The sequence below is a fragment of the Pseudolysinimonas kribbensis genome (assembly GCF_039531715.1).
In the GTDB taxonomy this organism is placed as follows: Bacteria; Actinomycetota; Actinomycetes; order Actinomycetales; family Microbacteriaceae; genus Pseudolysinimonas; species Pseudolysinimonas kribbensis.
In genome coordinates, this window is sequence record NZ_BAAAQO010000002.1 from 819485 (window position 1) to 875194 (window position 55710).

Consider the following 55710-nt stretch of genomic DNA (forward strand, 5'->3'; position numbering starts at 1 on the left):
GCGGAGCTCGCCGGGCGCTGACGTGCGTCCGGGGGCCCGAGCGACGCTCGCGCGCCCAAGTCGGGCAGCCGGCCACGCTCCCGCGCGCCTCGTCGACAAGGACCCGTTTCTGCCCGACGTGGGACGGCGCCGGTGCGCCGAAAAGCAGAAGACCCGGCCCCTTCGGGTGGGGCCGGGTCGGAGGCTGTGGACCGCGGAGCGCAAGAACGCGGCGTACGGGAAGCGAGCCGAGACGACCGTAACCCGTCGCCATCCCTCCACGGCATCACGTCTTGGGGTGCCACCCGCATGAGGGTCGACCCGCGGGCGAACCGTCGCCGGCGGACCGTAGCCTGGAGGCCATGACCCCCGCTCCCGCCACCGCCGGCCCCGCCGCGCTCGAGACCCTGCACCGGGTCTGGGGCTACGACGCGTTCCGCGGCGAGCAGGCGGCCATCGTCGAGCGCGTCATCGGCGGAGGCGACGCGCTCGTGCTCATGCCGACCGGTGGCGGCAAGTCGCTGTGCTACCAGATCCCGGCGATCGTGCGTGCGGGCACCGGTGTCGTCGTCTCGCCTCTCATCGCCCTCATGCACGACCAGGTGTCGGCACTGGAGGCCGTCGGCGTGCGGGCCGCCTTCCTGAACTCGACGCAGGATGCCGACCAGCGCCGTCGGGTCGAGCAGGCGCTCCTCGACGGCGACCTCGACCTGCTCTACCTCGCCCCGGAGCGCCTGTCGCTCGAGTCGACGCGCACCCTCCTCGACCGGGTGATCGCGGGGCCGGGCATCGCGCTGTTCGCGATCGACGAGGCGCATTGCGTGTCGCAATGGGGGCACGACTTCCGTCCGGACTACCTGCAGCTGTCGATGCTGCACGAGCGGTGGCCGCAGATCCCGCGCGTCGCCCTCACCGCGACCGCCACCGCGCAGACGCGGCAGGAGATCGTCTCGCGCCTCGAGCTGCAGGGCGCCGAGCAGTTCGTCGCGAGCTTCGACCGGCCCAACATCCAGTACCGGATCGAGAGCAAGAACCAGCCGCTGGGCCAGCTGCTGCAGCTCATCCGCACCGAGCATCCGGGTGACGCCGGCATCGTCTACTGCCTCTCGCGCGCGAGCGTGGAGAAGACGGCCGACGCCCTCGTCGCGGCGGGCATCGAGGCGCTGCCCTACCATGCGGGCCTCGACGCCGCGACGCGCTCGCGCAACCAGTCCCGCTTCCTCCGCGAGGACGGGATCGTCATGGTCGCGACGATCGCGTTCGGCATGGGCATCGACAAGCCCGATGTGCGCTTCGTCGCCCACCTCGACCTGCCGAAGAGCGTCGAGGGCTACTACCAGGAGACCGGCCGCGCGGGCCGCGATGGCCTGCCGTCGACCGCGTGGCTGGCCTACGGCCTGCAGGATGTCGTGCAGCAGCGCCGGATGATCGACGAGGGCGACGGCGACCAGGCCCACAAGCGCCGGCAGTCGCAGCACCTCGACGCGATGCTCGCGCTGTGCGAGACGGTGCAGTGCCGCCGCCAGCAGCTGCTCGGCTACTTCGGGCAGCAGAGCGAGCCATGCGGCAACTGCGACACCTGCCTCGCGCCGCCCGAGTCGTGGGATGGCACGGTCGCCGCCCAGAAGCTGCTCTCCACGGTCGTGCGGCTGTGGCGCGAGCGGCACCAGCGTTTCGGCGCCGGACATCTCATCGACATCCTTCTCGGCAAGGAGACCGACCGCGTGCGCCAGCACGGCCACGACGAGCTGACGACGTACGGGATCGGCACGGAGCTGAGCGACCAGGAGTGGCGCGGCGTCGTGCGGCAACTGCTCGCGCAGGGTCTGCTCGCCGTCGGCTCGGACGGCTACGGCACCCTCGTGATCACGGAGGCCTCCTCGGCGGTCTTGTCGGGCGACCGCACGGTGATGCTGCGACGCGAGGCGCCCCGACCGACCCGCGCGTCGAAGCAGAAGGCAGGCGCCGAGTTGCCGGCCGAGGCGCGTCCGCTGTTCGAGCGGCTGCGCGAGTGGCGCGCCGGCGTGGCACGCGAGGCCGGCGTGCCCGCGTACATCGTCTTCGGCGACGCCACCCTGCGCGGTATCGCGCTCACCCGCCCGTCGAGCCGCGACGAGCTCGCGACGATCAGCGGCGTCGGCGAGAAGAAGCTCGAGTCGTATGGTGCGGGCGTGCTCGAGGTGGTCGGCGCGGAGGAGCCGGCGGCGTAGCGGGCCGTCGGGGAGCCGGGCGCGCGACGCGGAACTGGGTGCTTGACCTTGACCCCGGGGGCAGGGTTTAGCGTCGCGGCATGAGGATCGGCGAGCTGGCCCGTCAGACGGGCGCGACCCCGAAGGCCCTGCGCTACTACGAGCAGGTCGGTCTGCTCGGGGCGCAGCGCTTGGCCAACGGGTACCGCGATTACGACGAACGCGACGTGCGCCTCGTCAAGGAGGTGCGGGCCCTCGGCGCCGTCGGCATCCGGGCGGAGCAGGCGAAGCCCTTCGTCGAGTGCCTGATCTCGGGCCATGAGCAGGGCGACGACTGCGCTGCGCCGCTCGCCGTCTACCGGACGGTCGTCGACGACCTCGAGACGAGGATCACGGAGCTCGGCCGCCGCCGCGACACGATCTCCGAGTTGCTGCGTGAGGCCGAGGCGCGGGACGCGATCGCGTGACCGCGCATGCGTCCGCCCTGCCCGAGGTGACCGACGCGACCTTCGACGAGCTCGTGCTGCAGGCCGACGGGCCGGTGCTCGTCGACTTCTGGGCGGCGTGGTGCCCGCCGTGCCGCGCTCTCAGCCCGCTGCTGGAGCAGCTGGCCGCCGAGCATCCGCGCCTGACCATGTACGCGCTCGACGCCGACGAGAACCCGGAGTCGGTCGAGCGCTACCGCGCGCTCGCCCTCCCGGTCATCAAGGTCTTCGAGCGTGGCGGCGACGTCAAGACGATCATCGGTGCCAAGCCCCGTCACGTGCTCGAGGGTCTGCTCGAGCCGTTCCTCTGAGCCGGCGACGGGCCCCCCGCGCGGCGGAGCTGGCGATCATCCGAGCAGGCGGCCGGGGCGGGCGAGCCGCGGAGTAGCGTCCCGCCATGACGTTCAACGACGACGCCGACATCCGGGGCGGACGGGTCAGCCGACGGGGCCGCAACGTCGCGATCGGCGCCGGACTCGGCGGCGGCGGCATCGTGGTCGTCGCGGTGGTGCTCATCGCGCAGCTGTTCGGTGTCGACCTGTCGGGCGTCGTGCCGACGACCGGCTCGGTGCCCGACTCGAGCGCGACCGCGCTCAATCAGTGCGCGACCGGCGCCCAAGCCAATGACGACATGGATTGCCGGATGCAGGCCGCGGCGACCTCGCTCGACGCCTACTGGGCCGACACCCTCGGCTCGACGTACACCCAGCCGCAGCTGGCCCTGTTCGACGGTGCGACCTCGACCGGTTGCGGCGCGGCGACCGCGGACGTCGGGCCCTTCTACTGCCCGAACGACGAGACCGTCTACATCGATACCGCGTTCTACGACGAACTCCGGAGCCGGTTCGGCGCGTCGGGCGGCCCGCTCGCGCAGCTGTACGTGGTCGCGCACGAGTGGGGCCACCACATCCAGAACATCACCGGGATCACCGACGGACTCGATCTGCGCGCATCCGGCCCCACGTCCGACAGCGTCCGTCTCGAGCTGCAGGCCGACTGTCTCGCCGGGTCGTGGGTGGCGGGGGCGTCGCACACCACCGACGAGCACGGCACGCCGTTCCTCAAACCGCCGACCACCGCCCAGGTGAGCGACGCGCTGAATGCCGCGGCCGCCGTCGGTGACGACCGCATCCAATCCACTCTCGGCAGCGGTCAGGTCGACCCCGAGAGCTTCACGCACGGCACGAGCGCCCAGCGCGACCGGTGGTTCTCCGAGGGTTACGACGAGCAGACCGGCGGCCGGGTGCAGTGCGACACCTTCGGGGTCTCCGGCCGCGAGCTCTGAGGCTCAGCCGAGTACGTCGAGCAGCTCGGCGGTCAGCTCCGCGGGCTTCGTGAGCTGCGGCCAGTGGCCGGTCCGCAGGTCGCGGATCTGCGCATCGCTCAGCGCGTTCAGCTCCGCCATGAACGGGTGACCGCCGGCCATGGCGGCCCGGATGTCGTCGCCCGGGAATCCGGTCGCGATTAGCGTGGCCGGGATCCGGTGCCGCACCTCGGCGTCGCCGCCGTAGTGGATCGCGTCGCTCGCGACCCGTGCCGGCTCGGGCAGGGCGCGCTCCCGGAACTCCGCGCGCAGCTCGTCGGTCAGGTCGAGCAGGTCGCCCTCGCCGAAGTCGCTCCAGTCGGGCACGGGGATGACGCCGTCGACGACCTTCCACTCGTCGCTGATGCTGCCGCCCTCGGGCAGCGGGAAGGCGTCGATGAACACCACCCGGCTCACGCGGTCGGGACGCGCGTCCGCCGCGCCCCACGCGATCGGACCCCCGCCGGAGTGGCCCACGAGCACGACGGGCGAGCCGGCCGCGTCGATGGCCGCCACGACCGCGTCGATCTGGTCCGCCATCCCGATCGCCGTCGGGTCGTCGCCGGCGGCGAGGCCGGGGAGGGTCAGGGAGCGCACTGAGTGGCCGGCATCGCGGAGCGCGGGCTCGATGTCGCGCCAGAGCGACGCATCCCACCAGAAGCCGGGGATCAGGATCACATTCATGCGGCCACGCTAAGCGGGGCGTCCGTCATTTGTAGGGTTCCGCCATCCCGCCCGGACCGGGCGCCGAGGCCGGTTCGTGGGGTCGGACCACGAATTCGACCCCCTGCGGCGGCCGACCTACCGTCGGAGAAGGATCATCGGGAGGCATGTCATGACGGACGTGGTCGATCGCGTGGAGACCGGGGGCGGCGCAGGCGAGGTGGATGTCGAGGAGCTCGGCGAGCTGCTCATGGGGCGCTGGGCCGCGGCCCGCCGCCACTCGCGCGACCTGGTGAAGCGGCCGGAGTTCCAGCGCGAGCCCGGGCTGCCGATGCCGGAGCACCGCAAGCGCGTCTTCCATCAGCTCGAGCTGCTCGTCGAGCACGGCGCCGTGCACCGTGCCTTCCCGAAGCGCCTCGGCGGCGAGGAGGACCACGGCGGCAACATCGCCTCGTTCGAGGAGTTCCTCATCGGCGACCCGTCGCTGCAGATCAAGGCGGGCGTGCAGTGGGGCCTGTTCGGCGCCGCGATCATGCACCTCGGCACCGAGCGCCACCACGACGCGTTCCTGCCGGGTGCGATGAGCCTCGCGACCCCCGGCGCGTTCGCGATGACCGAGACCGGGCACGGCTCCGACGTCGCCTCCATCGCCACGACGGCGACCTTCGATCCCGCGACCGACGAGTTCGTGATCGACACCCCGTTCCGCGCGGCGTGGAAGGACTACATCGGCAACGCCGCGATCGACGCGAAGGGCGCGGTCGTCTTCGCCCAGCTCATCGTGCGGGGCGTCAACCACGGCGTCCACGCGCTGTACGTGCCGCTGCGCGACGGCGCCGAGTTCCTGCCGGGCATCGGCGGTGAGGACGACGGCCTCAAGGGCGGCCTCAACGGCATCGACAACGGGCGTCTGCACTTCTCCGGCGTGCGGGTGCCGCGCACCAACCTGCTCAACCGCTACGGGGATGTCGACGAGAACGGCGCCTACAGCTCGCCGATCGCCAGCCCCGGCCGTCGCTTCTTCACCATGATCGGCACCCTCGTGCAGGGCCGCGTCTCGCTCGACGGCTCGGCGACGGTGGCGAGCAAGCTGGCGCTGGCCATCGCGATCCGCTACGCGAACGAGCGCCGCCAGTTCGCCGACTCGGCCGACGGCGAGGAGATCACGCTCCTCGACTACCAGCGCCACCAGCGCCGCCTGCTCCCGCGGCTCGCAACCGTCTACGCGATGTCGTTCGCGCACGAGGAGCTGCTGGCCAAGTTCCACGACGTCTTCTCGGGCGCCCACGACACCGACGCCGACCGGCAGGAGCTCGAGACCCTCGCGGCCTCGCTCAAGCCGTTCTCGACGTGGGCGGCCCTCGACATCCTGCAGGAGACCCGCGAGGCGATGGGCGGTCAGGGCTTCATGGCCGAGAACCGCGTCGCTCTGCTGCGAGCCGATCTCGACGTGTACGTGACGTTCGAGGGCGACAACAACGTGCTCCTGCAGCTCGTCGCGAAGCGGTTGCTGAGCGACTACGCGCGCCGCTTCTCCAAGCCGGATGCCGCCGCCATCGCCGGACTCGTCGCCGCCCAGGTGGGTGAGGTGGCGATCAACCGCTCCGGTCTCCGCGCGCTCGGTCAGCGCATCGGCGACCTGGGATCGACGGCCCGCTCGATCGGACGGCTGCAGTCGGCGGCCGCGCAGCGCGCGCTGCTGACCGACCGGGTCGAGACGATGGTCGGCGACATCGCGGGTCGCATGCGCGGCGTCGCGAAGCTCTCTCCCACCGAGGCCGCCGCCCTGTTCAACGCGAACCAGAACGAGCTCATCGAGGCGGCGTACGCGCACGCGGAGCTGCTCGAGTGGGAGGCGTTCACCGCCGGGCTCGCGCGCGTCACGCATCCGGGCACCCGGAAGGTGCTCACCTGGCTGCGCGACCTGTTCGGCCTGGGGCTCATCGAGAAGCACGCGGCGTGGCACCTCATCAACGGCCGGATCTCCGGCCAGCGCGCCCAGGCGATCACGGACTACATCGACGACCGGCTGCTGCCGCGGCTGCGACCGCACGCGCAGGCGCTCGTCGACGCGTTCGAGTTCGAGCAGGCCCACCTCGGCGCCTCGGTCGCGAGCGGCGTCGAGCGCGAGCGCCAGGACGAGGCCCGCGCCTGGTTCGCGGCCCAGGAGGCGGCGGGCACGGCGCCCACGATGGAGAAGAAGGCCGCCGCGCCGAAGCGCTGAACCCCTGGCATGCGGGGACGAGCGGGATGTCGGCGCTCGACCACTGCGCGCATCCGGATGCCGCCTCCTTCCTCGAGCGGATCTGCACCGACATCGCGGAGGCGCTCGCCCCGCGTCGAGGAATACGCCGCGATCGGTAGCTGACGCCGCTGACGGGGATGACCGGCAGGTAGCGGCGCATTCCTCGACGTCGGGCCCCGGCGCCGCACCCCGCGGGTCAGGGCAGCTTCGCCACGAGGTTCAGCACCCGCGTGCGCTGGGTCGCGCTGAAGTTGTCGTCGCTGATGAGGCTGATGGCCGCGCCGTGGAATCCGTGGATGCCGAGGCTGCCGGTGACCGCCATGCCCTCGAAGTTGTCGAGGAGCGGGTTCGCCTGCGGCTCGAGCGCGGTCGCACCGAGCGTCGGGCACGTGACGAGATCCGCGACGAGCTTCTTCGCCACGGCGTCGCCGGTCGCGGCGGAGAGATCGGCGACGCCGGAGACGTCGGTCGCCTTCGACGCCTTCGTCACCGCGTACAGGGAGACCGCGTTGCCGGTGGCCGGGTCGTACGACGCCTCCTCGACGAGCAGGGAGTCCCGGCCGTAGGCGGCGACCTCCGGGATCCGCTGACCGGCCTCCGCGCGATAGGCGATCTGCTTCGAGAGCGACCACGTGCCGTGCCGACCCGCCGTGTAGACGAGGAAGCGGTGCATCGTCGCGTCGCCCGAGGCGGAGACGTCGCCCGAGAGCGCGCCCTCCATCGCCGCGACGATGGTCTTCCCGTCCGGCGAGATCGTCAGGCCCTCGAGGGTCGCATTGGCGGTGGCCTGCCCATCGGATGTCGTGCCGGTCACCGCGAATCGCGCGGGCACGGGCAGCGACGCCTTCTGCACCCCGTCGCGCCCGAAGATCCGAATCGACGGTTCGGTCTCCGAGCTCACGAGGAAGTCGCCGTCCGGCAGCACGGCGAGGCCCTCGTCGTCGGCCGTCTCGCCGGTGTACGGGGTGCCATCCGGAGCCTTCAGCACGAGCGGAGCGTGCGTCGCGGTCGGGTGCGTCGGGCTGCCGATGAACCAGATCCGTGCGGGGTCGGCCGCGTGGTTGTCGACCGCCGAGACGTAGGAGCGGGTGCGCGCGTCGTAGGCGAGCGAGGAGAGCCCGCCCACCGTGGCGCCGTCGACCTGCTGCTTGTTCAGCGCGTCGGTGTAGGAGACGGCCAGCGCATCCGGCGAGCAGATCGGCAGGGTCGGCCGCTTCGCCATCCGGAGCCGCACGAGCTGCGGGTCGTGGTCGCTCACCTGGTCGGCGAACTCCGCGTTCAGGTGCACCACCTCGTACTGCACCGAGCCGTCGCGCACCGAGCCGGCGCCCCGCGTGACGAGGATGTGGTCGAGCGCCTCGGAGATGCCGTCGTAGACGTAGGTGTACTGCTGGTTCTGCGGCAGCGTCGTGATGAGGTCGGTCAGCACCCGGTGCGGGCCGGTGCCCGTGAGCGTCTGCAACGCCGGACTGAACTGATAGTCGTTGAGGTCGCCGGCGACCACGACCTTGGCGTTGTGATCGCGCTTCAGGATCGAGGCGACGAAATCGTGCACCTCGGTCGCCTGCGCCTTGCGCTGCACGGCGGAGGACTGCGCCGGGTACTGGAACCGGCCGTCCGCGTTCTGGTCGCCGAGCTTGGAGTCGAAGTGGTTGCCGATCACGAAGACGTGCTGCCCGCGGAAGACGAACTCGCCCACGAGCGGCTTGCGGCTGTCCTGCCAGGCCGGGCTCGTCGGGTCGATGCGCCCCGGCGAGAGGGTGAGGCCGACCGTGCCGCGGGTCTTGGTGACCGCGGTGCCGGTCGTGGAGCGGTCGACGGATGCCGATCCGGCGTCGACGAACGAGACCCGCGACGGGTCGAACAGGAACGCCACCCGGATGTTGCCGCCCGGCTGCCCGCCGTCCTGGTCGTTCACCGGGTCGATCTCGCGCCACTGATAGAACGGCCCGCCCGCGGCGGCGATCGCGGCCGTGAGCTTCTGGAGGGTCTGATCGGCGGCCACGGTGCCCGAGTCGGCGGCGCCGTCGTTGTCCTGCACCTCCTCGAGTGCCACGACATCCGGCGAGGCGAGGTTGGTGACGATGCCCGCCGCGAGCCGCGCGTACTTGGCGGCCGGGTCGCCGGGGGCGAGGTTCTCGACGTTGTAGGTGGCGACCGCGAGCTGATCGGCGGCCTGCTTCGACGCGACCGTGGGCATGAGGCCGTGCCGGGCGACGGTGCCGAGCTTCGTCGCGGCGATGAGGTAGCCGCCGAAGCTCGACCAGTCGATCGGGCCGACGGTGGCGCCGGTGAGCACGTCGCCGACGTTCGCCGCCGGATCGGAGCCGTCGATCGGCACGACCTCGAGGCGTCCCGACGGGGTCTGGTTCTCGCCCGTGAGGAAGGTGCCGCCGCGCGGCGTCACCGTCTGGTCGGGCTTGGTCGTCACGTACGTCTCGCCGTACGGGTTCGACGGGCCGACGACCCGCGCGTCGTCGACCTCGGCGCGCATGCCCTCGATCGACTCGTCGTAGTCGAGGGCGGAGCGCGCGGGCTGGATGCCGGTGGTCTCGATGTTCGCGCCGCCGAGGTCCGGCGCGTACCGGTCGGGCACGGTCGTCGGCGTCAGCAGCACGGGGGCGGGCAGGGCGTTGCCGTGCGAGAGCACGTACACGCTCGAGCTGCCGATCTCGGTGGTCGAGAGGTTGGAGGTGGTGGCGAGGGTGTCGCCGTCGGCGAGCGGGTAGTAGTCCTTGACCGTGCCGGAGACGAGCACGGAGTCGCCGACGGCGACGGTCGGGGTGCTCGTGAAGACGAACACGCCCTCGCTCGTGGAGGTGTCGGCGTCGGGGGTCGGGTCCTGGATCCAGTAGCCCCGGCTCGATCCGGTGTTGCGCACGGCCGTCACGATGCCGGGAACGTTCTGCACCTTCTGGTCGTCGAGCGGCGACACCCACGAGTCGCCCTGGATGTCGTGGATGCGCACGTCGCCGGGGGTGGGCGGGGTGCCGCCGCCGTCGCCCGGGCCGAGGTCGACGGTCTGCCCCGCGGCGTTGGTGGGGGTCGGGATCCCGGCCCTGAAGTCCGCGGCGTTGTCGTCGGTGTCGGCGCCGGTGCGGGCGTCCGAGGTCGCGGCGTTCAGGCCGGGCGCGGGCGCGGTCTCCGAGACGGTCGCGGTGCCGTAGCCGACGAGGTCGACCGTGGTGGCGTCGTGATGCAGCACCACGGTGCCGTTGCTCGCGCTCAGCGCGAGGGTGCCGGTGGCATCCGGGGACGGGAGCGCGACGGTGCCGCTCGTGCCGCCGGACTCCTGCACGAGGTACGTCGCACCGGCGGCGATCGACCCCGCGAGCGTCGTGCTGCCGCCGGACGAGCCGCTCGCGGAGCGGTACTCGAGGGTCCAGCCGTCGACGTCGACGGCCGCGCCCGAGAGGTTCTTGAGCTCGATGAAGTCGTTGGTCAGCGTGGAGCCGTTGTTGCCTCCGCCGCCGTAGACCTCGTTGATGACGATGTCGGTGCTCGCGGCGTTCGCGGGGGCCGCGACGGCGATCCCGGTGAGGACGAGTCCGCCGGTGGCGGCGGCGACGGCGATGGAGCGGATGAGGTGGGACACGGTTCTACCCCCCGGATAGGTGACAGTCCCATGAGACACCCGATGGGTGAACTTGGGAAGAACGAAAGACTTCCGGCCGTCGGCGGTCCACGGCAGGGTGGGGCGCATGAGCCGCGACGACGAGGTCATCGACTGGCTGCTGGAGGGCGATCCCGCCGTCCGCTGGCAGGCCATGCGCGACCTGACCGACGCGAGCCCGGATGCCGTGGCGGCCGAGCGGGCGCGCGTGGCGCACGAGGGCTGGTGCCCCGGATGGCTGGCGCGCCAGCGCCCCGACGGCACCTGGGGCGGCGGCGGGGAGGGCGAGCCGACGTGGAGGTTCAATCTCGACATCCTGGAGATCATCCGGCTGCTCGGGCCCGATCCCGCCGACCCGGAGGTGCGCCGGCGGATCGAGCTCACCCGTGACCTCGTGCACTGGCCCGACGAGTTCGGGTCGCCCCCGTACTTCGAGGGCGAGGTGGAGGCCTGCATCAACGGGGAGGTGCTCTCGCAGGGCGCCTTCTTCGGCGAGCCGACCCGGTCGCTGGCCGAACGGCTGGTGTCGGAGCAGCTGGCCGACGGCGGCTGGAACTGCGAGGCGCCGCAGAGCTCCCGGGGTTCCTTCAACTCGACGATCCGGGTGCTCGAGGGGCTGCTCGCCTACGAGCGCGCGGTCGGGGGCTGGGAGCCGGCGGCGGCAGCCCGCGCCCGCGGCGAGGAGTACCTGCTCGAGCGCGGGATGCTGCGGCGCCGGTCTACCGGGGAGCTCGTCGACGAGGGCTTCCTGCGCTTCGGCTGGCCGGGACGCTGGCTCTACGACGTGCTCCGCGGCCTGGACCACCTGCGGGATGCCGGCCGCGGCACCGACCCGCGCCTGGACGAGGCCCTCGAGATCGTGCGCACGCGCCGCGGCGCCGACGGCCGCTGGATCGCCGAGAACGCCCCGCCGGAGCCGGGCATCGGCGAGGTGGAGCCGTCGGGCGAGCCGAGCCGGATGGTCACCCTCCGCGCCCTGCGGGTGCTGCGCCACTTCGACGCCGCCTGAGCACCGGTCCGCCGCATCGGGGGGATGGGGCAGGATACGGGGGTGATGCCCGAGGCGAGCGACCGTGTCCTGACGGTGCCGAACGTCATCTCGCTCGCGCGCCTCGTGCTCTTCGCGCCGCTGTTCGTCATCCTGCTGCTGCCGCTGCACTCGCCGTTCGGCGCCCTCGTGGCCGCGCTCGCGCTCGCCGCCACCGACTGGATCGACGGCTACGTCGCGCGGCGCTTCCACCAGGTGTCGGAGCTGGGCCGCAAGCTCGATGCGATCGCCGACCGTCTCAGCCAGATCGTCATCGCGGTGACGATGGTGATCGGCGGGTACCTGCCGTGGTGGCTGCTGCTGGCGATCATGGTGCCGGACCTCGTGTTCGGCATCGCGGTGTTCGCGCGCAGCCGCGACCGCGCGATCCCGGTGCGGTGGGTGGGCCGGATCCGCACGGCGCTGCTCATGATCGGGATGCCGCTCATCCTCTTCGTCGCGGCCATCGCGCCCGACAATCTGCTGCTGCGCGATCTCGCCCTCGGGATCGTGATCCTCGGGGCCGTGCTCCACGTCGTCGCGGACGCCCTCTACACGTGGACGCTGCTGCGCGGCACCGCGATGCTCGCGCGCGACGCGCACCCCGCGGAGCGCTAGGCGCGCCGCCTCCGTTCTCGCCGCGTCGCCCCCTTCCGAAATGCAGGAGAACGTGCGGGCGGCGTCGGACGAGAGGTCGCCTGCGCCTGGCTCGAGGGCCGTCTGCTCCTGCATTTCGGAAACGGTGCGGCGGCGGAGTGCGCGGGCGATGCGAAGGTCGTCCCAGCCGAAGCGGCCCTCGTCGGGAAGCGGGCGCCTGAGGCGCCCTACTCCCGCGGGAGTACGGCGGAATCCACCCCCAGACCGATGCCTCCGCGCCCGCAACGGGCGAGCATCGAAGCATGAACGAGATGGAGCTGCCGTCGAGCCAGACGGCCGAGGTGGAGTTCACCGGTCGCCGTGGCGCGTACCGGCTCATCAACGTCGGCCGTGAGCGCTGGCTGGTCTACGGCAAGGGCGCGCTGCAGTACGTCGCGATGCTCGTCAAGCGCGGCATGACCTTCGAGCTGCACCCGATGCTGCCGCACGGTCCGGATGTCGCGGGGCACGATCTCACCGAGGTCGCCCTCGCCCTGTGAGAGCGCGTCCGTGGCCGTTCCTACACTGAGGGCGTGCTCACGGCGCTCGCGATCGACGGCTACCGCTCGATCCGGCGGCTGCGGCTGGATCTCGCTCCCGTCACGGTCATCACCGGGCCGAACGGCAGCGGCAAGTCGAGCCTGTACCGCGCACTGCGCCTGCTGGCCGCCGCCGGGCGCGACGGCTCGGTCGCGGCGCTCGCGCGCGAAGGGGGCCTCTCGTCGACGCTGTGGGCGGGGCCGGAGACGCTGAGTCGGGATGTGCGCGCCGGTCGCGCCCCCGCTCAGGGCACCGTGCGCACCGGCCCGGTCTCGCTGCGCATGGGATTCGCCGGCGACGAGTTCGGCTACGCGGTGGACCTCGGTCTGCCGATCCCGCAGGAGGGGTCGCTGTTCGGACGAGACCCTGAGATCAAGGCCGAGTCGATCTGGCACGGCTCCGTGCCGCGGCCGGCCACGGCGCTCGCCGAGCGCATCGGGCCGCACGTGCGGCTGCGCGACGACGGTGGGTGGACATCCGCCGATCGCGCGCTCGCGCCGTGGGAGAGCATGCTCGACGAGGTCGACTCGCCCGAGGTGCGGGCTGTGCGCAGGGCGTTGCGCGGCTGGCGGTTCTACGACCACATCCGGGCCGACCCGGAGTCGCCCGTGCGCGCCGCGGAGATCGGCACCCGCACGCCGGTGCTCGCCTCCGACGGCCGCGATCTCGCCGGCGCGCTCCAGACGATCCGGGAGATCGGCATGCGCGAGCGACTGGATGCCGCCGTCGACGAGGCGTTCCCGGGCAGCCGGCTCGACATCCGGGAGCACGACGGCCGCTTCGAGGTGACGCTGGCCCAGCCCGGACTGCTGCGCCCGCTGAGCGCGGCCGAGCTCTCGGACGGCACGCTGCGCTACCTCGTCTGGGTCGCCGCGCTGCTCTCACCACGTCCGGCGGGGCTCATCGTGCTCAACGAGCCGGAGACGAGCCTGCATCCGGAGCTGCTGCCGGCGCTCGCCCGGCTCATCGGCGTGGCGTCGCGGGAGTCGCAGCTCGTCGTCGTCTCGCATGCGGCGGTCATCGTCGACGCGCTGCGGCAGGGCGGTGGGCGCGTCGCGGAGCTTCGGAAGGTCGCCGGCGAGACGCAGGTGGCCGGTCAGGGAACCCTCGACGAGCCGTCCTGGAGCTGGCCGACCCGCTGAGAGGGCGCGAACACCGCCGCGTGAGAGAAGTCTTACCCAACGAGGGGTGGTCCCCCTTTCGGCGGACACGTAGCGTCAGCGGCACGGTGGCCTAACCCGTACCCCCCGCTTGACCAGGGCCACCGTCACCCCCCATCCCCCTGAGACCCGAATCTCTCCGCATACGATGCGGCGCGCTCGCGGTCGCCCTCATCAAGGAGCATCCCCATGCCCCGCCGTATCGTCGCGGCCGCTGCCACCGTGTTGGCAGCCGTCGCCCTCGTGTTCGCCGCAACGGGACCGGCCGCGGCCGATCCGCCCGCCGATCAGAGCAACGCGCCGTCCTACTGGCAGACCCCCGGCACGAACGAGGTCTGCGCCAAGATCGACGACCCGGGCGGCGCGACCTGGACGCTCGGGCAGCCGCCGGCCGGCTCCCAGTGGACCAAGGTCGTCATCAAGTCCGGCAGCACGGGCGAGAGCGTCGAGGCGGAGAACAACGCCTACTACAGCAACGCGACCTACAAGTACCCCGCGGACGCCGCCGGCACCACCTGGAACCAGGTCGAGAGTCTGCAGGCCACGACCTTCAGCCACCCGTCGGGCAAGAACATCAGTCACGTCATCTACTGCTCGGCGCCCATCCCGACGGTCCACGTCTCGGGCTCCGCATCGGCGACCGACCAGACCTGTCCCGCGCGCATCCTCCGATTGTCGATCCGGGATGCGCGCGACGGCAACCGCGCGGCACGTATCGTCGAGGGATGAGCGGCGTGACGCACGTGGTCCTGGTCGGGTGGCGCGGCGATGCCGCCGAGTCGAGCACGCGGGCCGATGCGCTCGTCGACGAGCACCTGCGCGGCATCCGCGGGGTGACGGCGATCGATCGTGGAACGAGCGTGAGCACCGAGGGCCTCGAGCGCGACCACGACTGGGGCATGGTGGTCCGGTTCGCCACGGTCGCCGATCGTGACGCCTATCTGCCCGATCCGTCGCACGCCGTCGTGGCGGACTTCCTCGGCGAGAACGCCGCCCGCATCGTCGTGTTCGACGTGGCAGCCGGCGCCTGACCGGTCAGCTGTACCCGCGCTTGAGCAGCATGCCTGCCGCCGTGTCGAACTCCTCGACGCTCGGGATCTCGAAGTCGAGCGCGTTGGCGTAGCGGGCGATCACGTTGAAGATCGTGCCGACGGCGGCGGCATCCCGCAGCTCGTCGACCGTGACGCCGGCCGCGAGGGCGCGGCGCGCGTCGTCGGTGTCGAGCTCGGCCGGTGCCGTCGTCATCCGCTCGAGGAAGGCGAGCGCCGCCCGCAGGCGCTCCGGGATCGGGGCGGTGCGGTAGTCGGTCAGGACGGCGTCCGCGATCTCGGGATCCATGCCCTTCACCGCGACCGCGCGGTGGGCGCCGATGCAGAACGGGCAGCTGTTCCAGGTCGCGACCATCGAGGCCATGAGCTCGCGCTCCGAGACGCTCCACGTGCTCGGACCGCGCAGCGCTCGCTGGGTCCACGCGCCGAGTGCGGGACCGGCGAAGGCGCGGTCGTAGAAGGCGACCCGGGCCGCGTCGGGCAGCCGGATGCCGGACACGGCCGAGATGATCCGGATGAGGGCGCGGTGCCGGAGGTCGTCGCCGCGTTCGATCTCAGGCAGGCGCATCGGTCGCCTCGTCGATCGCCGCGGACGCGGCGTCCCAGCGGGAGAGCCCGGCGCCGATGCATGCCGTGAGCACGACCTCGAATGCGGCCTTCTGCGATCCGGCCGCCTCGCGCACCTCGTCGACCTGACGATCGACCACGCGGAAGGAGGCGCCGGCGATCTGCCGCACGAGCTCGTCGTACGGCGCGTCGACCGGAATCGAGCCGCCGCCTCCGCGCGCGAGGATGCCGCGCCGGAGGTCCGGAGCGAGGACCCCCGAGGCGAGCACGCGTTCCCGCAGTGCGGCGGCGAGTTCGGCATGGGAGCGAGCGTCTTCGGTCACGCGGGCACCTTATCCCGAGCGGCCGTCACAAGAAACGGTGGTGGCGCGGCCGTCCTCGTGCCATTCTTAGACCAGCGGTCGAACCACCGGACTAGGGAGCGCGGATGAAGGTCCTCATCGTCGGAGCCGGGATCGCGGGGCCCACCCTCGCCTACTGGCTCGCGCGCGACGGCCATGACGTGACGCTGCTCGAGCGCGCGCCCGAGCCCCGCCGCGGCGGCTACGTCGTCGACTTCTGGGGCACCGGGTACACGGTCGCCGAGCGGATGGGTCTCGTGCCCCGGCTCCTCGCCGAGGGGTACCACTTCCGCACCATGCGCGAGGTCTCCGACCACGGCCGCAAGATCACGCAGCTCGACGCCGAGCGTCTCATCGCGGGGGCGGACGGGCGCTACGTCACCATCGCCCGATCCGATCTGGCCGCCGCGATCCTCGACGCGGTCCGCGACGTGGTGGAAGCCGGCGGGGCCGGCAGCATCGAGATGCTCTTCGGTGACACCGTCGAACGGCTCGATGACGACGGCGACCGGGTCCGCGTCGAACTGACGAGCGGTGGATCCCGCGCCTTCGACCTCGTGATCGGCGCCGACGGCCTGCACTCCCGGGTGCGCGCCCTCGCGTTCGGGCCCGAGGCCGGGTACGAGCGCGACCTCGGCATCGCCGTCGCCGCCTTCGACATCCGGGGCTATCGTCCCCGCGACGAGCTCATCGCGATCACCCGCACGCAGGTCGGCGCTCAGACGCTGCGAATCGCGCTGCGCGACGACGTGACGATGTTCTGCTTCATGTTCCGGCACGAGGGCGCCGTACCGATCGACGACGTGACCGCCCAGCAGGAGCTGCTGCGTCGGCGGCTCGGCCACCTCGGCTGGGAGGTGCCGCGCATCCTGGAGCTCATGCCCACCGCCCGCACCTTCTACCTCGACAAGGCCAGCCAGATCCGGATGCCGTCCTGGTCGCGCGGACGGGTCGCCCTGATCGGCGACGCCGCCGCGAGCCCGTCGCTGCTGGCCGGTCAGGGGTCGGCGCTCGCCATGGTCGAGGCGTACGTGCTCGCCCGCGCCCTCCGGGACGCGCACGGCGACCATGCCGCCGCGTTCGCGGCGTACGAGCAGCGCCTGGCTCCCGTCGTGCGCACCAAGCAGGACGCGGCGATCGGGCTCGGCACCGCGTTCGCGCCCCGCACCCGTGCCCAGCTGATCGTGCGCGATGCGCTCGTCGGGCTCATGGGCATCCCGTTCGTCGCGAACCTCGTGACCGGCCGGAGCCTGCGCGACCCGATCGAGTTGCCGCCGCCGTCCGATTGAATGGCGTCATGGCCCGCCCGCGGTTCCACCGGCTCCCCGCCGAGCAGCAACGGGCGATCATGGCCGCCGCCCTCGAGGAGTTCGCAGCCCACGGGTTCGCCGCCGCATCGTTGAACCGGATCATCGATGCCGCCGGCATCTCCAAGGGCTCGATGTACTACTACTTCGACGGCAAGGACGACCTCTACGCGGACGTCATCCGCATGCAGCTGGAGCAGCTTCTCGAGCACTCCGGGCCGATCTCGGTACCCGATCCGGCGGATGCCGACGCGTTCTGGTCAGAGCTCGAGGGCCTCTACCTGCGCCTCATGCGGCGGTTGGGCGAGACGCCGGAGACCGCCGCGCTGCTGCGGGGCTGGCTCACGGGCTCCGGGGGGCCCTCGCTGCGCGAGGCCGAGCAGGAGGCGACCGAGGCGACGACGCCGTGGCTGCTGCAGACGATCGAGGCGGGCCAGCGGGTGGGCGCGGTGCGCACCGACCTCGCCGCCGACCTAATCATCGCTCTCGCGATGGGCATGGGGCAGGCGATGGACTCCTGGCTCATCACCCGGCCGCCGGCCGACCTCGACTCCGCGATCGCCACCCTGATGAGCACGATGCGGCGCGCGCTCAGCCCGCTGTAGCCTGATCCGGTCAGGCGGCCATGCCGCCGGCGCTCGGAAAAGGGGCGCGATCCGGCGGGGCCGGGAGACACATACGGATCGTTCGCGACCGTCACGCGTCGCGATCCCGTCTCTCCCTCAGGAGCGCCATGTCCGGATCGTCATCCACCGTCTCCTCCGCCGTCGCCCGTGCGATCGCCGCGCGGGCCGACGACGTCTTCGGCGTCATGGGCAACGGCAACGCGCACGTCCTCGACGCGCTGACCCGCACGACGGCCCGCTTCACCGCGGTGCGCCACGAGGCCGGCGGCGTGGTGGCCGCCGACGCCTACGCGCGTGCCTCCGGCCGCATCGCCGTCGCCACCACCACGTACGGCCCCGGCTTCGCGAATGCGCTCACGCCGCTGGCCGAGGCGGCGCACGCCCGGATCCCGCTCGTGCTCCTGACCGGCGCGGCGCCGACGACCGGGCCGCGCGGCTGGGACCTCGACCAGCACGCGCTCGCCCTCGCCCTCGGCGTGCCGACCGTGACGGTCGACGCCGCGACGCCGCAGCGGCGCGCGCTCGAGGCCTTCGACCGCGCGGTGCGCGAGCGCATCCCGGTCGTGCTGGCGATCCCGTACGACCTGGCGACCGCGACCGCGGGCGACGAGGAGCCGGTCCCGCCCGACGCGCCGCTCGCGCCGCCGCCGCTCGACGAGGCCGCGAACGCGGGGCTGCGGCGCGCGGCCGCGGTGCTGGCCGCCGCCGAGCGTCCCCACCTGCTCGCCGGGCGCGGCGCCTGGCTGGCCGGTGCCGGAGCCGAGCTGAACCGGCTCGCAGCGGCGCTCGGCGCGACGACGTCGAGCACGGCGCTCGGCCGCGGCCTCTTCGCCGACGCGGCGCACGACCTCGGGGTCACCGGCGGGTTCGGTGACCCGGCCGCCATGGACGCCATCCACGACGCGGATGCCGTGCTCGTCGTCGGCGCCTCGCTCAGCCCGTTCACGACGCGGTTCGGTCGGCTCTTCGGCCCGGCTGCGCACGTGATCCGGATCGACCTCGCCGACGCGTCGAGCGACGAGCGGGTCGACGTGCACATTCGCGCCGATGCACGCGTGGCCGCCGAGGCGCTGACCGAGCTGGTGCGCGCAGGGTCGCCTGACGCGCGCGTCGTGCCCCGGCATCCGGAGGCCGACCCCGAGCCCGACCCCGAGCACGCCGCCGACGGCCGGCTGCACCCGCGCGCCCTCGCGGAACGATTGGCGACTCTGCTGCCGGAGGACCGCATCGTGGTGACCGACGGCGGCCACTTCATCGGCTGGCCGAACACGGCGTGGCCCGTCGCCTCGCCCGAGCGGATGATCATGGTCGGCACCGCCATCCAGACCATCGGCGTCGGGTTCCCGAGCCTCGTGGGCGCGACGCGTGCCCGCCCCGACACGACGATCGTGCTCGCTGCGGGCGACGGCGGCAGCCTGATGGCGCTGGCCGACCTCGAGACCGCGGTGCGCGTCGCCGGCGGCCGGGGCATGGCGGTCGTCTTCAACGACGCCGCGTACGGCGCCGAGGTGCACGCCTACGCCGATCGCGGCGTCGCGGAGGCGGCGACGCGCATCCCGGAGGCGGACTTCGCGGCGCTCGCCACGGCATCCGGTGCGCACGGGGTGGTCGTGCGCGACCTCGCCGATCTCGAACCGCTGCGCACCTGGACCTCGATGCCGCCCGCGGAACGGCCCTTCCTCCTGCTGGACTGCCGCATCTCGCCGCTCGTCGTCGCGCCCTTCTGGCACGAGGTCGTCGCGCAGGGAGCCGGTCAGTCGACGGGCGCCCCGGTCAGAGGCGCGAAGAACGCCGCGAGCTCGTCGGTCGCGTCGAGCGGCAGCACCGCCGACACGTACTGATCCGGCCGCACGACCACGATCGCGCCGTCGCGGTGGATGCCCCGCGCCGCGAAGATGTCGTCGCGCGGGTCGGCGGCATAGACCTTCTCGTAGTCGATGAGCTGGAACGGCCCGCTGCGCGGCAGGAAGACCGCCGGCTCGGCGGGGAGGTCGATCTCGGTGTGCGGCTGCGGGTGCACGACCTTCACGTCGAACCAGTGGTCGCGGTCGAGCCCGGGAGGGGTCGCGGCGAGGGGCGACGCGGGGTCGTCGGCCAGCCATCCGGCCAACCGCTCGAGCGGTGCGCGGTCCGCCGGAGCGAACACATAGATGCGCCACCGCCCGTCGGCCCGGGCGTGATGCCCCAGGTGCACGGGGTTGCCGTCGCACACCCGCACCACGGGCGCGGAGCGGAAGCGCCGGCCGATCGGAAAGCCGGTCGCGATCTCCTGGTGACGCGTGTCCGCGACGATGAGCGACGGGGCGTACCGGGTCAGGAAGCCGGCCGGGAACTCCGCGGTGCGCACGTAGAAGTCCTCGAGCTCGGTCGGGTCGGCCAGCTCCTCCGGCCGCGCCGCCATGAGGTTCGACCACTCCCGGTCGAAATCGATCAGGTCCTGTGCGATCACCCGACGCTCGGCGTTGTAGGTGGCCAGCAGCGACGCGGGCGCGCGCCCCTCGAGCACGTGCCCGAGCTTCCACGCGATGTTCCAGCCGTCCTGCATCGACACGTTCATGCCCTGGCCGGCCTTGGCGCTGTGGGTGTGGCAGGCGTCGCCCGCGATGAACACCCGCGGCGTGCGGCGGTCGCGCTGCTCGGGCGGCACGTCGTCGAACCGCTCGGTGATCCGATGCCCGACCTCGTAGACGCTGTGCCAGGCGACGTCCTTCACGTCGAGCGTGTAGGGGTGCAGGATCTCGTTCGCCTTCACGATGATCTGCTCGATCGTGGTGGCCCGCACCGCGGCCTCGTGGCCCTCGCGCACCTCGCCGAGGTCGACGTACATGCGGAACAGGTGCCCGCCCTCGCGCGGGATCAGCAGGATGCTGCCGGCCTCCGACTGGATCGCGCATTTGGTCCGGATGTCGGGGAAGTCGGTCACGGCAAGCACGTCCATGACGCCCCACGCGTGGTTCGCCTGCGTGCCGTCGAGGGTGCAGCCGATCGCCTCGCGCACCCGGCTGCGGGCCCCGTCGGCGCCGAGCAGGTAGCGCGCGCGAATGGTGCGCTCCTCGCCCCCGCCCGTGGCGGCACTGCCACCGTCGGCGATCCGGACGACGCGCGCGTGCACCGGATGCTCAGCGTCGTCGGTGAGGTCGAGGCCGACGAGTTCCCAGCCGTAGTCGGGCGTCATCCGGGTGGGGGAGTTCGCCATCACCTCGGCGAAGTAGTCGAGCACGCGTGCCTGGTTGACGATGAGGTGCGGGAACTCGCTGATGCCGGTCGGGTCGTCGATCGGCCGCGCCGTGCGCACGATGTTCGACGGGGCGGCGGGGTCGGGCTTCCAGAACGCCATCTCGGTGATCCGGTAGGCCTCCTCGGTGATCCGGCCGGCGAAGCCGAAGGCCTGGAACGTCTCGACGCTGCGGGCCTGGATGCCATCCGCCTGCCCGATGACGAGCCGGCCCTCGCGGCGCTCGATGATCCGCGTCGTGATGCCGGGGAACTGCGACAGCTGCGCGGCGGCGATCATGCCCGCGGGCCCCGTGCCGACGATGAGCACGTCCACCGTGTCGGGCAGCTCCGCGGGCCGGTCGATGCCGGTGCCCGCCGCGGGCTGGACCCGCGGGTCGCCCGACACGTACCCGTGATGGTGAAACTGCATCGTCGCCTCCTGCGGGGATCATATACAATCGCCGCTCGGGTCGTATACGATCTCGTCCGAGGAGGCGCCGTGGCCGAGCAGCTCCCGCGACCGGGCAAGGTCGTCGCGGTCCACCTGAACTATGCGAGCCGGGCCGCGCAGCGCGGCAGGACGCCGTCCCAGCCCTCCTACTTCCTGAAGCCCTCCAGCTCGCTCGCCGAGAGCGACGGCACGGTCGAGCGCCCGGCGGGCACCGAGCTGCTCGGGTTCGAGGGCGAGGTGGCGATCGTGATCGGCACCGCCGCCCGCCGCGTCGCCCCCGCCGACGGCTGGCGTCACGTCGCCGCGGTCACCGCCGCGAACGACCTCGGGCTCTACGACCTGCGCACCGCCGACCGGGGATCGAACCTCCGCTCCAAGGGGGGCGACGGATTCACCCCGCTCGGGCCGCGGCTGATCGACGCGGCCGACGTCGACCCGGCCGCGCTGCGCGTGCGCACCTGGCGCAACGGCGAGCTGGTGCAGGACGACGACACGTCGCACCTGCTCTTCGACCTCGGCCGCCTCGTGGCCGACCTCAGCCAGCTGCTGACGCTCGAGCCCGGCGACGTCATCCTGACCGGCACGCCGGCCGGCGCGAGCGTGGCCGTGCCCGGCGACGTTCTCGAGGTCGAGGTGGATGCGCCCACCGCGCCCGGCGCGCCCACGAGCGGGCGGTTGCGCACCACTGTCGTCGAAGGCGACGTGCCGTTCGGCGACTTCGGCGCCGCGCCCTCGATCGACGACGAGCAGCGCGCCGAGGCGTGGGGCAGCAGGGAGGCGGCCGGCCTCGCACCCGGATTCGAGCTGGCCCCCGAGCTGCGGGCCGCCCTGCTCTCGGTGTCGACGGCGACGCTCAGCTCCCAGCTGCGCAAGCGCGGCTACGACGACGTCGCGATCGAGGGCGTGCACGGCGTCGTGCCGGGCCGTCGCATGGTCGGGCGCGCCCGCACGCTGCGCTTCGTGCCGTACCGCCCCGACCTCCACGCCGCGCACGGCGGCGGCTTCACCACGCACAAGCGCGCGTTCGACACGCTGCGCGCGGGCGAGGTGCTCGTCATGGAGGCCCGCGGCGAGCTCGGCACCGGCACGGTGGGCGACATCCTGGCGCTGCGGGCGCAGCGGCTGGGAGCCGCGGGGATCGTGACCGACGGCGGCGTGCGCGACACGGCCGCCGTCGCGGCGATCGACATCCCGACCTTCGCCGCGGGCTCGCACCCGGCGGTGCTCGGCCGGCGGCACGTGCCGTGGGATGCCGACATCACCATCTCCTGCGGCGGCGCCGCCGTGCAGCCCGGCGACGTGATCGTGGGCGACGACGACGGGGTGATCGTGATCCCGGCGGCGCTCGCGGTCGAGGTGGCGCGCGACGCGGTCGAGCAGGAGCGCGAGGAGGCGTTCATCGCCGAGCAGGTCGCCGCCGGCGCATCGGTCGAGGGCCTCTACCCGATGAACGCCGAGTGGCGGAGACGCTACGGGTCATGGCAGAGCTGATCGCGGCGCCCAGCAAGTCGCGGCTGGCGTACGACTGGATCCGGAGCCGGATCGCCGACGGTCGCCTCCCGCCCGGCACCCGCCTGGTGCTCGCGGCCGTCGCCGGCGAGCTCGGCGTGAGCGCGGTGCCGGTGCGCGAGGCGATCCGGCTGCTGGAGGCCGAGGGTCTCGTCACCTTCGAGCGGAACGTGGGGGCGCAGGTCGCCCTGGTCGACGAGGGCGAGTACGTCGCGACGATGCAGGTGCTCGGCATCGCCGAGGGTGCCGCGACCGCGATCTCGGCTCCATGGGTGACGGCCGACGATCTCGACCGCGCCGCGGCGATCAACGCGCGCCTGGAGGCGATGCTCGCCGACTTCGACCCGCACGCCTTCACCCGGCTGAACGCCGAGTTCCACGCCGTGCTGTTCGAGCGCTGCCCCAACCCGCAGTTGCTCGCCATCGTGCGCCGCGCCTGGGATCGCCTGGCCCGGCTGCGCGACTCGACCTTCAGCTTCGTGCCCGAACGCGCGGTGGAGTCGGTGCGCGAGCACGTCGGCATCCTCGAGCTCATCCGCGCCGGGGCGCCGGAGCTCGACATCGAGCTCACCGCCCGTGCACATCGCACCCGCACGGTCGACGCGCTCCTCGCGTACCAGGCGCTGCACCGCCACTGACCCGGGAGGGAGCACCATGCCGTACCGCACCGATCCGCGCACCCTGCGCGGCTCGATCGCGCCGCTCATGACGCCGTTCACCGCCGACGGCGAGGTCGACCACGAGAGCCTCGCCAACCTCGTGCGCTGGCAGCTCGCCCACGGCACGCACGGCCTGTCGATCGGCGGGTCCACCGGCGAGCCGAGCGCGCAGAGCACCGACGAGCGGGTCGCCGCGATCGCGACCGTGCTGGAGGCATCCGGGCACCGCGTGCCGGTCGTGCCCGGCACCGGCAGTGCACGGCTCGACGAGACGATCGAGCTCACCGCGCGCGCCGTCGAGCTCGGCATCGACGCGGCGCTCATCATCACGCCGTACTACGCGCGGCCCACGCAGGAGGCGCTCTACGTCTGGTACCGGACGGTCGCGGCCGAGTTCCCCGACCTGCCGATCCTCGCCTATAACGTGCCCTCGCGCACCGCGGTCGACATCGCGCCGGAGACGATCGCGCGGCTGTTCCGCGACGTCGAGAACTTCGTCGGCGTGAAGGAGACCACGCGCGACTTCGAGCACTTCAGCCGTGTCATCCGGCTGTGCGGACCGGACCTCGTGGTCTGGTCGGGCATCGAGCTGCTGTGCCTGCCGCTGCTCGCGCTGGGCGGCGCCGGATACCTGAGTGCCACCGCGAACATCGCGCCGGCCGCGCACGCGCGGATGTACGAGCTGTGGATGGCGGGTGACGTCGAGGGCGCGCGCGCCATCCACTACGGGCTGCACCCGCTCGTCGACCTGCTGTTCGTGGAGACCAACCCCGCGCCCGGCAAGTGGGTGCTCGAGGAGCGCGGGCTGATCCGCTCCGGCGCCGTGCGTCCGCCGCTCATCCCGCCGACCGACGCCGGCGTCGAGCGGATGCGGGTCTACCTCGAACAGGGCGCCGACTACCTGACGCCGGTGGACGGCTTCGAGATCGGGGACCGCGGATGACGCCGCACCACGTGCCCGCCGGGCTGCCGGATGGCATCCGGCACTACATCGACGGACGCGTCGTCGACAGCGTCGACGGCGGCACCTTCGAGGTGCTCGATCCGGTGACCAACGAGCCCTACGTGCGCGCGGCGGCCGGCACCGCGGCGGACGTCGACCGCGCCGTCGAGGCCGCGACGCTCGCGTTCCGGCAGGGGCCGTGGCCGCGGATGAAGGCGCGCGAGCGCGCCCGCATCCTGAACCGGATCGCCGACGCGGTCGAGGCGCAGAACGACCGGCTGGCAGAGCTGGAGACCTTCGACACCGGCCTGCCGATCACCCAGGCGCTCGGCCAGGCGCTGCGGGCGGCGGAGAACTTCCGCTTCTTCGCCGACCTGATCGTCGCCCAGTCCGACGACGCGTACCAGGTGCCGGGCGCGCAGCTGAACTACGTCCACCGCAAGCCGATCGGCGTCGCGGGGCTCATCACGCCGTGGAACACGCCCTTCATGCTCGAGAGCTGGAAGCTCGCGCCCGCGCTGGCATCCGGCTGCACCGTCGTGCTGAAGCCGGCCGAGTTCACCCCGCTGTCGGCCAGCCTGTGGGCGGGCATCTTCGAGCAGGCCGGCCTGCCGCCGGGCGTCTTCAACCTCGTCAACGGGCTCGGCGAGGAGGCCGGCGATGCGCTGGTGCGGCATCCGGGCGTCCCGCTCATCTCGTTCACGGGCGAGAGCCGCACCGGGCAGCTGATCTTCGCCAACGCGGCGCCGATGCTCAAGGGCCTGTCGATGGAGCTCGGCGGCAAGTCGCCGGCCGTCGTGTTCGCGGACGCGGACCTCGACGCCGCGATCGACTCGACGCTGTTCGGGGTGTTCTCGCTCAACGGCGAGCGCTGCACCGCCGGCAGCCGGATCCTCGTCGAGCGTCCGGTCTACGACGAGTTCCTGGAGCGCTACGCCGCGCGCGCCGCGAACATCGTGGTCGGCGATCCGTACGACCCGGCCACCGAGGTCGGCGCGCTCGTGCATCCGGAGCACGTCGACAAGGTCATGGGTTATGTCGAGCTCGGCAAGAGCGAGGGTCGCCTGCTCGCCGGCGGAGGGCGGCCGCCGGGCCTCGAGACCGGCAACTACGTCGCGCCGACCGTGTTCGCCGACGTGGCACCGGATGCCCGGATCTTCCAGGAGGAGATCTTCGGCCCCGTCGTGACGATCACCCCGTTCGACACCGACGACGAGGCGCTGGAGCTCGCCAACGGCACGCGCTACGGCCTCGCCGCCTACCTCTGGACCACCGATCTCGAGCGCGCGCACACCTTCGCGCACCGCGTGGAGGCCGGCATGGTCTGGCTGAACTCGCACAACGTGCGCGACCTGCGCACCCCGTTCGGCGGGGTCAAGGCGTCCGGGCTCGGGCACGAGGGCGGCTACCGCTCGATCGACTTCTACACCGACCAGCAGGCCGTGCACATCACGCTCGGGCCGGTGCACACCCCGAGGTTCGGAGTCCGGCGATGACCATCCCCTTCGACATCGTGCGGTGCGCCTACGCCGAGCTCGTCGTGACCGACCTCGCGGCGGCGCGGGCGTTCTACGTCGACGTGCTCGGCCTCGTGGTGACCGAGGAGGACGAGAACGTCATCTGCCTCCGCACCCTGGAGGAGTTCATCCACCACAACCTCGTGCTGCGCCGGGGGCCGGTCGCGGCCGCCGCCGCGCTCGCCTTCCGGGTGCGCACGCCGGAGGACGTCGATCGCGCGGAACGGCACTACCGCGACCTCGGATGCCGCACCGAGCGCCGCGCGTCCGGCTTCGTGCCCGGCGTGGGCGACGCGGTGCGCGTGATCGACCCGCTCGGGTTCCCGTACGAGTTCTTCTTCGAGGTGGAGCACGTCGAGCGCCTCGCCTGGCGCTACGACCTGTACACGCCCGGCGCGCTCGTGCGGCTCGACCACTTCAACCAGGTGACGCCCGACGTGCCGGCGGGGCGCGACTACCTGGAGAGCATCGGGTTCCGCGTCACGGAGGACATCCAGGACGCGGACGGCGTCACCTACGCCGCGTGGCTGCACCGCAAGGACACCGTGCACGACACCGCGCTCACCGGCGGCGACGGCCCGCGCCTGCACCACATCGCGTTCTCGACCCACGAGAAGCACAACATCATCGCGATCTGCGACAAGCTCGGCGCCCTGCGCCTGAGCGACGTCATCGAGCGCGGCCCCGGCCGGCACGGCGTCTCGAACGCGTTCTACCTCTATCTGCGCGATCCGGATGGGCACCGCGTCGAGATCTACACGCAGGACTACTACACGGGTGACCCCGACAATCCGGTCGTCACCTGGGACGTGCACGACAACCAGCGCCGCGACTGGTGGGGCAACCCGGTCGTGCCGAGCTGGTACACCGAGGCCTCCCTCGTGCTCGACCTCGACGGCGAGCCGCAGCCGGTCGTGCACCGCGAGCAGCCGAGCGAGCTCGCCGTGACGATCGGCGCCGACGGGTTCTCGTACACCCGGGAGGGCGACACCGAGAAAGGGTTCAAGCTCGGTCAGCAGCTCTGAGCGTGGTCGGGCGCGCTCAGATCACGGTGGCACCGCCGTCGGCGACTAGTTCCAGGCCGTTGACGTAGCTCGAGTCGTCCGACGCGAGGAACAGCGCGACCGACGCGATCTCCTCGGGCCGGCCCATCCACCGGCGCGGGATCACGGACTCGAAGGCCGCCTTCATCTCCGCGTCCATCACCTGCTCCAGTACGGGCGAGTCGACCTGGCCCGGGGTCAGGACGTTCACGCGGATGTTCCGGTCCCGAAGCTCCGACACCCAGGTGCGTGCCAGGGCGAGCTGCACGGCCTTGCTCGCCGCGTACACGCCGAAGCCGGCGTACCCCTTGAGCGACGCGTTCGACCCGGTCATGAAGATCGACCCTCCGTCGTTGAACAGCGGCAGCGCCTTCTGGACGGTGAAGACCGTGCCGCGCGCGTTCAGCCCGAAGATGGCGTCGAAGTGCTCCTCGGTGATCTCGCCCAGCCTGCTCTGCTCGCCGATCCCGGCGCTCGCCCACAGCACGTCGATGGAGCCCGCCTCCCGCTCGACCGTCGCGAACAGCCGGTCCAGGTCCCCGAGGTCGGCCGAGTCGGCCTGGACGCCGATCGCGTCGTGCCCGATCATTTCGAGCGCGCGGTCCAGCGCGTCCTTCCGCCGGCCGGTGATGACGACGCGCGCGCCCTCGTCGGCGAACAGCCGGGCGCCCGCCAGCGCCATCCCGCTCGTCGCGCCGGTGATGACCGCGACTTTGCCCTCGAGCTTCCCCATGATCACTTGGCCCCGAACGCGACGTCGAACCCGCTGCCGTTGCGCGCCAGCCCCATGAGCAGGATCGCCGCCCACTCCAGGGCGTGGGTGGATTCCATTCCTCCCGCATCGAGCGGCCGGATGCCGAGGCTCTCCAAGAACTCCGCGAAGCGCTGCCTGGACTCGGCGTCGCCTCCCGCGAAGAAGATGTCCAGCGGCCCGTCAGCGGCGAGCACGCCGCGGAAGACGGTGTTGAACGCCTTGATGACCCGGGTGCTCGCCGGGGCGGCGCCGGCGATCTGCTGCGAGACCGAGTCGCCGGGGGAGGTGACGACTCCGCTCGCGTCGGGGTTGAAGGGGTTGGTGATGTCGATCAGGATCTTGCCGGCCAGGGCGTCGCCGTACTGCGCGACCACGTCGAGGGCACCGGTGTGAAGGACCGCCAGGACGACGATGTCGCCCACCGGTCGTGCGCCGAAGGTCCCCACCGTCGCCCCGTCGCCGATCTGATCGGCGAGCGCCTGGGACTTCGCGGTGTCGCGGCTCATCACCTCGACGGTGTGGCCGTGCTGCGCCGCTCGGCGGCCGATCGCGCCGGCCATGTTGCCCGAGCCGATGATGCTGATGGTGGTCATCTCGTGTACTCCTCGTCGTTCTCCGGTGGACCGGATGGTCGCCATGCGGCCGGCCTCAAAGGTGAGGCTCCCCTCCGGTTACAGGTCCCAACCGGAGGGGTGCCTCACCTATTCCACGATTCCGCAGTAGATTCGACCGGTGAGCATGACGGAGGCCGACCGCGCACGTGCGCCCCGTCGTCGCGATGCCCGGGAGCGTCGCGACAAGCTGCTTGCCGCCGCACGCAGCGAGTTCGCCGCGCGCGGCGTGGATGCCTCGTTGGAGCGGATCGCGCGAAACGCGGGTGTCGCGATCGGAACCCTCTACCGCCACTTCCCGACCCGCATGGACCTGCTCCTCGCCGCGTTCGAGCCGCGCCTGCAGGAGTTCCTCGGCGACGCCACGGAGGTCGCGGAGCTCGACGATCCGTGGGACGCGTTCGTCCGCTACCTCGAGAACCTGTTCCGGGCGCAGGCCGGCGATCGCGGGTTCAACGACTTCCTCTCCCGACGCTTCCCGGGCAGCCCGGAGACGGAGCGCATCCACGACGAGCTGTGCCACCAGATCGGGCGCCTTCTCGCCCGGGCCCAGGACGCCGGCGAGGCGCGACCCGACATCACGCTCGCCGACATCGTCACCCTGATCTGGTCCAACGGCCGGATCATCGACGCGACCGCCGCCACCGCGCCCGACGCCTGGCGACGCCACCTGCACCTCATGCTCGACGCCTACCGGGCCGAGCGGGCGCATCCGGTTCCCGAGCCGCCGTTGACCGAGAAGCAGCTCTACGACGCGATGGTCGACCTCAGCAAGGCCGACTGACCGGCTCCCTCGGGCCGGTCCGTCAGGCCGGCAGGGCCAGACGGGCCCCCGGGGTGCCGACGACCTCGCCGTCGCGGCGCACGCACAGCACGTCGACGGGCATCGTCGCGGTGACCTCGTCGCAGGTCTCCTGACCGCCGGCGAGGATGGCGGTCGCGAGCACGTCGGCAGTCACGATGTCGGCCGCGAGCACGGTGACCTGGTCGAAATCGGGGCGGGGTCCCCAGACGTGCTCGCCGCGCTCGGAGACGCCCGAGGTCGCGATCGCCCGGTGGGGGGCGGAGATCGCGACGGCGGTCAGCAGCCGACGGCGATCCGCCGGGTCCGCGATGCCGATCGTCTGCTCCGCGCCGTCGGACAGGCGGGTCAGGATGTCCCCACCGCATCCGATGCTCCAGGTCGTCGCGCCGGCGTGGTCGAGGGCCGTTCCCGCGTCGCGGATGGCGAGCGCCTTGACGACGCCGGAGAGGTCGACGACCCCGTCCGGCCGATGCGGGGTGAAGGCACCGTGCGTCGCCGACCTCCAGCCGAGGGCCAGCTCGTAGACATTGCGCAGCTCGGCGCCCGCGGCGAGGAGCGCCAGGCGGCCGTCGGCGATCCTGCTGATCTCGCTGTCCGGTCGGTACAGGCTGAACCTGCGGTCGAACGCCGCGAAGACGCCCTCCACCTCGCGCAGGACGTGCCGCGCAATCGGTGCATCGGCGTGGATCGACACCACGGTGCCCATCGTCGAGAAGACGTGCCAGGCAGTCATCTAGGCGGCCTTGTCGAGCGCGGACTGCAGCGAGGTGAGGTAGCCCCGGCTGGTGAAGGTGGCTCCCGAGATCATGCTGACCTTCGCGGACTGCGCCTGCAGGACCTCCCTCTTGAGCAGCGGGACCGCCTGGCTGTTGATCCGCTCGGAGCGACCGTCGTACGCCTGAAGCGTCGGCGTCGCGACGTCGCTGATCCTGCCGCTCGCGACCACGATCGACACCTGGACCTCGCCGTACGGCGTCTGCACCGACGCCCCCGTGAAGGTGCCGTCCTTGAGCGTCGACGACGCCGGGCTCCCGCTGCCCGACCCGGAGCTCCCGGAGGTCGGGGCGCCGTTCGAGCCGGAGCCCGCCGTTGCGCCGGTCGGACCCGTTGACGTCGTCGTCGCCGGGTGGCCGAGCGCCGCCGCTCCGATCTGCCACCCGATGATGAGGACGGCGGCGGAGGCGAAGACACCACCGAGAGTTCCCCGCGTGCTCATAGTTCGAACCTCTCCCGGTGGATGTGGGCGGACGCGACGCCGCGATGGTGGGCTTCGTGCTCGACGGCATCGGCCCAGCTGTCGGGCCCGCAGATGTAGACCTCGGAGTCGTCGAGGTGGGGAAAGGCGCTGCGCATCGACACCCCGCGGTGCGCGTCGGCGGCGGACAGCCAGCTCGAGGAACCGGATCCCCGCCGGCCGATCGACACCCAGGCGTTCCAGCCGCGGTCCTGGCACAACCGCAGGATCTCGTCCCAGAGGAAGAGGGATCGGGGATCCGAGGCCCGCACGATCACCGACACCATTCCCCGACCGGCGTCGAGCCGCTCGAGCAGGGCCCGGGCCGGCGTCACGCCGATACCCGCCGCGAACACGGCGACCCGTTCCCTGCCGCGGGCCGCGTCGGTGAAGATCCCGTACGGCCCCTCGAAGGTCACGGGGGTGCCGTGCCGCAGCGACGCCTGGAGGGCCCGCGTCCCGTCACCGAGCTCCCGCACCGTGATGCGCGCGGTGCGCGACGTCGGCACCGACGAGAGCGACAACGGGTGGGCGTGCCACCAGGTGCGACCGGTCCAGAACCGCCAGGTGAAGAACTGGCCGCCCTGCGCCCCGAGCCTGTCGAGATCGCGGCCACGGAGGTGGATCGAGATCGCGTCGGGCGCGATCCGCTCGACGCGATCGACGACGATCCGGTGCCGCATGCTCTGCACCGCCGGCTCGACGAATCGGAAGGTGACGATCGCGCCGAGGGCGAGCACGTAGAGCGCGATCCAGTAGACGCGCTGGGGCGTGTCCGCGGCGAAGACGGTGCCCTGGCTGAACTGGTGCGGCAGGGCCGTGAGCACCGCAGCATAGGAAAGCAGGTGGATGAGGTGCCACACCTCGTAGCGCAGCTTCCGCCGCACCGCGACCAGCGAAGTGACGATCACGGCGACGAACAGGCCCAGCGAGAGGTACGCGATCGGCATGTCCTGTGCGCCGATGAGCGACGCCGTCTCGGCGACGATGTTCGCCCGGTCGGCCCACGCGTACCCCAGCGTGAGGAGGACCCCGTGCGCGAGCAGGAGGTAGAACGCCGGCTTGCCGAGCTGCCGATGGACCGCCATCGCCCGGTCATGCCCGATCGTGCGGTCGATGAGCGGGACACGGGCTGCGAGCACGAGCATCACGAGCACCAGGTCGCTGCCGACCAGGCCCGCCACGATTCCTCCAGCGGTCAGCAGGTCCCCGATGCCGGCGAGCGCGACGCCGTGGGTGAGGTACATGGCGACGGCGAGCGCGGCGCTGGCCCAGGCGACCACCGTCAGCAGATCCGCGCGGCGGAGACGGCGACGATGGCGGAGCGCACGACCGGCGGCCGGCGCGGCGGCCGACGTCAGCGCGGGGGCGGTGATCGCGGAAGCCATGGACGACATGCTCCGCACGCCGCCTTGGCCGATGCTCGGAACCGAGCCCGTGGCCGACGAGAGCCTTCACATCTTCGGCAGACGCACCTCCACGGCGAAACCGGGGCCGAGGTTCTCTGCTCGAACGGCGCCACCCGCCGCGTGCGCGATCGCCGCGACCAGGGCGAGGCCCAGACCGCTCCCCTCCCGTTGGCGGGCCGGGTCGGAACGAGAAAAGCGCTCGAACGCGACGGGGAGGAAGTCCTCGGGCACACCGGGCCCGTCGTCCTCGACCCGGATCACCAGCACGTCGACGTCCTGCTTCACGCGCACCACCACCGTGCCGCGCGCGCCCACGGCCCGGGTGGCGTTCGAGAGCAGGTTGTCGGCGACGCGCGAGATCGCCATCGTGCCGATCTCGTAGCGGGCGCCCGGATCGGCGACCACGATGTCATCGTCGATCCGCAGCCGCCGGTCCGCGACGAGGGTGCGCGCGCGGTCGATCGCGTCGAGCATCTCCGCGGTGATCTCCGAGGCGTCGGCGGTCTCCGGCGGTGCCTCGGCCTCGTCCAGGCGTGAGAGCTCGAGCAGGTTCGTGGCCAGCTCCCCCAGTCGCTGAGCCGACCGCTGCGCGGAGACGAGTCCGGCGTCGAGCTGCTGCGGATCGTCGTGATGCCGGCGGGTCAGCTCGAGCTCAGCCGCGAGGCCGGCGAGCGGGGTGCGGAGCTCGTGGGCGGCATCGGAGACCATCCGCCGCTCCCGCCACGCCGCATCGCGCACCCGCGACACGGAGTCGTTGAGCGTCGAGGCGAGCCGGGCGAGCTCGTCGTCGTTGTCGCCGACGGGCAGCAACTCATCGCCCGCGAGGGTCTCCGCATGGCGCCGCATCTCCTCGACCGGACGCAGCGCCCCGCGCACGAGGAACCACGAGGCGAGCACGAGCACCACGAGCAGGCCGATCCCCATCAGGACGAAGACCAGGTCGATCCCGGAGACGGCCGAGCGGCTGCTGGAGACGTCGCGCGCAGCCCACAGCGACCAGTCCCCCTCCGAGGTCTGCACCAGCCGGCCGACGACGACGTAGGAGCGGCCCTCGTCGTCGCCGAACGTGAAGTCGCTGTCGGACGCGACCGCCGGCAGCGCCCGCCGGACGTCGTCGGGCGCCGTGTCGCGCACGACGCGTCCCGACGGATCCTTGACCACGATCAGCAGGCCGTTCGCCACGGTGTCGGGCGGTTCTCCCGGATTGCGCTGCAGGTCGACCGCGAAGGAACTCAGGTCGGTGCGGGCCAGCTGCACAGCGCTGTCGTGCAGCAGCTGCGAGATCTCGACGCGTGCCACGATCAGCGCGACCGCGAGCACGATCACGCCCACCACGGCGGTGCCGGCCACGAGTCGGGTGCGGATCCGCAACCTCGTCACGCGACGGCCTCCACGATCCGGTATCCCCGGCCGCGGACCGTCTCGATCACGGCCGTCGCACCGGCGCTCTCGAGCTTGCGTCGCACGTAGCGCACATACTGATCCACGACGTTCTGATCGATGTGACGCGTGCCCCACACCTCGTCCAGCATCTCCGGACGGGTCACCACCTCGGGGGTGCGGGTGAGCAGCACCCGCAGCAGGCCGTTCTCGCGGATCGTGAGCAGAACCAGGGCGTCTCCCACCTCGAGACGGCCCGCCGCGAGGTCGAGCACGACGTTGCCGAGCGCGAGGCGCGTCCGCGGCTGCGTTCCGTGCCGGCGCAGCAGGGCCCGGATGCGGGCGCTGAACTCCGCGAGGGCGAACGGCTTCGTCAGGTAGTCGTCCGCCCCGGAGTCCAGTCCCTTCACCCGGTCGTCGACCGCATCGCGTGCGGTGAGCATGAGGATGGGGAACGTGAGATCCCGCGCGCGGATCTGCCGGCATACCTCGAATCCACTGGCGCCGGGCAGCATCACGTCGATCGCCGCCGCGTCGAACGTCGACTCTCCCACGGCGATCAACGCCCGGATCCCGTCCTCGCACACCAGGGGCTCGTGACCGTCGTCGACGAGCGCCCGCGAGACGACCTGCGCCATCGTCGGATCGTCCTCGACCACGAGCACCCGGGCCATCGTCAGGCTCCCAGCCCGGCCGTGCCGAGCAGCCGGCCGACGAGGAACGTCGCCGCGAGGGCCAAGGCGCCGCCGATGACGACCCGCAGGGTGGCCCGCAGCGGATGGGTGCCACCGATCCGTGCGCTGATCGTGCCGGTCAGCACCAGCGCGACGAGCACGGCGGCGAAGCAGACGGGGATGCGCGCCGGCTCCGGCGGCAGCAGGATCGCGACCATCGGCAGCACGGCGCCGATCAGGAACGCGAGGGCCGATGCCGCCGCGGCCGCCCAGGGGCTCACGATGTCGTCCTCGTCGATGTTCAGCTCGACCTCCAGGTGCGCGGCGAGGGCGTCGTGAGCGGTCAGCTCCTCGGCGACGGTGCGCGCCGTCGCCTGACTGAGTCCCTTCGCGCGGTACAGCTCGGTCAGCTCGGCCAGCTCCTGCTCCGGCATCGTCGCGAGCTCGTGCCGCTCCTTCTCGATGAGCGCACGGGTGGTGTCGCGCGAGCTGCTCACCGAGACGTACTCGCCGAGCGCCATCGAGATCGCGCCCCCGACCAGGGCGGCCGAGCCGGCGGCGATGATCGCCGGCAGCGAGGTCGTCGCGCCGGCGACGCCGACGACCACGGCCGCGACCGAGACGATCCCGTCGTTCGCGCCGAGCACCCCAGCCCGGAGCCGGTTCAGGCGATCGGCCGTTCCGGGCGCATGCGGTTCGTGATCGTGCACGAGAGATGAGCTGGTCATGACGGCGACTGTACGACGAGCGGCCCCTGGATGCCGCCGGGTCCCGCCCGACATCGCGCGAGCACCGCGCAACCTCTACGACCCGGAGAGCCCGGTGATCAAGCGCAGGGCACGCAGCCCCTCCGGCGTTCCCGGCCAGTGCCGGTCGAGAGCGGCGGCGCCGGCCGTCCGGGTGACGAAGCGGAGGACGAGGGCGACGATGACGGCGTCGTCGAGGTAGCCGACGACGGGGATGAAGTCGGGCACCAGGTCGATGGGCAGCAGCAGGTAGCCGAGGAGGACCACGAGGACGACGCGCACCCTCCGCGGGACCGACCGATCCGCCACGAGCCGGCGCACCAGCCGCACGACGTCGGGCACGAGCTGCAGCAGGTCGACCAGGCGGGTGCGGTCGCCGGCGCGGCGAGCACCGACCAGCAGCGCGATCACGAGAGCGCCCCACAGCAGCAGCAGGCCACCGGCGATCGCCAGCACGATCGTCCACCACGTCACGAGTGAAGTCTGATCCGTCGAGGCGGCGTGGTCAGCCGGTGACGGCCGCGCGGTCTTCGCGGAAGATGTGCACGGCCTCCCGGATCGCGTAGACCACGATCACGTATCCCGCGAGCGCGTCGGCCCACCACCAGCCGAACGCGGCATTCACTGCGATGCCGATCAGCACGGCGGTCGCGAGGATCCCGTCGATGAACGTCACCCGCCCTTCGGTTTCCAGGACCGCATTGCCGAGCGCCTGGCCGACGCGGCGCTTCCCCGCCGCCAGAGAGAACATCACCACCGCGGTGACCCCCGTCCAGACGATCCCGCCCGCGCTGTCATCCGCCCGGTGACCGGTCGCGAGAGCGACGGTCGACTGCACGAGGAGGTAGGCCGCCAGGGCGACGAACGCGGCGCCGATCAGCCGCAGGGCGAGACGCTGCCGGCGGGCACCCGACCCGGAGAGCTCCCACAGCACGACGGCGCTCGCGCCGATCTCGATCAGACTGTCCAGTCCGAAGCCCGCCAGGGCGACGGAGGAGGCCGTGACGGCGAGGGCCGCGAGAACCACGACGGCGACCACGTTCCACAGCAGAGTGATCCACTCCAGCGCTCGGCCGAGCCGCAGAAGGCGAGCGCTGCCCGATGGAGATGTCTCGCCCACGTGAGACATTGTCCTGCGACGAGGTTGTGGGTGGCTCCGACGGGCGTCGATCCCGTGACCTCACGATTTTCAGTCGTGCGCTCTACCAACTGAGCTACAGAGCCGGTTCGCGGCGGTGGCGAGACCGCCGCGATGGAGAAAGAGCCCTTCCTTGCGGAAAGGCTCTGACATCCGCGACCCTGACGGGACTTGAACCCGCGACCTCCGCCGTGACAGGGCGGCACGCTAACCAACTGCGCTACAGGGCCTTGCTGTTGAATTTGCTCGGTTGCCTCGTTCAGCGTGACCCCAACGGGATTCGAACCCGTGCTGCCGCCGTGAAAGGGCGGTGTCCTAGGCCACTAAACGATGGGGCCGCGAGCGAACCGCACGGCAACCGAGGGTCCAGCATACGGGACCGCGCCGGATGCCGCCAACCGGCAGCGACGATCGCGCGCCTGTGCCGGATGGCGCCCCACACCGGCCCGCGTCCCCGGCGTTCGCGTGACCCGCGGTTAGGTTCAACCCGGCGTTGAGACTTCGAGACGTCTGTTGTTATTGTTAACGATGTTATTCGTGTGAATAGCGCGCGCATGCGCGCGCCATCGCACGGGAGCGGGGAAACCATGGACCGGTCGGGGAAGTCCACGCGGGGGGCGCGCGTTCGCGTGCGGGGCGTCGCGGCATTCGTCGTGCTCGGATTGCTGCCGGCCGGCGTCATCGCCGCATCGCCGGCGGTCGCCGAGCCCACGCCGGTCAGGGTGGCCACCGCGAGCCTTCCCGCGTTGCGTGCCACGGATTACCCCAGCTGGGCCGACGTGCAGGCCGCGCAGCAGGCCGAGTCGGCGACGAAGAACCTCGTCGCGCAGATCCAGGCACAGCTCGCACAACTGACCGCCGCGGCGGCGGCCGCGCAGAAGGACGCCCAGGTCAAGGGCGACGCCTATGCGAAGGCGCAGGAGGCGTACGACGCGCAGGACTACAAGACGCAGCAGCTGCAGGCCCAGGCCGATGCCGCCACGAAGGACGCCGCGGCCGCGCGTCTGAAGGCGGCGCGGCTGGCATCCCAGCTGGCGCGTACCAACGGCGGCATCGACACGACCGCGACCCTTCTCTCGCACCAGGGCGCGGCGAGCGAGCAGCTCTACCGCTTCCAGGCCTACGACCAGTTGATCAAGCAGGCCGAGGGCATCTACGCGCGGGCGATCCAGCTGGAGAAGAACGCGCAGAAGCTGACGGATCAGGCCACCGTGCAGAAGAAGATCCTCGACGAACTGCAGGTGAAGGCCCAGGCCGCGTTCGCCGCCGCGCAGGATGCCGCGACGAAGGCGCAGGCCGCCGTGGACGCGCAGACCGCGCACGCCGCCCAGCTGCAGGCGCAGCTGGCCGTCCTGACGCAGAAGCGCGCGGCGACCCAGGCCGACTACGAGAAGGGTCTCGTCGCCCAGTGGGGCGCGGGCGCCGCGGGCCGCGTGAGCGCCTCCGGCTGGGCGGATCCGTCGAACGGGGTGCTGCTCGACGGGTTCGGGCTGCGCTTCCACCCGATCTACCACGTGTGGAAGCTCCACAGCGGGCAGGACATCGCCGAGGCGTGCGGGCTTCCGATCTACGCCGCACACGCCGGCACGGTCAAGTACGCGGGCTGGTACAGCGACCTCGGCAACTACATCACCATCGATCACGGCAACGGCGTCATCACCGGCTACGGGCACATCCAGCCGGGCGGCATCGGGGTGCACGTGGGACAGCACGTCGGCCCGGGGCAGAACATCGCGCGCGTCGGCATGACCGGCGGCGCGACCGGATGCCACCTGCACTTCATGGTCTACGTGAACGGCTCGCTCACCAATCCGGTGACGTTCATGCGCGCTCGGGGTGTCACTCTTGGCTCGTGAGGACAGCGGCGGCTGATGCATGCCGCCGCCAGGCGGAGCGCGCGCTCGTGGGGAGCGGCTGCTGCTGCCGCATCCCTGTCGCTCGCGCTGGCCCTCAGCGCGGCGCCGGCCGCCGTCGCCGCACCGTCGGACTACCCGACGTGGCAGGACGTGCAGAACGCGAAGAAGAACCAGACGGCCAAGCAGGCCGAGATCGCGACGATCACCGGGCTCGTGCAGAACCTGCAGAAGCAGGCCGATGCCGCCCAGCGCAACGCGCAGACCACGGCGGAGCTGTACTCGATCGCCCAGCTGAACCTGGATGCCGCGAGCCGCAAGGCCGCCCGACTGACCGACCAGCGCAACGAGGCGAAGTCGAAGGCCGCCGCCTCGGCCCGGCGCGCGGGCGCGATCATCGCGCAGCTGGCGCGCACCGGCGGGGGCGACGTGACGCTGGGGCTGGTGGCGGCGTCCCCGCGTGACACCGACCAGCTGCTGGCGCGACTCGGGTCGATGAACCGGCTGAGCGCGGCGTCGCAGGCGATCCTCGAGAAGGCGCAGTTCGACAAGAACGCGGCGGCGGCCCTTGCCAAGCAGGCGACCGTCGCGAAGAACAAGCGCAGCGCCCTGGCGACCGACGCGCAGCAGGCGGCCGACACCGCCCGGAAGGCGGCGGATGCGGCCGACGCGCAGGTCGCGTCGATCCAGGCGAAGCAGCAGGTCATGTTCTCGCAGCTCGCCTCGCTCAAGGGCACCACCGCCACCCTCGAGGCGGGGTACCAGACCCGTCTCGCCGTGGAGGCCGCCGAGGCCGCGCAGAAGGTGCCGACCGGGGGCGGATCGGGCGGCGGAAACGCCGGCGTGGATCCGGACCCGGGTCCGCCGTCTCCGGGCGCGGTGGGCACGGCCATCGCCTACGCCGAGCGGCAGCTCGGCAAACCGTATGCGCTCGGCGGTGCCGGCCCGACCTACTGGGACTGCTCGGGCCTCACGATGATGTCGTACCGCGCGGCGGGCGTGAACATCGGCCCGCACGGATCCACGAGCCAGTACAACACCATGCGCTCCCTCGGCCGTCTCGTGCCACGCAGCGCGGGCATCGTCGCGGGCGACCTGCTCTTCTATGCCGACGGCGGGAGCGCGAGCGCCGAGGTCAAGTACCACGTCGCGATGGCGATCAACGGCTCGCAGATGATCGAGGCGCCGCGTGCCGGGGTGCCCGTGCGCATCGTCGGGATCCGCACGCTCGACCTCGTGCCCTACGTCGGAAGGCCCACCGGATGAGGTTGATCGCCGCCTCCGCCAGCGCGCTCGCGCTGTCCACCGCTCTCGTGCTCGGCAGCGCGCTCGCCGCCGACGCGGCGCCCGCCGACTACCCGAGCTGGCAGGACGTGCAGAACGCCCAGGCCAGCCAGGCCGCCAAGCAGCACGAGATCGACGTGCTGACGGCGGACCTCAAGCTGTCGCAGCAGAAGGCGGCGCAGGCGGAGCAGACCGAGGCGCTCGCGGAGGAGACCTACAACATTGCCGCGGCAGCCCTCGATGCGGCGACCGCGAAGGTCGGTGCTCTGCAGACGCAGCAGAAGGCGGCGCAGGCGACCGCCGATGCGGCACGCAAGCGCGCCGCGGGATTGATCGCCTCGCTCGACCGCACCGGGGGCGGCGACCCGACCCTCGGGATCTTCGTCGGCTCCGGCCCGCAGACCGACCAGCTGCTCGCGCAGCTGGGCTCGATGAACCACCTCAGTCGCACCTCGGCCGGGATCATGCGAACCGCCGAGTACGCGCAGAACGCGGCCCGGGCGCTCGCCCAGCAGGCGTCGGTCGCGGAGGCCAAGCGCAAGGACCTCGCGGCGCAGGCGGCGACGGCGTACGACGCGGCGCAGGCCGCCGCGGCCACGGCGGAGGCGCTCGTCGAGGCCGAGGAGTCGGCGCAGCAGACGATGTTCGCCCAGCTCGCGGCGCTCAAGAAGACGACGGCCGCGGTGGAGGCCGGGTACGCGGCGGGGGTCGCCCAGGCGAACGCGGCGGCCGGCATCCCGCCGCTGCCGTCCGGTGCGATCGGCGCGGTCATCGCGTTCGCGGAACGGCAGCTCGGCAAGCGCTACGTGCTCGGCGGCGCAGGCCCCACCGTGTGGGACTGCTCCGGGCTGACGATGGTCGCGTGGGAGCAGGTCGGCGTCGACATCGGCGGTCACGGGTCGACCATGCAGTACAACCACATGCGCTCGATCGGGCACCTGGTGAACATCCCGCGCAACAGCACGCAGGGCATGCTCCCGGGCGACCTGATCTTCTACTCGGTCAACGGCAATCCCTCGGATGCCGTCAAGACCCACGTCGCGATGTACATCGGCGGCGGCCAGATGATCGAGGCGCCGAACCCGCGGCGACGGGTGCGCATCGTGCCGGTGCGGTACAGCGACTACGAGTCGCGGCTGGTGCCGCAGGTGGGCCGCATCGTCATGTGACGGCCCGCGCTGATCCGCTCAACGGATCGAGCGTTTGCCATCGGATGCGGCCCGCGCGGGCGCGATCGGATGGCAAACGCTCGATCGGTTGCGGCGCGCGCGTGTGACGTCGGCCCGCGGCCGGATCAGTGCGACGGCGGGACGTAGGCCTCCTGGGCCTTCTTGATGAGCCCCTCGGCCGCCTCGGCGCCCTCCCAGCCCTCGGTCTTGACCCACTTGCCGGGCTCGAGGTCCTTGTAGTGCTCGAAGAAGTGCTCGATCTCCTTCTTCGTGTACTCGGGCACGTCGTTCAGGTCCTGGATGTGGTCCCAGCGCGGGTCCTTCGCGGGCACCGCGAGCACCTTGGCGTCACCGCCCCCGTCGTCGGTCATGTGGAAGACCGCGACCGGGCGCACGCTCACGCCGACGCCCGGGAACAGCGGGTACTGCGTGAGCACGAGCACGTCGAGCGGGTCGCCGTCGTCGCCGAGCGTGTGCTCGAAGAAGCCGTAGTCGGTGGGGTAGACGAACGTCGTGTAGAGCACGCGGTCGAGGAACACCCGGCCGGTCTCGTGATCGACCTCGTACTTGTTGCGGCTGCCCCGGGGGATCTCGATGACCGCGTCGTAGTTCGCCATGCTGCTCCTCACGTGTGCGGCAATAACGTTAGTGGATGCCCGATCGGCCCCGACTGACGCCGCCGATCGCCGACGTGCGCCGCGCGGTCCGCACCGCCCTCTCCGATCTCGGCGTGCGCACGGGCGACGGGACCCCGTCGTTCGTGCTGGTGGCGCTGAGCGGGGGGCCCGACTCGCTCGCGCTCGCGGCGGCGGTCGCGTTCGAGGCGCCGCGGGCCGGCGTGGCGGCCGGTGCCGTGGTCGTCGACCACGGGCTGCAGACCGGATCGGCACGGGTCGCCGAGCGTGCGGCGCTCCAGGCGCGCGACCTGGGCCTCGATCCCGTCACCGTGGTGCGCGTCGAGGTCGGTGCGGCCGGCGGTCCGGAGGCCGCGGCGCGCGACGCCCGGTATGCCGCCCTCGAGCAGGCCGCGCGCGCGGCGGGCGCCGACGCCGTGCTGCTCGGGCACACCCTCGACGATCAGGCCGAGACCGTGCTGCTCGGCCTCGCGCGCGGGTCGGGCGCCGCGAGCCTGCAGGGCATGGCGCCGATGAACGGGCTGTGGCGACGGCCGCTGCTCGGCATCCGGCGTGCGCAGACCCGGCAGGCGTGCGCGGATGCCGGGCTCGAGCCGTGGCACGACCCGCACAACGACGATCCGGGGTTCGCGCGCGTGCGGGTGCGGCGCAACGTGCTGCCGGTGCTCGAACGGGAGCTCGGGCCGGGCGTCGCGGAGGCGCTCGCCCGCACCGCCGAGCAGCTGCGGGAGGACAATGAGGCCCTCGACGCGTTCGCCGGCGAGGTCGCCGAGGACCTCGCCGATCACGCCGAGGCGGGGCTGACCCTGCCGGTGACCGCGCTCGCCGCGAACCCCCCGGCGCTGCGCCAGCGGCTCGTGCGCCTGGCCGTGCGGAGCGAGTTCGGGCTCTCGCTCACGCGCGCGCAGACCCTCGAGGTGTGCCGTCTCGTGACCGACTGGCACGGGCAGGCCGGGGTCGATCTGCCCGGCGTTAGGGTGGTGCGGCGGGGCGTGCTCCTGCACTTCGAAAGCACCCAGACGCGCCCGTTGAGCGCCGAATGACGGGAGAGCCCTGATGGAATCCGCCGACGTCGCCGCCGACCTGTCGGGCGTCCTGCACACGGAGGCCGAGATCCGGGGCCGGATCGCCGAGCTGTGCCGAGAGATCGAGCGCGACTACGAGGGCCGCGACCTGCTGCTCATCGGTGTGCTGAAGGGCGCGGTCATGGTCATGGCCGACCTGTCGCGTGAGCTCAAACGCGACGTCGACATGGACTGGATGGCGGTCTCGTCCTACGGCGCCGGTACGCAGTCCTCGGGTGTCGTGCGCATCGTGAAGGACCTCGACACCGACCTCAGCGGCCGGAACGTGCTGATCGTCGAGGACATCGTCGACTCGGGGCTCACGCTCTCGTGGCTGCGCGCCAACCTGCAGACCCGGGGGCCGGCATCGGTCGAGATCTGCGCGCTGCTGCGCAAGCCGGAGGCCGCCAAGGTCGAGATCGACGCCCGCTACGTCGGGTTCGAGATCCCGAACGAGTTCGTCGTGGGTTACGGACTCGACTACGCGCAGCGCTACCGCAACCTGCGCGACGTCGCGGTGCTGGCGCCGCACATCTACAGCTAGCGACCGAGAACCGACGACCGGGACGGTCGTCGGCACTGGCGCCGCGGCGAAGGCCAGAAATGGCCTTCGCTTCTGAGCGGAGCGCGTGCGCCTCCGGCGAACGTCCAGGCAGGGCCAACGCATCGCGCGATAATCTGGGGGCCACTGTCAGGAGCGGGCGCCGTGCCCGAGTGCACCCATGGACTTCAAGCGCATCCTGCGCGGACCGATCATCTGGATCGCGTTGGCGGGCCTCGCCATCGTCATCGCCTATTCGCTGATCACCGCGTCGGGTTTCAAGCAGATCACGACCCAGCAGGGCCTCGACCTCTTGAACGACCAGGGCACGGTCAAGACCGTCAAGGTCGTCGACGGTGACCAGCGGGTCGACATGACGCTCAAGAGCTCGTACAAGGACTTCGGCACGCAGGTGCAGTTCTATTACGTCGCGCCGCGCGGCCTGGACGTCGTGAGCGCGGTCGACAAGTCGGGTGCCAAGTACGACGACCAGGCGCCGTCGACCAACTGGTTCGGCACGATCATCAGCCTCCTGCTGCCCGTACTGTTCATCGGCGCGATCTTCTGGTTCCTGCTCTCGAGCATGCAGGGCGGCGGCAACCGGGTCATGCAGTTCGGCAAGTCGAAGGCCAAGCTCGTCAGCAAGGAGAGCCCCAAGGTCACCTTCGCCGACGTCGCGGGCGCCGACGAGGCGGTCGAGGAGCTGCAGGAGATCAAGGACTTCCTCAAGGACCCGTCCAGGTTCCAGGCGGTGGGGGCGCGCATCCCGAAGGGCGTGCTGCTCTACGGCCCTCCCGGAACCGGCAAGACGCTCCTCGCGCGCGCGGTCGCGGGCGAGGCGGGCGTGCCGTTCTACTCGATCTCGGGCTCGGACTTCGTGGAGATGTTCGTCGGCGTCGGCGCGAGCCGCGTGCGCGACCTCTTCGAGCAGGCCAAGCAGAACTCGCCGGCGATCATCTTCGTCGACGAGATCGACGCGGTCGGACGCCACCGCGGCGCCGGCCTCGGCGGCGGGCACGACGAGCGCGAGCAGACGCTGAACCAGCTGCTCGTCGAGATGGACGGGTTCGACGTCAAGACCAACGTCATCCTGATCGCGGCGACCAACCGCCCCGACATCCTCGACCCGGCCCTGCTGCGCCCCGGGCGCTTCGACCGCCAGATCGGCGTCGACGCCCCGGACCTCGAGGGCCGCAAGAAGATCCTGTCGGTGCACGCCAAGGGCAAGCCGATGGCCAAGGGCGTCGACCTCGAGGTGCTCGCGCGCAAGACGCCGGGCTTCACCGGGGCCGACCTGGCCAACGTGCTCAACGAGGGCGCCCTGCTCACCGCGCGCAGCAACGCGCAGCTCATCGACAACCGCGCCCTGGATGAGGCGGTCGACCGCGTCATGGCCGGCCCGCAGCGCCGCACCCGCGTGATGAAGGACAAGGAGAAGCTCATCACCGCGTACCACGAGGGCGGCCACGCCCTCGCCGCGGCGGCGATGCGCCACACCGACCCCGTGACCAAGGTGACGATCCTGCCGCGCGGCCGGGCCCTCGGCTACACGATGGTGCTGCCGCTGGAGGACAAGTACTCCGTCACCCGCAACGAGTTGCTCGACCAGCTCGCCTACGCGATGGGCGGCCGCGTCGCCGAGGAGATCGTGTTCCACGACCCCACCACCGGCGCCTCGAACGACATCGAGAAGGCGACCGGCATCGCGCGCAAGATGGTGACCGAGTACGGGATGTCGACCGACATCGGCGCCGTCAAGCTCGGCCAGTCGCAGGGCGAGGTCTTCCTCGGCCGCGACATGGGTCACCAGCGCGACTACTCGGAGGACATCGCCGAGAAGGTCGACCTCGAGGTGCGCAAGCTCATCGACGCCGCACACGACGAGGCGTACTCGGTGCTCAACGCGAACCGCGACATCCTGGACAAGCTGGCGCGGGAACTGCTCGAGAAGGAGACGCTCGACCACGAGCAGCTGGCCACCATCTTCGCGGATGTGCGGAAGCTGCCGGAGCGACCGCAGTGGCTGTCGAGCACGAAGCGTCCGATCAGCGACCAGCCGCCGATCGAGATGCCGAAGGCACCCATCGACCTGGGGGCGACCGACGGCGGCGTGGACTCCGAGCAGACGCCGTCGCGCCCCAAGCGCGCACCGCGTCCGCGCAAGAGTCCCGGCATCGCGACCGCATGACTCTGCGCGCCGCCGCTTCTGCGGCGCGACCGCTCCGCCGACCGCGCGCGAGCGCTCGGCTCCGCTGGCGTAGGGCGTGCGGATGACGCGGCTGCTCGGCATCCTCAACGTCACCCCCGACTCGTTCAGCGACGGCGGCGTCTGGGAGGACACGGCCGCCGCGATCGACCGCGGCGTGGAGCTGCGCGAGCTCGGCGCGGACTACGTCGACGTGGGCGGCGAGTCGACCCGACCCGGCGCCGCCCCGGTCGACGTGGACGAGGAGCGCCGGCGCGTGCTCCCCGTCGTCGCGGGGCTCGCCGATCGGCGCGTGCCCGTCAGCATCGACACGATGCACGCCGAGGTGGCGCGCGCCGCGATCGACCTGGGCGCGCGGATCGTCAACGACGTGTCGGGCGGCCTCGCCGATCCGGGCATGGCGCCGCTGATCGCCGCACGCGAGGTGCCGTACATCGCCATGCACTGGCGGGGCGGGGCCGACGAGCCGGTGCGGCACGACGACGTCGTGGCCGAGGTCCGCGCCGAGCTGAAGGCCCGCGTCGCCGAGTTGATCGTCTTCGGCGTCGATCCCGCCCGCCTGATCGTCGACCCCGGCCTGGGCTTCGCCAAGGACGGGACGCACAACTGGGCGCTGCTCGGACACCTGGAGGAGTTCGCCGGCCTCGGGGCGGGGGTGCTCGTGGGCGCCTCCCGGAAGCGCTTCGTCGGGGAGCTGCTGCCGCCCGAGGCTTCCATGGAGGAGCGCGACACTCCGAGCGCGATCATCACGGCTCTCGCCGCGCGCTCCGGCGCGTGGGGCGTGCGGGTGCACGACGTCGCCGCGAGCCGGCGGGCCCTCGACGTCTGGGAGCGCTGGGAGCGCGGCGCGCAGGACTACCGGGCGCCCGCGGCGCTGACCGCCGGTGCGGCGGTCGAGGCGGAGCGCGGCACGGAGCTCGACGCGGAATCCGCCGTCGATCTGCGGCCCGAGACCGTGGCGACCTCGTGAGCGACTCGATCGAGCTCGTCGGCCTGCGCGCGATCGGTCACCACGGCGTCTTCGCGCACGAGCGCCAGAACGGGCAGCCGTTCCTCATCGACGTGCTCGTGCGACTGCCGCTCGGCGACGCCGCCGGCTCCGACGACCTCGCCCGCACCGTGCACTACGGCGAACTCGCGGAGCAGGCGGTCGCCGCCGTCGAGCGGGATCCGGTGGACCTCATCGAGACGGTGGCCGAGCGGGTCGCCGCGGTCGCCCTGTCGTTCCCGGCCGTCGAATCGGTGCGGGTCACGGTGCACAAGCCCGAGGCGCCGATCGCGGTGCCGTTCGACGACGTGCGCGTCGTGATCGAGCGGAGCCGGTCGTGACCGTTCCCCGCGTCGCGGCCGCCGTGGTCGCGTACGGCGCGAACCTCGGCGACCGTCGGGCGACCGTCCTCGCGGCCGTCGCCGACCTCGCCTCGGCGGAGGGCGTTGAGGTGACCGCGGTCTCCGACGCGATCGAGACGGTGGCGCTGCGACCGCAGGGCGAGGATCCGACCGCACCGGCCTACCTCAACGGGGTCGTGCTGCTGCGCACGACGCTGCCGCCCGACGACCTGCTCGCGCTCCTGCACCGCATCGAGGCCGACCACGGCCGCGTGCGCACCGAGCACTGGGGCGATCGCACGCTCGACCTGGATCTCGTGGACTACGACGGCGAGAGGCGCGACGATCCCGCCCTCACGCTGCCGCATCCGCGCGCCGCCGAGCGCGCGTTCGTGCTGCGCCCGTGGCACCAGGTCGATCCGGATGCCGTGCTCCCCGGCCGGGGACGGGTCGCCGACCTGCTCACCGCGCTCGAGGCGACATCGTGAAGCACACCAGTCCCGCGCTTCTCGTCGCGATCGCGGCCTTCGGCGGCGTCGCCGGATTCGGCATCCAGGCGGCGCTGGCGGCGGCGAGCCTGGCCAAACTGCGGCCGGAGTACACGTTCCCGCTCAGTCTCGTGATCATCGCGGCCCTCGTGATCGTGCTGGCGGTGCCCATCCGCCGGGCGGTCCGCGGATCCCAGCGCCAGCTCATCAACCCGTTCTACGCGACGCGGGTCGTCGTGCTCGCCAAGGCGAGCAGCATCGTGGGCGCGCTGCTCGCGGGCGGTGCGCTCGGGCTGCTCGCCGATCTCGTGCTGCGCGGGTCGCCCAATGGCGAGACGTTCGGACGCATCCTCGCCGCGCTCGCCGGGGGCATCGTGCTGCTCATCGCGGGACTGGTCGCCGAGTACCTCTGTCGGGTGCCGCCGCACGATGACGATGACGACCGGCACGGCGGTCACCCCGAGCGGGTACGGTCATAGCGATGTCCGCCCGCCTCGATCCCGCGCCCGGTGACTGGAAGCGGGTCGCCCCGCGCTACGTCTGGGTCGACCTGGTCGGCACCATCGTGGGCTGGGTCGTGATCACGGTCGCCGTCTCGCTGCCGTGGTGGGTCTCGCATCAGGCGTGGATGCTCGTCTTCCCGGCCGCCGCGTTCGTCATCCTGGTGCTGCTCGCGGCCTTCACGCCGCGCCGCGTGCGCTCGATCGGATATCGGCTCCGCGACGACGACCTGCTCTTCCGCCGAGGGCTGATGTTCCAGCGCTTCGTCGCGGTGCCGTACGGCCGCATGCAGCTCGTCGACATCAACCGGGGCCCGCTCGACCGGGCGCTCGGTCTCGCCGGACTCCGGCTCGTCACCGCCGCGGCGGCGAGCAACGTGACGGTGCCCGGTCTGCCGATGGCCGACGCCGAGGAGCTGCGCGACCGCCTCGTCGAGCTCGCGGAGACGCGCCGGGCGGGGCTGTGAGCTCTCTTCCCCCGGCATCCGCGCCCGTCGATCCGGCGGCCGCCAGGAAGGCGGAGGACCTCGCCGACGGCGAATGGCACCGCCTCCATCCGGCGACGCCGCTGCTGCGCGGCGGCATCGCGTTCATCGCCATCGTCGGCATCGTCATCAGCCAGCTGCGTGAGCGACTCGTCGATCTCTTCGTGCCGCAGGCCGGCGACTACGGCGGCGGCGATCCCATCGACCTCATCGTGCGCCACCAGCTCGTGCCGATCGCCTTGCTCATCGTGTTCGGGGTGCTGCTGATCGTGATCGGCATCTTCTACCTGTCGTGGCGCATGCACACCTTCCGCATCACGGGCGACGAGGTGGAGGTGCGCAGCGGCATCCTGTTCCGCACCAATCGCAAGGGGCGCCTCGACCGCATCCAGGGCGTCGATGTGACCCGCCAGGTGCTCCCGCGGATCTTCGGTGCCGCGAGGCTCGAGATCAAGGTGGCCGGCCAGGACGCCAACGTCAACCTCGCCTACCTCTCCAGCCGCAGCGCGGACGCGCTGCGCCGGGTGATCCTGCGCCGGGCGTCGGGGCTGCGCGAGCAGACGCTCGCCGCCGCGTCGGATCCGGCGGACGCCGCCGGTGCGGCCGCGATCCTGAACCAGCGGTACCAGGAGTTCACCGCACCGGAGCTCGACCCGTCGCTGGCACCGCCCACCTCGGTCGTGCAGATGCACCCCGGGCGGCTGGTCGGCTCGACCGTGCTCAGCACCGCCACGCTGTGGTTCGTCGTGATCCTCGCCGTCGCGGTCGGTATGGCGATCGGATTCCACGTCTACGAGGTGCTGTTCGGCCTCGTGCCGCTGCTGTTCGGTCTCGGCTCGGTGCTCGTGCGCCGCGTCACGAAGTCGCTGCGGTACTCGATCGCCGGCACGGCCGACGGGGTGCGCGTCGGCTACGGCCTGCTCTCGCTGAGCAACGAGACACTGCCGCCCGGCCGCATCCACTCCGTGCAGGTCAGCCAGGAGCTGCTGTGGCGGCCGTTCGACTGGTGGGAGGTGCGGGTCAACCTCGCGAGCCGCTCGCGCGAGCGCGGCCAGGAGGGTCGGCGCGGCACGATGATCCTGCCGGTAGGCAGCCGCGCCGAGGTGCTGAAGGTGCTCGAGCTCACGCTGCCCGAGCTGCTCGCCGCGGAGGGCATGGAGCCGCTCGTGCGCGCATCGCTCGAGGGCGGCCGCCCGGACGACGGCTTCACGGTCTCGCCGCCCCGCGCCCGCATCCTGCGCTGGTTCTCGCGTCGCCGCAACGGCTTCGCCTTGCGACCGGATGCCGTGCTGCTGCGTCGCGGAGCCATCTGGCGCGACCTCGTGGTCGTGCCGGCGGCGCGCATGCAGAGCGTGGCGGTGCACCAGGGGCCGCTGCTGCGCCGGCTGCGGCTGGCCGCCATCCACGTGCACACCGTCGCGGGTCCGATCACCGCCCGGCTCGGGGCCCTCGACGCGGACGATGCCGCGGGATTCTTCCGCGACGCGGCCGCCGCGGACGTCGCGGCCGCCGTCGCCGACCGCTCGCACCGCTGGGGAGCGCAGCGCTCGGAGCTCGCTCCGCCACGGGCGCACGACCGACGCCCCGAGTTCCCGGCGGCGCCGGCGTGAGCGCGGCATGAGCCCGGCGTCATGAGCGCCGACCGCGACGGCCGCCTCGGCATCGGGATCGTCGGGGCCGGACGTGTCGGGCCGGTGCTGGGCGCCTCGCTCGGCGGGGCGGGCCACGCGATCGTGGGCATCAGCGCCGTCTCGCAATCCAGCCGCGACCGCGCGGAGGCGATGCTGCCGGGCGTGCCGGTGCTCACAGTGCCCGAGATCGTGGAGCGGAGCGAGTTGGTGCTGCTCGCCGTGCCGCCGGATCAGTTGCCGGAGCTCGTGGCCGGGCTGGCGGCGACCGGGGCATGGCAGCCGGGACAGCTGGTCGTGCACACCGCGGCGGAGTACGGCGTCGGCGTGCTCGCCCCCGCGCTGTCGGCCGGCGCGATCCCGCTCGCCATCCATCCGGCGATGGCGTTCACCGGCACGAGCATCGACCTCGCGCGGCTGCGGGACGCCTGGTGCGCCGTCACGGCGCCCGGCCCCGTGCTGCTGATCGGCCAGGCACTGGTCGTCGAGATGGGGGCGGAGCCCGTCGTCATCGCCGAGGCCGACCGCCCCGCGTACGCCGAGGCGATCGGCGCGGCCTCGGAGTTCTCGTCGGCCGTCGTCGGGCAGTCGGTCGAGCGACTGCGGGCCATCGGCGTCGAGCGACCGGGGCGGATGCTCGGACCGCTCGTGCGCTCGGCCGTGGAGAACGCCCTCGACGCGGGCGACGCCGGCGACCCCGCTGTCGGCTAGCGGTCGCACGGCGTCGGCGGCCGCCCGATCACGGCAGACGGGCTCCGAATCGCCTGTGGCGTTCGGCCATGTCCGCATGCGCGCAGGGCCGGGTCGCGCCGGAGTTCATGTATCCGAACTTCAGTTTTCATAGCCGAAACGCGTGGCTAGAGTTGCCGCACTTACTCACACATGCACCAATCGGCATAAGGAGGCATCAATGCGGATACCCCGACGCACACTGGTGGTGGGGGCCGTCGGCGTCGCCGTCGCGCTCGCGCTCACGGCATGCGGACCCTCGAACAGCCCGGCTCCCTCATCGAGCGGCGGCAAGCCGTCCGGCACCCTGCAGATCGCTCATTGGGACTTCCTCGCCCCCAACTACGGCCAGCAGATGCAGGACATCATCAAGGGCTACGAGAAGTACAACCCGAAGGCGACGATCGAGACGGTCGGCATCGTGCGGGCCGACTACGAGACGAAGCTCAAGATCCAGCTCTCGGCCGGCGGCGGTCCCGACCTGTTCACGATGGCCGACACCTTCCTTCCGACGGTCGCCGCGGCCAACCTGCTCGAGCCTCTGGACAATGTCCTGACGCCGACGACCAAGAAGGCGCTCAACTCGACCAACAAGGGCGGCGTCTACAACAACAAGCAGGTCGCCGTCACCTGGCAGATCGCGCCGTATGCGTTCCTGTGGAACAAGGACATCCTGGCTCAGGCGGGCGTCAAGCCGCCGACGACCTTCGACGAGCTCGTCGACGCCGCCGTCACGATCAAGCAGAAGCTGGGGATCACGGGCTTCGCGGTGCGCAGCCGCCTGGCGGAGGAGACCCCGTGGTGGGTCGACTTCAACAACTGGATCCAGGGCTACGGCGGATCGTGGTCGGACGGCAAGAAGCTGACCATCGACAGCCCGCAGAACGTCGCCGCGCTGACGGCGTTCAAGAAGATGTACGACTCCGGCGCCTTCTCGGTCGGTGACGACGCGTCCACCTTCCGCACGAAGTTCAGCGAGGGTCAGGTCGCCATGATGATCGACGCGACCGGAGCCCCGCCCGCGATGATCAGCGCGAAGGTGCCCTCGACGTCGATGATCTCGTCGCCGCTGCCGTTTCCCAAGCCCTACACGAGCCAGGTCGGCATCTACTTCGGCATCAACGCGCACACCAAGAACAAGGCGCTCGCGGAGGACTTCCTCAACTGGTTCCTCACGAAGGACACGCAGCAGGCGCTCTCGGAGAACCTCGGCAACACCTCGACCCTCGCCACCAAGACCACGGTCTCGGACGAGTTCCTCGCCAAGAACCCGTGGGCCGTCGGCTACCGCGAGGACGGCGAGAACACCCGCAGCTCGGTGATCCGCGGCTTCGAGAGCGTGACGCCGCAGATCGCGCACACGGTGCTCAGCCAAGTCGAGAAGGTGCTCCTGCAAGACGTCTCGCCACAGCGGGCGTTGTCGGACGCGGCCAGCTCCCTGAAGTAAGCCGATCGATCCGCCGTGGGGTGGAGCGCGCCTGGCGCCCCACCCCACGGCCACGGAGTGAAGGACACCGGATGACGACGGCCGCGCCGACCTCGAGGATCCGCCGCCGGAACGCGGCGGCAGCCATCGCGCCCTACCTCTTCGTGGGGGCTGCCGCGATCTACCTGCTGTTCTTCATGGTCGTGCCCATGGCACGCGGCCTGTGGTTCAGCTTCACCGACGCGACGCTTCTCAATCCCGACGGCGGGCAGTTCGTCGGAGGGAAGAACTACGGCGACCTCCTCACGAGCGGTGCGTTCTACTCCTCGCTCCTCACGACCCTGCTCTACACCGCGGGCACCGTGATCGGGTCGCTCCTGTTCGGCACCGTCGCCGCCGTCGCCTTGAGCGAGCGGATCCGCGGCCGGGCGGTCTTCCGGGCCCTTCTGACGATCCCGTGGGCCGTGCCGTCGGTCGCGGCGGTGCTCGTCTTCATCTGGATCTTCAACGTCGAGAGCGGGGTCGCCAACCGGGCGACGAAAGCGCTCGGGATCGGAGCCCAGGGCTGGCTGCTCGACCCCAAGCTCGGGCTGCTCTCGGTAACGCTCGTGAGCGTGTGGAAGGTCTTCCCGTTCGTGATGCTCGTCGTGCTCGCCGCACTGCAGGGCGTGCCGGGCGAGCTGCGGGAAGCGGCGCGGGTCGACGGAGCCGACCGCCTGAACGTCTTCCGCACCGTCACCCTCCCGCACATCGTCCCGACCCTGCGCATCGTGGCGCTGCTCATGACGATCTGGTCGATCCGCCGTTTCGAGGTGATCTACCTCCTGACCGGTGGCGGTCCGATCGACACGACCAACACGATCGTCATCAGCGTCTACCGCGAGGCCTTCCAGAACTCCCAGCTCGGCCAGGCGGCCGCCATCGGCATGCTCGGACTGTGCCTGTCGATGGTCGTGACCGTCGTCTACTTCCTGTCCGACCGCAGCGACGCGCGAAAGGACGCCCGATGAGGCGCCGCCGATTCCCTCCGATCGCCCGCATCGCGATCATCCTGGTGCTGATCGTGCTGGCCGGGTTCCCCATCTACTGGATGTACGACACGGCGATCACCCCGCGCGATCAGCTCTTCACGGGCCAGCCGCTGATCCCGGATGTGACCCGGACGCCGCAGATCTTCGACGTCTTCACCAGCGGGGTCCCGCTCCTGCAATGGCTCGCGAACAGCTCGATCGTCGCGTTCTGCACGACGTTCCTCAGCCTGCTCCTTGCCGTGCTCGCCGGTTACGGGCTCTCGCGGTACCGCTTCCATGGCCGGGGAGTCGTGGGCTTCATCCTGTTCGCGACGCAGATGCTGCCCGAGGCGCTGCTCATCGTGCCGCTGTACGCCCTCTTCGCCGGCCTCGGTCTGCTCAACGGCCTCGTGGGACTGGTGCTCGCCGACACCGCGTTCGTCATGCCGGTGGCGGTGTGGATCGTCAAGTCGGCGATGGACTCGATCCCCTACGAGATCGAGGAGGCGGCACGCGTCGACGGCTGTCCCCGCTTCGTCATCCTGCTCCGCATCATGCTGCCGCTGTCGGCGCCCTCGATCGCGGCAGCCGCCGTCATCATGTTCTTCGACGCGTGGAACGAATACCTCTTCGCCTCGACGTTCATCCAGGATCGGGACAAGTGGACCGCGTCCGTCGGGCTCTCGTCCTTCATCGGGGAGTTCATCACCCCGCTCTCGACCGTCTTCTCGGCGGCCATCGTGTTCACGATCCCGGCGATCGTGTTCTTCCTGCTCGTTCAGCGTCATATCGTCAGCGGCCTCACGGCCGGGTCAGTGAAGGGGTGAAGATGCCCGCCTTGACGTTCTCGTCGGTGAGCAAGTCGTTCGGCAGCTCAGAAGTCATCAGCGACTTCACGGCGGAGATCCCGGACCGGGAGTTCCTGGTGCTGCTCGGGCCCTCCGGCTGCGGGAAGTCGACCATGCTCCGGATGATCGCCGGCCTCATCGACATCAGCTCCGGCGACCTCCTCTTCGACGGCAGGCGAGTCAACGAGCTGGAGCCCCGGGAGCGCAACATCGCGTTCGTCTTCCAGTCGTACGCCCTGTATCCGCACCTCACGGTGCGCGCGAACATCGCGTTCCCGCTTCTCATGGACCGCTTCCGCTGGTGGCAGCACATCCCCGGCATCTGGTCCATCGAGCGCCGGCGCGCGATGCGCCTGCCGGAGGTCGCTCGCAAGGTGGCCGAGATCGCGGAGATCATGGAGCTCACCCCACTCCTCGATCGCCGCCCCAAGACGCTCTCGGGCGGCCAGCGACAGCGCGTCGCACTGGCCCGCGCGCTCGTTCGCGACCCCTCGATCTACCTGCTCGACGAGCCCCTCTCGAACCTCGACGCGAAGCTGCGGTCGCAGATGCGCATCGAGATCTCGACGATGTACCAGAAGGTCGGCAAGACGTTCGTCTACGTCACCCATGACCAGGTCGAGGCGATGACGATGGGGACGCGGATCGTGTTGCTGGACGGCGGCATCATCCAGCAGCAGGGAACCCCGACGGAGATCTACGAGCGCCCCGCCAACGCGTTCGTCGCTCGCTTCATCGGATCGCCCGCGATGAACCTCATCCCCGTCGAGGTCGCGCACGGCGGGGTGCGCATCCCGGATGCGGGCATCCTCCCCGTCTCCGACGCCCCGGTCGCGGCGGGGCAATCCGTGACTCTCGGCGTCCGCGCGGAGAAGATCGCTCTCGCCGCGTCAGGGGGAGACGGACTCCACGGGCACGTCGCGATCGTCGAGCGCCTCGGCGCCGAGACGGTCGTGGGGTTCCGGTTCGGGGATGCGGAGGCCGCGACGCTCGGTGCCGGCGCGGTGCGCGACCTCTACTACGCGCGCATCCCCGGTGAGGTCGACCTCGCCGTCGGCGATCCGTGCGCGATCAGCCTGAGTCTCGCGGGCGCGTCGTGGTTCGACCCGGCGAGCGGCGAGCGGCTGGAACCGGCGGTCGCGGCTCGATGACGAGAGTGCTCGTGAGCGGGGGAGACGTCTACGACCCCGATGGCGGCGTGATCGAGCGCCGCGACCTGGTCATCGTCGACGGGCGGTTCGCTGAACCCGACGGCCGTCCGACCGACCGGGTGATCGACGCGTCCGGACACCTCGTCACACCGGGTCTCGTCGATCTGCACGCTCACGTGTTCCGGGGCCAGGATCTGGGGCTCGATCCGGACGACATCGGGCCCTCAGGCGGCACCACGACGATCATCGACGCCGGCAGTGCCGGTGGCCACCTCTTCCCTGCGTTCCGCGCGACGACGATCGACACGAGCGCCGTCCGGGTGCGGGCGTTCGTCAACATCGCATCGGTCGGGACCACGAGCATCCGGCTCGGTGGAGAGCTGAAGGCGCTGCACTACAGCGATGCGTCGGTCGCCGTCGCCTGCGCGCGAGCGAATGCGGATGTGATCGTCGGCGTCAAGGTGCGGGCATCGCACGACGTCGGCGGAGACAACGCCCCCGAGGCGCTGCGCCGTGCTCGCGCCGCCGCCGACGACCTCGGCGTGCCGCTCATGGTCCATCTCGGACCGTCTCCTGCCGCGGTCGACGAGATCCTCGCCACGCTGCGCTCCGGCGACATCCTCACGCATGCGTTCACCGGCTGGGAGGGCAACACCCTCCTGGACGGCGACGCGGTTCGCGCGGGCGCGCGGGAGGCCCGGGAACGCGGCGTCGTCTTCGATATCGGGCACGGGGCATCCGGGTTCAGCGCCGACGTCGCACGGAAGCTCCTCGGGCTCGGGTTCGCGCCCGACACGATCAGCAGTGACCTGCACGCCTACTCGCGCACGCGCGTGGTGAGTCTGCCGCTCGTTCTCTCCCGGCTCATGGCGCTGGGGATGCCGCTGCCGGACGTGCTCCTGCGGGCGACGCTGGCGCCGGCGCGGGCGCTCGGCCTCGACGCTTCGGGGATCGGCACCCTGCGTTCCGGGGCGGCCGCCGACCTCGCGATCTTCGATCTCGCCGAGGGCCCGCAGTCCTTCGAGGACGGCTTCGGCCGGGCTTTCGAGGGCGACCGCGTCCTGCGGCCGGTCGCGACGATGATCGGCGGCGACCTGGTGGAACCGAGGGGGGTGCCCGCATGAGCAGGCTGGTCGTGGTGAGCGGAGCCGCGAGCGGGATCGGCCGGGCAGCCGCCCGCTGGTTCGCGGATGCGGGCGACGAGCTCTATCTCCTGGGCCGTCGCCGGGCACCGCTCGAGGCGCTCGCCGCCGAGGTGGGCGGGCGCGCCGTCCCCGCCGACCTCTCGACGGTGGACGGGGCGAGCGCCGTCGCCGCCGCCGTCGGGCCACGGGCCGTCGACGTGATCGTTGCGGCGGCCGGCGGGACGCCTGCGACGAACCCGGTCGGTCTCGACGAGGTCGCGCACGACTGGAACGCCGACGTTCAGCAGAACCTGATGACCGCCGTGCTGCTGGTCGAAGCGCTCAAGTCCCGGATCGCGCGCCCGGGCGGCCGGGTGATCGGGCTCGGTTCGATCGGTGCGCAGCTCGGCAGCGGCTACGG

At 71.7% G+C, this 55710-nt stretch carries 56 protein-coding genes and 3 tRNA genes (2 of these 59 only partly in view); 40 read left to right on the forward strand and 19 right to left on the reverse strand.

The window, feature by feature from the left end:
* The 5 genes from ABD285_RS04700 to ypfJ all read left to right on the forward strand — a co-directional run.
* Nucleotides 1–21: the 3' end of a DEAD/DEAH box helicase gene (locus tag ABD285_RS04700; RefSeq protein WP_344200722.1), read on the forward strand. It extends 1890 nt beyond the left edge of the window; the window shows 21 of its 1911 coding nt (coding positions 1891–1911); its start codon lies beyond the left edge, outside the window; its stop codon occupies nt 19–21.
* Nucleotides 22–341: 320 nt separating this feature from the next.
* Nucleotides 342–2189: a DNA helicase RecQ gene (gene recQ / locus ABD285_RS04705; protein WP_284254113.1), complete on the forward strand. Its 1848-nt coding sequence runs from the start codon at nt 342–344 to the stop codon at nt 2187–2189.
* A gap of 80 nt (nt 2190–2269) precedes the next feature.
* The gene (locus ABD285_RS04710) at nt 2270–2635 is read left to right on the forward strand and encodes a MerR family transcriptional regulator (RefSeq protein WP_284254114.1); all 366 of its coding nucleotides are present in this window, start codon (nt 2270–2272) and stop codon (nt 2633–2635) included.
* Nucleotides 2632–2964 carry a thioredoxin family protein gene (locus ABD285_RS04715; RefSeq protein WP_284254115.1) on the forward strand — a complete coding sequence of 111 codons (333 nt, stop codon included), beginning with the start codon at nt 2632–2634 and terminating at the stop codon, nt 2962–2964. The genes ABD285_RS04710 and ABD285_RS04715 overlap by 4 nt, the downstream gene beginning before the upstream one ends.
* Nucleotides 2965–3050: 86 nt before the next feature.
* Nucleotides 3051–3938: a KPN_02809 family neutral zinc metallopeptidase gene (ypfJ, locus tag ABD285_RS04720; RefSeq protein WP_284254116.1), complete on the forward strand. Its 888-nt coding sequence runs from the start codon at nt 3051–3053 to the stop codon at nt 3936–3938.
* 3 nt (nt 3939–3941) lie between these two features.
* Here the strand turns inward: ypfJ and ABD285_RS04725 are convergent, their stop codons facing one another.
* Complete coding sequence (locus ABD285_RS04725; RefSeq protein ID WP_284254117.1) at nt 3942–4640, reverse strand: alpha/beta fold hydrolase; 699 nt, start codon at nt 4638–4640, stop codon at nt 3942–3944.
* 151 nt (nt 4641–4791) lie between these two features.
* Here ABD285_RS04725 and ABD285_RS04730 point away from each other — a divergent pair, with 151 nt between their 5' ends.
* The gene (locus tag ABD285_RS04730; protein ID WP_284254118.1) at nt 4792–6843 is read left to right on the forward strand and encodes an acyl-CoA dehydrogenase family protein; all 2052 of its coding nucleotides are present in this window, start codon (nt 4792–4794) and stop codon (nt 6841–6843) included.
* A gap of 217 nt (nt 6844–7060) precedes the next feature.
* Here ABD285_RS04730 and ABD285_RS04735 read toward each other — a convergent pair whose 3' ends face one another.
* Nucleotides 7061–10459, reverse strand: a complete 3399-nt coding sequence (locus ABD285_RS04735) for an esterase-like activity of phytase family protein (RefSeq protein WP_284254119.1) — start codon at nt 10457–10459, stop codon at nt 7061–7063.
* Nucleotides 10460–10565: 106 nt separating this feature from the next.
* Here ABD285_RS04735 and ABD285_RS04740 point away from each other — a divergent pair, with 106 nt between their 5' ends.
* The 6 genes from ABD285_RS04740 (at nt 10566) to ABD285_RS04765 (ending at nt 14871) form a co-directional block, all read left to right on the forward strand.
* Entirely contained in the window at nt 10566–11486 is a 921-nt protein-coding gene (locus ABD285_RS04740; RefSeq protein ID WP_284254121.1) for a hypothetical protein, read from the forward strand.
* Nucleotides 11487–11531: 45 nt separating this feature from the next.
* The gene (locus tag ABD285_RS04745) at nt 11532–12122 is read left to right on the forward strand and encodes a CDP-alcohol phosphatidyltransferase family protein (protein WP_284255674.1); all 591 of its coding nucleotides are present in this window, start codon (nt 11532–11534) and stop codon (nt 12120–12122) included.
* 281 nt (nt 12123–12403) lie between these two features.
* Nucleotides 12404–12640, forward strand: a complete 237-nt coding sequence (locus tag ABD285_RS04750) for a hypothetical protein (protein ID WP_284254122.1) — start codon at nt 12404–12406, stop codon at nt 12638–12640.
* A gap of 33 nt (nt 12641–12673) precedes the next feature.
* Entirely contained in the window at nt 12674–13822 is a 1149-nt protein-coding gene (locus ABD285_RS04755) for an AAA family ATPase (protein ID WP_344200735.1), read from the forward strand.
* Between the two features lie 207 nt (nt 13823–14029).
* Nucleotides 14030–14569, forward strand: coding sequence for a hypothetical protein (locus ABD285_RS04760; protein ID WP_284254123.1), 540 nt, complete (start codon nt 14030–14032; stop codon nt 14567–14569).
* Nucleotides 14566–14871, forward strand: a complete 306-nt coding sequence (locus ABD285_RS04765; RefSeq protein ID WP_284254124.1) for a Dabb family protein — start codon at nt 14566–14568, stop codon at nt 14869–14871. Before ABD285_RS04760 ends, ABD285_RS04765 begins: the two co-directional genes overlap by 4 nt.
* 4 nt (nt 14872–14875) lie before the next feature.
* Here the strand turns inward: ABD285_RS04765 and ABD285_RS04770 are convergent, their stop codons facing one another.
* Complete coding sequence (locus ABD285_RS04770; RefSeq protein WP_284254126.1) at nt 14876–15457, reverse strand: carboxymuconolactone decarboxylase family protein; 582 nt, start codon at nt 15455–15457, stop codon at nt 14876–14878.
* Entirely contained in the window at nt 15444–15779 is a 336-nt protein-coding gene (locus tag ABD285_RS04775) for a hypothetical protein (RefSeq protein WP_284254127.1), read from the reverse strand. The genes ABD285_RS04770 and ABD285_RS04775 overlap by 14 nt, the downstream gene beginning before the upstream one ends.
* A 104-nt stretch (nt 15780–15883) precedes the next feature.
* On the opposite strand from ABD285_RS04775, the gene ABD285_RS04780 reads away from it, so the two are divergent.
* The 3 genes from ABD285_RS04780 (at nt 15884) to ABD285_RS04790 (ending at nt 19571) form a co-directional block, all read left to right on the forward strand.
* Nucleotides 15884–17086, forward strand: a complete 1203-nt coding sequence (locus ABD285_RS04780; RefSeq protein WP_284254130.1) for an FAD-binding domain — start codon at nt 15884–15886, stop codon at nt 17084–17086.
* A gap of 8 nt (nt 17087–17094) precedes the next feature.
* A complete protein-coding gene (locus tag ABD285_RS04785; RefSeq protein ID WP_344200739.1) occupies nt 17095–17709 on the forward strand; it encodes a TetR/AcrR family transcriptional regulator in 615 nt (204 codons plus the stop codon).
* 128 nt (nt 17710–17837) lie between these two features.
* Complete coding sequence (locus ABD285_RS04790; RefSeq protein WP_284254134.1) at nt 17838–19571, forward strand: thiamine pyrophosphate-binding protein; 1734 nt, start codon at nt 17838–17840, stop codon at nt 19569–19571.
* Here the strand turns inward: ABD285_RS04790 and ABD285_RS04795 are convergent.
* The gene (locus ABD285_RS04795) at nt 19484–21376 is read right to left on the reverse strand and encodes an FAD-binding monooxygenase (RefSeq protein WP_284254135.1); all 1893 of its coding nucleotides are present in this window, start codon (nt 21374–21376) and stop codon (nt 19484–19486) included. The two genes, ABD285_RS04790 and ABD285_RS04795, sit on opposite strands and share 88 nt — an antisense overlap.
* A gap of 69 nt (nt 21377–21445) precedes the next feature.
* On the opposite strand from ABD285_RS04795, the gene ABD285_RS04800 reads away from it, so the two are divergent.
* From ABD285_RS04800 to hpaD, 5 genes are read left to right on the forward strand one after another with little or no spacing between them, the layout of a single operon-like run.
* Nucleotides 21446–22888 carry a fumarylacetoacetate hydrolase family protein gene (locus ABD285_RS04800; protein WP_344200741.1) on the forward strand — a complete coding sequence of 481 codons (1443 nt, stop codon included), beginning with the start codon at nt 21446–21448 and terminating at the stop codon, nt 22886–22888.
* Nucleotides 22876–23544 (forward strand): GntR family transcriptional regulator, encoded by a 669-nt coding sequence (locus ABD285_RS04805; RefSeq protein WP_284254136.1) that lies wholly within the window; start codon nt 22876–22878, stop codon nt 23542–23544. The genes ABD285_RS04800 and ABD285_RS04805 overlap by 13 nt, the downstream gene beginning before the upstream one ends.
* Before the next feature lie 16 nt (nt 23545–23560).
* Nucleotides 23561–24508, forward strand: coding sequence for a 4-hydroxy-tetrahydrodipicolinate synthase (gene dapA / locus ABD285_RS04810; RefSeq protein ID WP_284254137.1), 948 nt, complete (start codon nt 23561–23563; stop codon nt 24506–24508).
* Nucleotides 24505–26004: a 5-carboxymethyl-2-hydroxymuconate semialdehyde dehydrogenase gene (gene hpaE, locus ABD285_RS04815; protein WP_284254138.1), complete on the forward strand. Its 1500-nt coding sequence runs from the start codon at nt 24505–24507 to the stop codon at nt 26002–26004. The genes dapA and hpaE overlap by 4 nt, the downstream gene beginning before the upstream one ends.
* On the forward strand, nt 26001–27050 hold the full coding sequence (hpaD, locus tag ABD285_RS04820; protein WP_284254139.1) for a 3,4-dihydroxyphenylacetate 2,3-dioxygenase: 1050 nt from the start codon (nt 26001–26003) through the stop codon (nt 27048–27050). Before hpaE ends, hpaD begins: the two co-directional genes overlap by 4 nt.
* Before the next feature lie 16 nt (nt 27051–27066).
* On the opposite strand, the gene ABD285_RS04825 is transcribed toward hpaD, so the two are convergent.
* Entirely contained in the window at nt 27067–27801 is a 735-nt protein-coding gene (locus ABD285_RS04825) for an SDR family NAD(P)-dependent oxidoreductase (RefSeq protein ID WP_284254140.1), read from the reverse strand.
* A 2-nt stretch (nt 27802–27803) separates the two neighbouring features.
* Nucleotides 27804–28415, reverse strand: coding sequence for an NADPH-dependent F420 reductase (locus ABD285_RS04830; protein ID WP_344200744.1), 612 nt, complete (start codon nt 28413–28415; stop codon nt 27804–27806).
* Between the two features lie 145 nt (nt 28416–28560).
* Here ABD285_RS04830 and ABD285_RS04835 point away from each other — a divergent pair, with 145 nt between their 5' ends.
* Complete coding sequence (locus ABD285_RS04835) at nt 28561–29217, forward strand: TetR/AcrR family transcriptional regulator (RefSeq protein ID WP_284255675.1); 657 nt, start codon at nt 28561–28563, stop codon at nt 29215–29217.
* Between the two features lie 22 nt (nt 29218–29239).
* On the opposite strand, the gene ABD285_RS04840 is transcribed toward ABD285_RS04835, so the two are convergent.
* From ABD285_RS04840 to ABD285_RS04890, 11 genes are all read right to left on the reverse strand, one after another.
* Nucleotides 29240–29971 carry an FAD:protein FMN transferase gene (locus tag ABD285_RS04840; RefSeq protein ID WP_284254142.1) on the reverse strand — a complete coding sequence of 244 codons (732 nt, stop codon included), beginning with the start codon at nt 29969–29971 and terminating at the stop codon, nt 29240–29242.
* A complete protein-coding gene (locus tag ABD285_RS04845) occupies nt 29972–30454 on the reverse strand; it encodes an FMN-binding protein (RefSeq protein WP_284254143.1) in 483 nt (160 codons plus the stop codon).
* On the reverse strand, nt 30451–31860 hold the full coding sequence (locus tag ABD285_RS04850) for a ferredoxin reductase family protein (RefSeq protein ID WP_284254144.1): 1410 nt from the start codon (nt 31858–31860) through the stop codon (nt 30451–30453). Before ABD285_RS04850 ends, ABD285_RS04845 begins: the two co-directional genes overlap by 4 nt.
* Nucleotides 31861–31926: 66 nt before the next feature.
* On the reverse strand, nt 31927–33261 hold the full coding sequence (locus tag ABD285_RS04855; RefSeq protein WP_284254146.1) for a sensor histidine kinase: 1335 nt from the start codon (nt 33259–33261) through the stop codon (nt 31927–31929).
* A complete protein-coding gene (locus tag ABD285_RS04860; RefSeq protein WP_284254147.1) occupies nt 33258–33935 on the reverse strand; it encodes a response regulator transcription factor in 678 nt (225 codons plus the stop codon). Before ABD285_RS04860 ends, ABD285_RS04855 begins: the two co-directional genes overlap by 4 nt.
* Before the next feature lie 2 nt (nt 33936–33937).
* Nucleotides 33938–34663 carry a VIT1/CCC1 transporter family protein gene (locus ABD285_RS04865; protein ID WP_284254148.1) on the reverse strand — a complete coding sequence of 242 codons (726 nt, stop codon included), beginning with the start codon at nt 34661–34663 and terminating at the stop codon, nt 33938–33940.
* A gap of 75 nt (nt 34664–34738) precedes the next feature.
* Nucleotides 34739–35155 (reverse strand): YkvA family protein, encoded by a 417-nt coding sequence (locus ABD285_RS04870; RefSeq protein WP_284254149.1) that lies wholly within the window; start codon nt 35153–35155, stop codon nt 34739–34741.
* 31 nt (nt 35156–35186) lie between these two features.
* Nucleotides 35187–35801, reverse strand: coding sequence for a cation efflux transmembrane domain-containing protein (locus ABD285_RS04875; protein WP_284254150.1), 615 nt, complete (start codon nt 35799–35801; stop codon nt 35187–35189).
* Nucleotides 35802–35832: 31 nt separating this feature from the next.
* Nucleotides 35833–35905 (reverse strand) — tRNA-Phe (locus ABD285_RS04880).
* Nucleotides 35906–35975: 70 nt separating this feature from the next.
* A tRNA-Asp gene (locus tag ABD285_RS04885) sits at nt 35976–36049 on the reverse strand.
* Between the two features lie 35 nt (nt 36050–36084).
* Nucleotides 36085–36157 (reverse strand) — tRNA-Glu (locus tag ABD285_RS04890).
* A 249-nt stretch (nt 36158–36406) separates the two neighbouring features.
* On the opposite strand from ABD285_RS04890, the gene ABD285_RS04895 reads away from it, so the two are divergent.
* From ABD285_RS04895 to ABD285_RS04905, 3 genes are read left to right on the forward strand one after another with little or no spacing between them, the layout of a single operon-like run.
* Nucleotides 36407–37675 (forward strand): M23 family metallopeptidase, encoded by a 1269-nt coding sequence (locus tag ABD285_RS04895; RefSeq protein WP_344200750.1) that lies wholly within the window; start codon nt 36407–36409, stop codon nt 37673–37675.
* Nucleotides 37676–37690: 15 nt separating this feature from the next.
* Complete coding sequence (locus tag ABD285_RS04900; RefSeq protein ID WP_344200753.1) at nt 37691–38938, forward strand: C40 family peptidase; 1248 nt, start codon at nt 37691–37693, stop codon at nt 38936–38938.
* Complete coding sequence (locus ABD285_RS04905) at nt 38935–40125, forward strand: C40 family peptidase (RefSeq protein WP_284254154.1); 1191 nt, start codon at nt 38935–38937, stop codon at nt 40123–40125. Before ABD285_RS04900 ends, ABD285_RS04905 begins: the two co-directional genes overlap by 4 nt.
* 125 nt (nt 40126–40250) lie before the next feature.
* On the opposite strand, the gene ppa is transcribed toward ABD285_RS04905, so the two are convergent.
* Nucleotides 40251–40742 carry an inorganic diphosphatase gene (gene ppa / locus ABD285_RS04910; RefSeq protein ID WP_284254155.1) on the reverse strand — a complete coding sequence of 164 codons (492 nt, stop codon included), beginning with the start codon at nt 40740–40742 and terminating at the stop codon, nt 40251–40253.
* 35 nt (nt 40743–40777) lie between these two features.
* Between ppa and tilS the strand changes: the two genes are divergently transcribed.
* The 16 genes from tilS to ABD285_RS04990 form a co-directional block, all read left to right on the forward strand.
* The gene (tilS, locus tag ABD285_RS04915; RefSeq protein ID WP_344200756.1) at nt 40778–41803 is read left to right on the forward strand and encodes a tRNA lysidine(34) synthetase TilS; all 1026 of its coding nucleotides are present in this window, start codon (nt 40778–40780) and stop codon (nt 41801–41803) included.
* A gap of 13 nt (nt 41804–41816) precedes the next feature.
* Nucleotides 41817–42368 (forward strand): hypoxanthine phosphoribosyltransferase, encoded by a 552-nt coding sequence (hpt, locus tag ABD285_RS04920; protein ID WP_284254156.1) that lies wholly within the window; start codon nt 41817–41819, stop codon nt 42366–42368.
* Nucleotides 42369–42546: 178 nt separating this feature from the next.
* A complete protein-coding gene (gene ftsH, locus ABD285_RS04925; protein WP_284254157.1) occupies nt 42547–44553 on the forward strand; it encodes an ATP-dependent zinc metalloprotease FtsH in 2007 nt (668 codons plus the stop codon).
* 82 nt (nt 44554–44635) lie between these two features.
* Nucleotides 44636–45541 carry a dihydropteroate synthase gene (gene folP, locus ABD285_RS04930; RefSeq protein WP_284254158.1) on the forward strand — a complete coding sequence of 302 codons (906 nt, stop codon included), beginning with the start codon at nt 44636–44638 and terminating at the stop codon, nt 45539–45541.
* Nucleotides 45538–45900, forward strand: coding sequence for a dihydroneopterin aldolase (gene folB, locus ABD285_RS04935; protein ID WP_284254159.1), 363 nt, complete (start codon nt 45538–45540; stop codon nt 45898–45900). Before folP ends, folB begins: the two co-directional genes overlap by 4 nt.
* The gene (gene folK, locus ABD285_RS04940) at nt 45897–46388 is read left to right on the forward strand and encodes a 2-amino-4-hydroxy-6-hydroxymethyldihydropteridine diphosphokinase (protein WP_284254160.1); all 492 of its coding nucleotides are present in this window, start codon (nt 45897–45899) and stop codon (nt 46386–46388) included. The genes folB and folK overlap by 4 nt, the downstream gene beginning before the upstream one ends.
* Nucleotides 46385–46867: a DUF3180 domain-containing protein gene (locus tag ABD285_RS04945; protein ID WP_284254161.1), complete on the forward strand. Its 483-nt coding sequence runs from the start codon at nt 46385–46387 to the stop codon at nt 46865–46867. Before folK ends, ABD285_RS04945 begins: the two co-directional genes overlap by 4 nt.
* 2 nt (nt 46868–46869) lie before the next feature.
* Nucleotides 46870–47355 carry a PH domain-containing protein gene (locus tag ABD285_RS04950; RefSeq protein WP_284254162.1) on the forward strand — a complete coding sequence of 162 codons (486 nt, stop codon included), beginning with the start codon at nt 46870–46872 and terminating at the stop codon, nt 47353–47355.
* The gene (locus tag ABD285_RS04955) at nt 47352–48983 is read left to right on the forward strand and encodes a PH domain-containing protein (RefSeq protein ID WP_344200762.1); all 1632 of its coding nucleotides are present in this window, start codon (nt 47352–47354) and stop codon (nt 48981–48983) included. Before ABD285_RS04950 ends, ABD285_RS04955 begins: the two co-directional genes overlap by 4 nt.
* A 21-nt stretch (nt 48984–49004) precedes the next feature.
* The gene (locus ABD285_RS04960; RefSeq protein ID WP_284254164.1) at nt 49005–49712 is read left to right on the forward strand and encodes a Rossmann-like and DUF2520 domain-containing protein; all 708 of its coding nucleotides are present in this window, start codon (nt 49005–49007) and stop codon (nt 49710–49712) included.
* Between the two features lie 199 nt (nt 49713–49911).
* Entirely contained in the window at nt 49912–51177 is a 1266-nt protein-coding gene (locus tag ABD285_RS04965) for an ABC transporter substrate-binding protein (RefSeq protein WP_284254165.1), read from the forward strand.
* Nucleotides 51178–51248: 71 nt separating this feature from the next.
* The gene (locus ABD285_RS04970; protein ID WP_284254166.1) at nt 51249–52166 is read left to right on the forward strand and encodes a carbohydrate ABC transporter permease; all 918 of its coding nucleotides are present in this window, start codon (nt 51249–51251) and stop codon (nt 52164–52166) included.
* Nucleotides 52163–52993 carry a carbohydrate ABC transporter permease gene (locus ABD285_RS04975; RefSeq protein ID WP_344200767.1) on the forward strand — a complete coding sequence of 277 codons (831 nt, stop codon included), beginning with the start codon at nt 52163–52165 and terminating at the stop codon, nt 52991–52993. Before ABD285_RS04970 ends, ABD285_RS04975 begins: the two co-directional genes overlap by 4 nt.
* Before the next feature lie 2 nt (nt 52994–52995).
* Nucleotides 52996–54165, forward strand: a complete 1170-nt coding sequence (locus ABD285_RS04980) for an ABC transporter ATP-binding protein (protein WP_344200769.1) — start codon at nt 52996–52998, stop codon at nt 54163–54165.
* An 11-nt stretch (nt 54166–54176) separates the two neighbouring features.
* Nucleotides 54177–55289, forward strand: coding sequence for an amidohydrolase family protein (locus ABD285_RS04985; protein WP_344200772.1), 1113 nt, complete (start codon nt 54177–54179; stop codon nt 55287–55289).
* Nucleotides 55286–55710: the 5' portion of an SDR family NAD(P)-dependent oxidoreductase gene (locus tag ABD285_RS04990; RefSeq protein ID WP_284254171.1), read on the forward strand. It continues 301 nt past the right edge of the window; the window shows 425 of its 726 coding nt (coding positions 1–425); it begins with the start codon at nt 55286–55288; the stop codon falls past the right edge of the window. Before ABD285_RS04985 ends, ABD285_RS04990 begins: the two co-directional genes overlap by 4 nt.

Excerpts from the sequence above, each read along its gene's own strand:
- recQ (WP_284254113.1), top strand. The coding sequence starts at position 342 with ATGACCCCCGCTCCCGCCACCGCCGGCCCCGCCGCGCTCGAGACCCTG.
- ABD285_RS04710 (WP_284254114.1), top strand. The coding sequence starts at position 2,270 with ATGAGGATCGGCGAGCTGGCCCGTCAGACGGGCGCGACCCCGAAGGCC.
- ypfJ (WP_284254116.1), top strand. The coding sequence starts at position 3,051 with ATGACGTTCAACGACGACGCCGACATCCGGGGCGGACGGGTCAGCCGA.
- ABD285_RS04725 (WP_284254117.1), bottom strand. The coding sequence starts at position 4,640 with ATGAATGTGATCCTGATCCCCGGCTTCTGGTGGGATGCGTCGCTCTGG.
- ABD285_RS04730 (WP_284254118.1), top strand. The coding sequence starts at position 4,792 with ATGACGGACGTGGTCGATCGCGTGGAGACCGGGGGCGGCGCAGGCGAG.
- ABD285_RS04740 (WP_284254121.1), top strand. The coding sequence starts at position 10,566 with ATGAGCCGCGACGACGAGGTCATCGACTGGCTGCTGGAGGGCGATCCC.
- ABD285_RS04745 (WP_284255674.1), top strand. The coding sequence starts at position 11,532 with ATGCCCGAGGCGAGCGACCGTGTCCTGACGGTGCCGAACGTCATCTCG.
- ABD285_RS04750 (WP_284254122.1), top strand. The coding sequence starts at position 12,404 with ATGAACGAGATGGAGCTGCCGTCGAGCCAGACGGCCGAGGTGGAGTTC.
- ABD285_RS04760 (WP_284254123.1), top strand. The coding sequence starts at position 14,030 with ATGCCCCGCCGTATCGTCGCGGCCGCTGCCACCGTGTTGGCAGCCGTC.
- ABD285_RS04765 (WP_284254124.1), top strand. The coding sequence starts at position 14,566 with ATGAGCGGCGTGACGCACGTGGTCCTGGTCGGGTGGCGCGGCGATGCC.
- ABD285_RS04770 (WP_284254126.1), bottom strand. The coding sequence starts at position 15,457 with ATGCGCCTGCCTGAGATCGAACGCGGCGACGACCTCCGGCACCGCGCC.
- ABD285_RS04780 (WP_284254130.1), top strand. The coding sequence starts at position 15,884 with ATGAAGGTCCTCATCGTCGGAGCCGGGATCGCGGGGCCCACCCTCGCC.
- ABD285_RS04785 (WP_344200739.1), top strand. The coding sequence starts at position 17,095 with ATGGCCCGCCCGCGGTTCCACCGGCTCCCCGCCGAGCAGCAACGGGCG.
- ABD285_RS04790 (WP_284254134.1), top strand. The coding sequence starts at position 17,838 with ATGTCCGGATCGTCATCCACCGTCTCCTCCGCCGTCGCCCGTGCGATC.
- ABD285_RS04795 (WP_284254135.1), bottom strand. The coding sequence starts at position 21,376 with ATGCAGTTTCACCATCACGGGTACGTGTCGGGCGACCCGCGGGTCCAG.
- ABD285_RS04805 (WP_284254136.1), top strand. The coding sequence starts at position 22,876 with ATGGCAGAGCTGATCGCGGCGCCCAGCAAGTCGCGGCTGGCGTACGAC.
- dapA (WP_284254137.1), top strand. The coding sequence starts at position 23,561 with ATGCCGTACCGCACCGATCCGCGCACCCTGCGCGGCTCGATCGCGCCG.
- hpaE (WP_284254138.1), top strand. The coding sequence starts at position 24,505 with ATGACGCCGCACCACGTGCCCGCCGGGCTGCCGGATGGCATCCGGCAC.
- hpaD (WP_284254139.1), top strand. The coding sequence starts at position 26,001 with ATGACCATCCCCTTCGACATCGTGCGGTGCGCCTACGCCGAGCTCGTC.
- ABD285_RS04825 (WP_284254140.1), bottom strand. The coding sequence starts at position 27,801 with ATGGGGAAGCTCGAGGGCAAAGTCGCGGTCATCACCGGCGCGACGAGC.
- ABD285_RS04830 (WP_344200744.1), bottom strand. The coding sequence starts at position 28,415 with ATGACCACCATCAGCATCATCGGCTCGGGCAACATGGCCGGCGCGATC.
- ABD285_RS04835 (WP_284255675.1), top strand. The coding sequence starts at position 28,561 with ATGACGGAGGCCGACCGCGCACGTGCGCCCCGTCGTCGCGATGCCCGG.
- ABD285_RS04840 (WP_284254142.1), bottom strand. The coding sequence starts at position 29,971 with ATGACTGCCTGGCACGTCTTCTCGACGATGGGCACCGTGGTGTCGATC.
- ABD285_RS04845 (WP_284254143.1), bottom strand. The coding sequence starts at position 30,454 with ATGAGCACGCGGGGAACTCTCGGTGGTGTCTTCGCCTCCGCCGCCGTC.
- ABD285_RS04850 (WP_284254144.1), bottom strand. The coding sequence starts at position 31,860 with ATGGCTTCCGCGATCACCGCCCCCGCGCTGACGTCGGCCGCCGCGCCG.
- ABD285_RS04860 (WP_284254147.1), bottom strand. The coding sequence starts at position 33,935 with ATGGCCCGGGTGCTCGTGGTCGAGGACGATCCGACGATGGCGCAGGTC.
- ABD285_RS04865 (WP_284254148.1), bottom strand. The coding sequence starts at position 34,663 with ATGACCAGCTCATCTCTCGTGCACGATCACGAACCGCATGCGCCCGGA.
- ABD285_RS04895 (WP_344200750.1), top strand. The coding sequence starts at position 36,407 with ATGGACCGGTCGGGGAAGTCCACGCGGGGGGCGCGCGTTCGCGTGCGG.
- ABD285_RS04900 (WP_344200753.1), top strand. The coding sequence starts at position 37,691 with ATGCATGCCGCCGCCAGGCGGAGCGCGCGCTCGTGGGGAGCGGCTGCT.
- ABD285_RS04905 (WP_284254154.1), top strand. The coding sequence starts at position 38,935 with ATGAGGTTGATCGCCGCCTCCGCCAGCGCGCTCGCGCTGTCCACCGCT.
- ppa (WP_284254155.1), bottom strand. The coding sequence starts at position 40,742 with ATGGCGAACTACGACGCGGTCATCGAGATCCCCCGGGGCAGCCGCAAC.
- tilS (WP_344200756.1), top strand. The coding sequence starts at position 40,778 with ATGCCCGATCGGCCCCGACTGACGCCGCCGATCGCCGACGTGCGCCGC.
- hpt (WP_284254156.1), top strand. The coding sequence starts at position 41,817 with ATGGAATCCGCCGACGTCGCCGCCGACCTGTCGGGCGTCCTGCACACG.
- ftsH (WP_284254157.1), top strand. The coding sequence starts at position 42,547 with ATGGACTTCAAGCGCATCCTGCGCGGACCGATCATCTGGATCGCGTTG.
- folP (WP_284254158.1), top strand. The coding sequence starts at position 44,636 with ATGACGCGGCTGCTCGGCATCCTCAACGTCACCCCCGACTCGTTCAGC.
- ABD285_RS04950 (WP_284254162.1), top strand. The coding sequence starts at position 46,870 with ATGTCCGCCCGCCTCGATCCCGCGCCCGGTGACTGGAAGCGGGTCGCC.
- ABD285_RS04960 (WP_284254164.1), top strand. The coding sequence starts at position 49,005 with ATGAGCGCCGACCGCGACGGCCGCCTCGGCATCGGGATCGTCGGGGCC.
- ABD285_RS04965 (WP_284254165.1), top strand. The coding sequence starts at position 49,912 with ATGCGGATACCCCGACGCACACTGGTGGTGGGGGCCGTCGGCGTCGCC.
- ABD285_RS04970 (WP_284254166.1), top strand. The coding sequence starts at position 51,249 with ATGACGACGGCCGCGCCGACCTCGAGGATCCGCCGCCGGAACGCGGCG.
- ABD285_RS04975 (WP_344200767.1), top strand. The coding sequence starts at position 52,163 with ATGAGGCGCCGCCGATTCCCTCCGATCGCCCGCATCGCGATCATCCTG.
- ABD285_RS04980 (WP_344200769.1), top strand. The coding sequence starts at position 52,996 with ATGCCCGCCTTGACGTTCTCGTCGGTGAGCAAGTCGTTCGGCAGCTCA.